Genomic DNA, 55905 nt, shown 5'->3' on the forward strand with positions numbered 1-55905 from the left:
CCTTCAGCATGTCAATGCTCACTGCTATAACAGCCGCAGATTAAGGGCTATAATGAGGAATGGCAAGTGAGTGTGCATGAAGGTTATCGGCGAGGCCGACATAGCGTCACTCGTCTAGTCGTCCACCTTGTTTTCACGACGAAGTATCGGCGCAAAGTGTTCGACGGCTACATGATCGGGCAGCTCCGAGAGGCTTTTGAACCGGCTTGCGAGAAACTCGACTGCCGCATCCTTGAGTTCGATGGTGAAGAAGACCATGTTCACCTGCTCGTTGAATATCCGCCGAAGCTGTTGGTCAGCGTGATGGTCAACAACTTGAAATCCACGTCCCCCGGCGGGTGCGCTTCTTGAACACGCATATCCCAATGTTGAGCAAAAGCGCTGCTTTGTGGTCACGGTCGTATTTTGCTTGTAGTGCGGGTGGGGCAACGATCGAGATGCTCAAGGGCTATGTGCAAGCGCAAGCGACCCCCGAATAGAGTCGCTGCGCGACTCTCGCTTGTATCCCCGCCCGAATGGGCGAGGGTTTACGCGGATTTTCGCTAAAGTCAACATCAATCCATCCAAAGGGTGTCGATGAACGGCCCGATAGCAGGAGGGCGCATCGCCGAACAAACCCGCCAGCTGCTGCAAGAGAGCCACCATGACCCGGCTTGACCATCGTTCCGAGCCCCGTAATCTAATACTGGTACCTACCGACAGCGGTGTGGGACTGACCTCGGCCTGCCTCGGCTTGATCCGGGCGCTGGATACCCTCGGGCTCAAGGCCGGCTTTCTCAAGCCGTTCCGACAGGATGAGCTCAATGGCAACGGGCCGGATCGCTCCTGTGCCCTGGCGACCAGCACCCTGGGGCTGGCACCTCCGTTACCGCTTTCCCAGGCGCGGCTGGAGCGCCTGCTGCGTGAGGATCGCACCGACGAGCTGATGGAAGAAGCCGTGGAGCGCCATGCGCGGGTCGCGTCACCAGCCGCGGGCGAGGCCCCCGAGCTGGTGGTGATCGAAGGCCTGGCGCCCAGCCAGCACAGCAGCTATGCGACCCAACTCAATGCCCAGCTGGCTCACGCCCTCAATGCGCGTACCATCCTGGTCGCCGACGGCGACCTGAGCGACTCCCAGGACCTGGCGGAACGGCTCGATATGCATGCCCAGGCCTTCGATGGCACCGATTCGTCGCGCACCCTGGGCTGTATCCTGATGCGGCTGCGTCCGCTACCGGACGACGAGGCTTCCAGCTCCTTGACGGCCCCCGAGCTCACCGCCCAGCGCGACGCACAGTTGGTCGCCAGCCTGCGCCGCTACCTGCCGGCCCTGGGCAGCGAACGCTTCCATCTGATCGGCGCCATACCCTGGCATGCAGCACTTTCGGCACCGCGGGTGCTGGACGTCGCCCGAGCCCTGGAGGCTCGCTTCCTGCACGAGGGCGAGGCCGCCAGCCGTCGTGTGCTGGGCACCAGCCTGTGCGCGCGCAGTGCCTCCCATGCCCTGCACGTATTCCGCCCCGGCCGCCTGCTGGTCACTCCCGGTGATCGCGACGACATCCTGCTCGCTGCGGCGCTCTCGACCATGAACGGCGTGCCCCTGGCAGGCATCCTGCTGACCCACGGCGAACTGCCGGAAGATGCCATGATCAACTTCTGTCGGCCGGCGCTGCGCAGCGGGCTACCGGTGATGGCGGTGGACTCCGACAGCTTCGCCACGGCCCAGCGTCTCGATCGCATGACCAACGACATTCCCATCGACGACCCGGAGCGGGCCGAACAGGTAACACGCTTCGTCGCCGAACACCTCGATCTGCAGTGGCTCAAGGAGAGCCTCAGCCGCGGCTATCCGAGCCGGCTCTCCCCCGCGGCCTTCCGCCATCAGCTGGTCAAGCTGGCCCAGCAAGCGAGCAAGCGCATCGTGCTGCCCGAGGGCAGCGAGCCACGCACCGTGGAGGCTGCCGTGATCTGCCAGCAGCGCGGCATTGCCCGCTGCGTGCTGCTGGCCAGGCGCGACGAGGTGGAGGAAGTCGCCCGCCAGCGCGGCATCGAGTTACCCGAAGACCTCGAAATCCTCGACCCTGCCGATATCCGCCGGGACTACGTGCAGCCGATGGTCAAGCGTCGCCCCGACAAGCTCAACGAGATAACGGCCGAGGACCAGCTGCAGGACAATGTGGTGCTCGGCACCATGATGCTGACCGAGGACGAGGTGGACGGCCTCGTCTCCGGGGCGATCCACACCACCGCCAATACCGTGCGTCCGGCCTTCCAACTGATCAAGACGGCGCCGAGCTATCGACTGGTCTCGTCGATCTTCTTTATGCTGCTGCCTGAACAGGTGGTGGTCTATGGCGATTGCGCGGTGAATCCCGATCCTGACGCCGAGGCCCTGGCCGAGATCGCCATCCAGAGCGCCCGCTCCGCTGCAGCCTTCGGGATCGAGCCCCGGGTGGCCATGATCAGCTACTCCACCGGCGAATCCGGCAGCGGCGCCGACGTGGAGAAGGTACGCCAGGCCACGCGCATCGCCCGGGAACGCGAGCCCTCGCTGTGCATCGATGGCCCGCTGCAGTACGACGCCGCCGCCATCGAGAGCGTGGGCCGCCAGAAGGCACCCGACTCCCCGGTGGCGGGTCGCGCCACGGTCTTCATCTTCCCCGATCTCAACACCGGCAACACCACCTACAAGGCGGTCCAGCGCAGCGCGAGCGTGGTCAGCGTCGGCCCCATGTTGCAGGGCCTCAACAAGCCGGTGAACGACCTGTCACGTGGAGCCCTGGTCGACGACATCGTCTACACCATCGCTCTGACCGCCATCCAGGCCGCCCAGCGCAGTTGAGGGAGCTTTAACCACTCTATGGCATTTCGCATACTGAGAGGCGCCAGGGAAAAGCCGTAGAGGGGATCCGCATGGCGTGACCTACTCGACGTTGCCTTTCAGGCGCTCGCTGCGCCGGCGCAGGAGTTCCATGGTCGCCAGTAGCAGGGTCGAGAGCAGGATCAGGATGGTGGCCATGGCGGCGATGGCCGGGCGTGACAGGACCCTGAAGGAGGGCACGTTGCTGGTCGCGGCACATCAATGGGAATATGCTTGAGATACCCTCAGCCTTCGCCCCGGAAGGCCCGAATCAACACGGAGAACGAAATGGCCGGCTTGCTACCCGATGTCGACCCCGATGGACTGCTGGAGTATTCGGTGGTTTATACCGATCGCGCACTGAACCACATGTCGAAGAGCTTTCAGGGCGTGATGCGCGACGTCTCCTCCACCCTGAAGGACGTGTACAACGCCCATTCGACGGTGATCGTTCCCGGTAGCGGGACCTTCGGCATGGAGGCCGTGGCCCGCCAGTTCGCCAAGGGCCGCAACTGCCTGGTGATCCGCAACGGCTGGTTCAGCTATCGCTGGAGCCAGATCCTCGAGATGGGCAAGATCCCCGCCGAGGTTCATGTGCTCAAGGCGCGTCGTCTCGACGAGGATGACTCGACCTCGCCCTTCGCTCCGCCCTCCATCGAGGAGGTGGTCGAGTCGATCCATGACCAGCAGCCCGATATCGTCTTCGCCCCCCATGTGGAAACCGCCTCGGGCATGCTGCTGCCGGACGACTACCTGCGCCAGATCGCCGACGCCATCCATGAGCAGGGCGGGCTCTTCGTGCTCGACTGCATCGCCTCCGGCACCCTCTGGGTCGATATGCAGGACATCGGCGTCGACGTGCTCGTCACCGCTCCGCAGAAGGGCTGGAGCGCCAGCCCCTGCTGCGGCATGGTGATGCTCTCTCGCCAGGCACGAGAGATCATCGAGGAGACCACCAGCACCAGCTTCGCCTGCGATCTCAAGAAGTGGCTGTCGATCATGGAAACCTACGAGGCCGGTGGCCACGCCTATCACGCCACCCTGCCCACCGACGGTCTGCGTCAGTTGCGCGACGTGATGCGCGAGACCCAGCAGTACGGCTTCGACAAGGTGCGGGACGAGCAGTGGGAAGTCGGGCAACGGGTGCGCGGCATGCTCGCCAAGCACGGCTTCCGCAGCGTCGCGGCACCGGGATTCGAGGCGCCCGGCGTGGTGGTCTGCTACACCGAGGACGAAGGCATCGTCGGCAAGTTCCTAGCCGCCGGTGTCCAGGTGGCCACGGGTGTTCCCTTGATGTGTGACGAGGGCGACGACTATCGTGCCTTCCGCATCGGCCTGTTCGGTCTCGACAAGCTCCACCATCCGGAGCGGACCCTCGAGAGTCTGGAAACGGCCTTGGCCAAGGTGCAGGGTGCCGAGGGCTAGATCACGACGGCTTCAGCGACATGCCCGATAATGACAGCGGGGCGGCCAGATGGCCGCCCCGCTGTCGTAACCGTCAAGGCCGCATGGCCTAAGTAACCTCAGTAGCCGCCCATGCCCCGTGGCACGAATCCCAGGTTGTTCTCGACCTCCGTCACACCGTCGATGTTTTCCGCCGCGACCTGCACGGCCTGGCGCTGCTCCTTGCTGTCCACCAGCCCCCAGAGCTGTACCTTGCCGTCAGCCACGATGACGTTGAGCCGATCGACCATCACCCCGGTGTTCTCGTCCACCTCCTTGAGGATGGCGTCACGGATATCGCGATCATCAGTGCCACCGGCCGGCTGGCGGTTCACCGAGAAGCCGCGCAGCAGGTTGGAGCGGCTGACGATGCCGACCAGCTTGCCATCGCGCACCACCGGCACACGCTTGATACGGCGCTTCTCGAGCAACGAGGCGATACGGTGCAACGGCTCGTCCTCGGTGATGGTGAGCGGGTTCGAGGTCATGATCTCATTGGCCTTGCGGCCATGGCTCTTGACGTAGTCGACGGCGTTGCTGCCTCCGCCGAAGAGCTTCAACCACCAGGACTTGTGCTCGTCCGCGTCATTCTCGACCCGGCGCATCAGATCCCCTTCGCTGACGATGCCCAGGACCTTGTCGTCGGCATCGATCACCGGCACGGCACTGATACCGTGTTCCATCAGCAGGCTGGCGATCTCGCTGACTTCACTGTCAGCGGTAACGGTGATCACGTTGGTGGTCATGACGTCTGCGGCTTGCATGGGATGCGGTCTCCGGACGATAAACAGGCAATGTTGAGTGTTGCGTGCCTTACAAGTTAGCAACTCTTTGCCCGCTCTGCCTTGATTTCGGACAGGTTTCTGCTGAGCGCATCAGCCCGGCCGGGCGTCCGATGTGGCCCTGTGCCCCTCCCGGGGCTATGCCTCGAGCTTGCCATCGGTGATGAGTTCGTCGACCTCCTCGAGCCCGGCGAAACGCGCCGGGCGAATCACCCCGAGCTTGCTCTCGTCCACCACCAGCAGACGATGTGCCGCCGTGGCAATCACCGCCTGCTTGGGGGCCACCTCGTGGAAATGGAAGCAGCTCAGGCCTTTCTGCCGGTGCACGCCCGCCGCGGAGAGGAAGGCCTTGTTGATGCCGAGCCGCCGGATGGCATCGTCCATGGCGTCGCTGGAGAAGGAACGCGAGGAGCTATGGTAGACCCCGCCCAGCAGGATCAGGCGAACCCCGGGCAACATGCTCACCGCATTGGCCACGTTCAGGGCATAGGTCACCACGGTCAGCGACTGATCGGCGGGCAGGCCGGCGGCCAGCGGCATCAGCGTCGTCCCGCAGTCGATGAACAGGGTGTCGTCGGGCTCGATGCAGCGGGCGGCCTGCTCGCAGAGACGGCGTTTGGTCTCGGCTTGAAGGTCCTGCTGGGCCGCCAGATCGTAGACGGGGGCATAGCGCGGGTCGTCACTACGCACCAGGTGGCCACCCATCAGCAGCAGCCCGCCATCCCCGGCGGCCAGATCGCGACGGATGGTCATCGCCGAGACGCCGCACAGTTCCGCGGCATCTTGCAGGCGCAGGCTCCCCCCGTGGGCCAGGGCATCACTCAGGCGGGCGAGACGCCGGGCAGTGCGTTCGTTCATGTCCTGCGGCTCCCTGACGGTGCTGCGGTGGAAAAATGTTAGAAAAATAACACTGAATGTTATAGATTTCACCTCACACTCATCCGGATGCCTGTCGCCCCAGGCCGCCCCGTCAGTTAGGTGCCCCATGACCCTCTTCATGAGCCTGGTGGGGATGGTGACCCTCGTGGCCATCGCCCTCGTCTTTTCCTACAATCGCCGCGCCATCCGCATGAGGACCGTCGTCGGTGCCTTCGCCATCCAGGCCGGCATCGGTGCCTTCGTGCTCTACGTGCCCTTCGGCCAGGTGGTCCTCAAGACCATCTCCGACGCCGTCAGCCAGGTGGTGCTGTATGCCAATGACGGCATCAATTTCGTGTTCGGCGGACTCGCCGATGTCGACGGCGTGGGCTTCGTGTTCGCCATCAAGGTACTCCCGGTGATCATCTTCTTCTCGTCGCTGATCGCCGTGCTCTACTATCTGGGCATCATGCAGTGGGTGATTCGCATCCTCGGCGGCGCCCTGCAGAAGGCGCTGGGCACTTCCCGCACCGAGTCGCTTTCCGCCACCGCCAACATCTTCGTCGGCCAGACCGAAGCACCGCTGGTGGTGCGCCCCTTCATTGCCCGCATGACCCCCTCGCAGCTGTTCGCGGTAATGTGCGGCGGGCTGGCCTCGGTGGCCGGCTCAGTGCTGGCCGGCTACGCCGCCATGGGCGTGCCCATGGAATACCTGGTAGCCGCCTCCTTCATGGCCGCCCCGGGCGGTCTGCTGTTCGCCAAGCTGATCATGCCCGAGACCCGCGAGCCCGAGGACAGCGTCTCGAAGGTCGAAGAGGAGCAGGAGGAAGACGAGGACAAGCCCAGCAACGTGCTGGATGCCGCCGCCAATGGCGCAACCTCGGGCCTCAAGCTCGCCGCTAACGTGGGGGCCATGCTGCTCGCCTTCATCGGCCTGATCGCGCTGATCAATGGCATGCTCGGCGGCATCGGCGGCTGGTTCGGCTTCGAGGCACTGAGCCTGGAGTGGATCCTCGGCTGGCTCTTCGCGCCGCTGGCCTTCCTGCTCGGTGTGCCCTGGGAGGAAGCCACGCTGGCGGGTTCCTTCATCGGCCAGAAGGTCGTGGTCAACGAGTTCGTGGCCTTCATCAACCTCGGCCCCTACCTGAGCGGCGAGGAGATGGTGGCCGCCACCGGCCAGGCGATGACGCCCCATACCATGGCGATCCTCTCCTTCGCCCTGTGCGGCTTCGCCAATTTGTCATCCATCGCCATCCTGCTCGGCGGCCTGGGCAGCATTGCCCCGAGCCGCCGCCATGAGATCGCCAGCTTCGGGCTCAAGGCGGTGCTGGCCGGCACTCTCTCCAACCTGATGTCGGCCTCGATCGCCGGCTTCTTTCTCGCCCTGGGTGGCTGAGGAAGGATGGCTGAGAAAGACGGATGATAAGGATGTCTGAAAGGATGGCTGAAGAGACCGGCACGCGCCGTGGCCCCCGCCACGGCTCCGACAACCCCGTTTACAGGACGCTTCCATGACCGAACTGCAACAGGCCGCGCGCCAGGCCCTGGCACTGATGGACCTCACCAGCCTCAACGACGACGACAGCGATGCCACCATCGAGGCCCTCTGCCAGCAGGCCAAGACGCCTGCCGGCACGCCGGCGGCGGTATGCATCTACCCGGCCTTCGTGGTCACCGCACGACGTGCGCTGAAGGCCCATGGCCTCGAGGGCATCGTCAAGGTAGCCACGGTCACCAACTTCCCCAAAGGAGACGACGACATCATGGCGGCCGCCAGGGAGACGCGCGCGGCAGCGGCCTCCGGCGCCGATGAGGTAGACGTGGTCTTCCCCTGGCGTGCCCTGATGGCCGGCGACGAGGAGACCGGCCGCGAACTGGTCGCGGCCTGCAAGCAGGCCGCCGGTGATGCGCTGCTCAAGGTCATACTGGAGACCGGCGAGCTGAAGGATCCGGCCCTGATCCGCCGCGCCAGCGAGCTGGCCCTGGAGGGCGGCGCCGACTTCCTCAAGACCTCCACCGGCAAGGTGGCGATCAATGCCACCCTGGAAGCGGCCGAAATCCTGCTGATCGCCATCCGTGACAGCGGCCGCGACGTGGGCTTCAAGGCTGCCGGCGGCGTTCGTACCGTCGAGGATGCTCTGGCCTACCTGCAGCTCGCCGAACGCCTGATGGGCGTGGCGTGGATCACCCCAGCCCACGTCCGCTTCGGCGCCTCGGGGCTACTCGGTAACCTGCTCCAGACCCTGCGTGACGACGCCGAAGGAAACGCGACATCCGGGGACTACTGATGGGCAGCCAGGCACTTCCCCAGGAACTGATCCGTGCCAAGCGCGACGGACGCGCGCTAGGCCGTGAGGCCATCCAGCAGCTGGTCGCCGGCATCAGTGACGGAAGCCTCTCGGATGCCCAGGTGGGGGCCCTGGCCATGGCGGTGTTCCTGCGCGGCATGGATGGTCAGGAGACGGTGACACTGACCGAGGCGATCCGCGACTCCGGTGAGGTACTCGACTGGTCCGACCTAGACCTGCCCGGGCCGGTGCTCGACAAGCACTCCACCGGCGGCGTGGGCGACCTCGTTTCGCTGGTGCTCGGCCCCTGGATCGCCTCCTGCGGCGGCCATGTGCCGATGGTATCCGGCCGCGGCCTGGGTCACACCGGCGGCACCCTGGACAAGCTCGAGGCGATTCCCGGCTATTCGGTCACCCCGGACACCGCCACCTTCCGCCGGCTGGTCAAGGAGGTGGGCGTGGCGATCATCGGACAAACTGCCGACCTCGCCCCGGCCGACAGGCGCCTCTATGCGGTACGCGACGTGACCGCCACCGTGGAGTCGCTGCCGCTGATCATCAGCTCGATCCTCGGCAAGAAGCTGGCCTGTGGCCTTGATGCGCTGGTGATGGACGTCAAGACTGGCAGCGGAGCCTTTATGCCCACTCATGACGCCTCCCTGGAGCTGGCCCAGTCGATCGCCAACGTCGCCACCCAGGCCGGCACACCGACGACCGCATTGGTCACCGATATGAGTCAGCCGCTGGCCCCCTGCGCAGGCAATGCCCTCGAGGTGCGTGAGGCACTCCGCTTGCTCACCGGCGAGAAGCGCCACGGCCGCCTGCTGAGAGTGACCCGGGACCTGGCCGCCGAGCTGCTGCTGGCCGGCCGGCTGGTCGACTCACTGGACGCCGCCGAGACCCGCCTCGACGAGGCACTGGCCTCGGGCGCAGTCGCCGAACGTTTCGCGCGCATGGTGGCCGGTCTCGGCGGGCCCGGCGACCTGCTCGAACGCCCCGATCATCACCTGCGCGAGGCTCCGGTCATCCGCGCGGTGCATGCCACGCAGCCGGGCCGGGTCCAGGCCATGGACACTCGTGCCCTAGGCCTGGCCGTGGTGGCCCTCGGCGGTGGCCGATGCGCCCCGGGCGAGGCCATCGATCCCGCCGTGGGGCTGTCGCGCCTCGCCTCTCTCGGCGAGGCAGTGGACACCGAACGTCCGCTGGCGCTGGTTCACGCCACCAGTGCCGCGGACGCTGAGCGGGCCGCCCACCAGGTCCGCGAGGCCATCACCGTAGGCGATGGTCCAAGCACACCCCCACCACTAGTTCATGACGTCATCCGTCGGGAGGCCCCATGACCCGTGCCATCGTGCTCGTGCTCGACTCCTTCGGCATCGGGGCGACACCGGATGCCGAGCGCTTCGGCGATGCCGGCGCCGATACCCTGGGCCATATCGCCACCGCCTGTGCCCGCGGCGAATGCGACGCCGGTATCCGAAAGGGGCCGCTTCAGTTGCCCAACCTATCCCGGCTGGGGCTCTTTCATGCCCACCATGCCAGCACCGGTAACGGGGCCCAGGGCGTCGCGATGCCCGACGAGGTCATCGGTGCCTGGGGCCACGCCCGGGAGCTCTCCTCCGGCAAGGACACCCCCTCAGGCCACTGGGAGATCGCCGGCGTGCCGGTGCGCTTCGACTGGGGCTACTTCGCGGACAAGCAGCACAGCTTCCCGCCCGAGTTGCTCGAGGCCCTGGTGCGTGAGGCCGGGCTTGCCGGGGTGCTCGGCAACTGCCACGCCTCCGGCACCGAGATCATCACCCGACTCGGCGAGGCGCATGTCGAGAGCGGCAAGCCCATCGTCTACACCTCGGCGGACTCGGTGTTCCAGATCGCCGCTCACGAGGAGACCTTCGGCTTGGAACGGCTCTATGCGGTTTGCGAGGTCGCCCGCGACTTGCTGGAACCCTACAACATCGGCCGGGTCATCGCGCGCCCCTTCAACGGGGCAGACGCAACGAACTTCGCCCGCACCGCGAACCGCAGCGACTTCAGCGTCGAGCCGCCCGCCCCCACCGTTCTCCAGAAATTGCATGAAGACGGCGGCACGGTAGTGGCCATCGGCAAGATCGCCGACATCTACGCCCACTGCGGTATCACGCGAACGATCAAGGCCAGCGGGCACGACGCCCTGATGGACGCGACGCTCGAGGCCCTGACGGATGCCGGCGAGCGCCAGCTGATCATGACCAACTTCGTCGACTTCGACATGGTCCATGGCCACCGTCGCGACGTGGCCGGCTATGCCGCGGCCCTGGAACACTTCGACGCCCGCTTGCCCGAGCTGCTGGCACGGCTGCGGGACGACGACCTGCTGATCCTCACCGCCGACCATGGCTGTGACCCCACCTGGACGGGGACCGACCATACCCGCGAGCATATCCCGGTGCTGGCACTGGGGGCGGGTCTCGCCCCGGGCTCGCTGGGTGCCCGCGAGACCTTCGCCGACATCGGCCAGAGCCTGGCTGACCACCTGGGCCTGACGCCCATGGATGACGGCAGCAGTTTCCTGTCCTCAGCCCCGTCCTCCAATACGCTACCCAAGGCTACGGGAGGCCACTGATGACCACGCCCCATATCAATGCCGAGCGCGGCGACTTCGCCGATACCGTGCTGATGCCCGGCGACCCGCTACGGGCGACGTACATCGCCGAGACCTTTCTCGAAGATGTCCGCCAGGTCAACACGGTGCGCAGCATGTCCGGCTACACCGGCACCTACAAGGGCCGCGAGATCTCGGTGATGGGCCACGGCATGGGCATCCCCTCGGTCTCCATCTATGCCAAGGAGCTGATCACCGAGTACGACGTGAGGACGCTGATCCGCGTCGGCTCCTGCGGCGCGGTGCGCGACGACGTGGCGTTACGTGACGTGGTCATCGGCCTGGGCGGTTGCACCGATTCAGGCGTCAACCGGACGCGGTTCGGCGGCATGGACTTCGCCGCAATCGCCGACTTCGCCCTGACTCGTGCCCTGGCCGATGCCGCCAGCACGCTGGGCGTGGCCACCAAGGTGGGCAACCTCTTCTCGGCGGATCTGTTCTACGACCCCCGCCCCGAGACCGCCGAGCTGCTCAGGCGCTACGGCATCGTCGGTGTGGAGATGGAGGCCGCCGGCCTCTACGGGGTGGCCACCGAGTTCGGTGCCCGGGCCGCCACCATCTGCACCGTCTCGGACCATATCCTCAAGGGCGATTCGCTTTCGAGCACCGAACGCCAGAGCACCTTCGACGAGATGATGGAGATCGCCCTGGAGAGCGTGCTGCGCGATGATGCGACACGGGGAGCAATGACATGAACGATTCCACCAATCCCGCCATCGTCGCGGCACTGCTGGCGGTGCGCGACCGCGCCTATGCGCCCTACTCCCACCACCCGGTGGGCGCTCTGGTGATCAGCGAGAGTGGCACCCACTATGCCGGCGCCAACGTGGAGGTAGCCCACTACAAGGGAATCTGCGCCGAGGCCTCGGCCATCGCCGCCATGGCCAGCGCCGGGGAGCGCCTGCTGCGCGAGGTCTGGGTCATCGGACCGGGCAGGCATCTCTGCACGCCTTGCGGCGACTGCCGTCAGCGTATCCGCGAGTTTGCCGACAAGCAGACCCGCATCCGCGTGGTGGACGGCCAGGGAAGGCTGCTCAAGGAGTACGACATGGACGCGCTGCTGCCGGACTCCTTCGGCCCCGAGAACCTGGCGTCCTAGCCTCTGGGCTCGTTGGCCCGGGTATAGGTGGTACCCGACAGGCCGCCTACGGACGGCTCTCTCGCCGATGGCCTGCAGCTAGCGAGTGCCTTCCTCGGCTTCATTGCCCTCCTCGTGGACCAGTTCGACGTCGACGATCCGCGAGCGGCTCATGACGATCTTCCAGCGCTGCAGCAGCGGCGTGCCGTCACCCTCCACCTCGCGGATCACCAGATTGATCAGGTGGCGCTTCTCCACCGCTTCACGGACCACCTGCCCTTTCTCCTCCAGTCGGTAGATATGGTGACTCCCCTTGTCCATCAGCCGCGCCAGCGTCGAGAGGTCAAGGGTCAGGGTCTCGCGGGTGCGGTCATAGCCGCTCAGGAAGCGGGTCGGTGACATGCGCGAACTGGAGCGATAGTGCAGCACCACCTCCTCGCGCTGCGCCAGATTGCGCTTGCGCACCCGGCGAATCTGTTCGTCGAGGTGTGCATAGCGATGGTAGTCGAACCACTCGAGCTGGCGACCCAGGACGGCATTGCTGGTGGGATCCAGGTAGCGGCGCCGCCACTTGGGACGGCCGCGGCGCAGCCAGCGCCACAGGGTGATGCGCAGGTCGTCCTTGAACACCTCACGCAGCGCATAGATCACTGCCAGGGCCAGCACGAAGAGCGCTGTGATATCCCCCAGGGCCTCCCGTGCCTGCAGCAGGCCCAGCGTGACGAAGACCATCACCACTGCCGTGGCCAGCCCCTTCACCGCTTTCTCCTCACCGCCGCCAAGTTCCTGGCTGCGCTGCTTGAGAGTAACGGGATGTTCGATCAGCCGTCTCAGCAAGTGCATCTTGTTGGACATCCGGGTGGGGTCCCGGATGACTCGCTCGGAGTTGTACTCCTGAGCCCGGCGATGCTCGACCTCCTCCCGGCAGATCGCCAGCAGGCGTTCACGAATCGCCCGATAGCCTGTGCCCCTCGGCAGGTGAGCGATCAGCGCCAGCAGGTTCTGCTCGGTGAACCAGGAGAGGTAGTTGTCGATATTGGCGTAATAGCGGTGCAGGCTTTCGTCGCTCGGTTCCTGGCGGCGCAGCCGCCCGAGGATACCTAGAGCCAGATCGGCGGTCTCCTCTAGCCGGGTACGCAGTTGCTCGGCCTCCTCGTCATCTTCCGTCGTCCCCGCAGGTGAGGGGGCCTGCGTCTTCGCGGCCTTGTCGTCACCTCGCTTCTCCACCCGCCGCACGCGACGCAAGGGTTCCACCAGCGACTGGGTGGAGCGCTCCAGGGCCACCACGTACTGATAGGCATAGAGGCTCAGCCCCAGGCGGTACTGATCGGCATCGAGCCGCTTGCCCGCCAGGCGGCTCATCACCAGCGGCAGTCGGTGGCGGTCGCTGTAATAGGTACGCTTGACATGGATGGCGCCGTGGTAGAACGCCTCCTCCGAGAGCACATTGGGACTCAGACTCAGCTCGGCGGGTACGAAGAGGAACACATCCAGCCGGTGGGAGGTCTCCTCGCGGAGCACGCGGGAGACCTTGAGGTGCAGGCTGTCCCGGCGCTCGACGGTGATCGAATGAGTCGCCATACGGACTAGGCGGGATCCGGGGAGCCGCCCCGGGCATTGGTGTTGCCTTCGGGGTCGGCGACACCGGCCTCGCCGGGCCGCCTGCCGCTGGCATCGCGGGTCTCGGCGCCCTCACCGGTCCCGTCCAGGTGGCCCTCACCATGCCCTTCCATGCTGACGCTGAGCCGCGGTACGCCGAGGTCGACCGACTGTTGCTCCATGCGCTGCTTGAGCAGCAGATTGAAGGCACGCGATACGTCCCACTGCATCTCCGGGGCGGTCCGGAAACGCATGCGCAGAATGGCACAGCCATCCTCGAAGCTGTCGATGCCCTGCATCTCCAGTGGCGACCAGATGTAGTGGCGCATCATGGGGTCCTGGCGTAGTTCCAGGGCGGTCTCCTGCAGCAGGGTGGTGGCATCGTCGATCTTCATGTCGAAAGGGACCCGGACTCGCATCAGCGCGACGCCGAACTGGCGCGACATGTTGTGGATGGATTCGATGCGGCTGAAGGTGATGATGTGGACGACGGCATCCAGATCGCGCAGGCGCACGGTGCGCAGTGTCAGCCCTTCGACGGTGCCGATATGGCCGTTTATCCTGACGAAGTCGTCCACGGCCAGCGAATCCTCGATGAGGATGAAGATGCCGGTGATCAGGTCCTGCACCAGGGTCTGGGCGCCGAAACCCACGGCCAGGCCGATCACACCGGCACCGGCCAGCAGCGGGGTGACATTCACCCCGAGGTTGGCCAGGCCAACGATGGTGGCGACGATCACGATGGTGGCGAAGATGATGTTACGGATCATCGGCGTGATGGTCTGCGCTCGGGCCAGGTTGACCCTTCGCCCCCGGGCACGCGCCGGGCTGGTCAGCGCGCGCTGGATGGCGGTATCGGCGAAGATCCAGATCAGCCAGGCCAGCAGCATGGTGAAACCGATGGCCAGCAGGGCCTGGCCGATGCGCACGCTGGCCACCCCCTGCTGGCCGATACCCATCAGCGAGGCCCCCCAGACCTGCAGCGAGAGCTCGGCAAAGCCGATCCAGGCAAGCACGTGCGCCAGCGCATAGCCGAAGCGTTCCAAGCGCTTGCGGTAGTCGCTCAGCCGGCGGCCCTTCGAGCGCCGCTCACCATGCCGGCGTAGCAGGCCGGTGACCACCAGGGTCAGCACCAGCAGCGACGCCGAGATGATGGAGCGAGCCAGCGCCGTACCCACATCGCCCCCGGTGATGAAGATAGCCAGCAGCGAGCCCCCCACCAACAGCAGGGCCGGCACATGCCATAGGCCGCCCACCAGCCTCACTACCTCGGAAGAGCTGCCTTTTTCGCGACGCAGGGTATAGGGACGGTTACGGATCAGGTGCTTGATCGGGCGCTTGAAGCGCAGGATGAAGCGTCCGCTGATCAGCGCCGCCAGCACGTTGGCCAGTACCGACATCAGGTCCGCCAGGTCATTGCCGATGATCCCCGAGAGGCGCGTGGAGTTGAAGGCATCGCCCAGCGCGATCAGCGCCCCGATGACAAATAGCGGCCTCAGGCTCTGCTGCTGCAGGATCTGCACGGCGATGAAGCGGTGACCGTTGGTAAACACCGAGATCACTGTCTCCACCACCACCGAGAGGGTGCGCCCGCACAATGCTACATAGGCGATCACCAGGGTCGCGGTGCGCCCGGAGCTCTCCGGCACCAGCTGGGCGATACCCAGCACCAGCAGGAAGGCCAGCGCCCAGGGCAGCATGCGGCGCAGTAAGTGTACTACCAGCAGCCAGGCCCAAGGTTCACGGGGCAGGTCCAGGGGCCAGCCATGGTGCTTGGCCAGCCGCCGCCCCAGAGCAATCAGGATCACCAGCAACCCGGCCCAGATCACCAGCAACACCGTCAGCTCGATCACGAAACGCAGCAGCTCGGCATCGCCCGTCTGGACCATCAGGGAAACCAGGTCGGCCCAACCTTGTTTCAGCTGACTCCGCCATTCGTCCAGCGGCAAATGGCCGTCCTCGGCCTGCTCGCCAAGTTCGGTGAAGGTCTCTGCCAGGGCGCCAAGCAGACCCTGGGGACCCACGACGCCAGCCTCCTCTGCGGCCGGGTCGTGGGCCTGCTGCAACTGGCGCAGGTTTTCCAGCAGGGCCTGACGCTCCTCGGCATTCTCGAGAGTGGTGATCACCTCTTCCAGCGACGCCTGGAAGGCCTGGGGATCGTGGGAGGCCGGCTCCTCGCCGCCCCCCGGTGTCAGTGCAGACAAAGGCAGCGACTGGGCGGAAGCCAGCGTCGACAGCAGCATCGACAACAGCAAGCCCATCAGCAGGCCCATCAGCAGGCCGCGAACGATAACGAACAGGCGGTTCGCTTCAGGCACTCTCTCGTCTCCCTGGCATCTCGTTTCCCTTGAATCTCGTCTCTTGTGCAGACGGATGGCGGCCCGAGCCGCCTCATGCTTCCCGATGCAATGTGGTAGTCTGCCGACAATAATGACCTACAGGATGCCGTCATGACGCCGCAACCGCCACCCGAACCCCGAAATCCCGACGGCGATACGCGTCGCGTCGGCGTCGAGATCGAGTTCGCCGGCCTGCCGCCCAGGGAGACAGCCCAGCTGGTGCTCGAGCTTTTCGGCGGCGAGATCGAGGTACTCAGCCCCCATCGCCTCAAGGTCAGCGGAACTCGCTGGGGAGAGTTCGGCATCGAGCTGGACACCCAGTTCGCCCATCCCGACCAGACCGTGGTGGATGCCGAGGCCGACGGCGACAGTGAATGGGAACGCATGCGCCTGGACTTCCACTCCCGGACCCGGGAGCTGATTGGCGACGTGGTCACCGGCCTGGTGCCTACCGAGATCGTCTGCCCGCCAGTACCCTGGGACGAGCTGGAGGACCTCGATGCCCTCTTCGAGGCACTGCGCAATCGCGGGGCCAAGGGCACCGACGCCAGCCTGCTCTACGGCTTCGGCCTGCACCTCAACCCCGAGGTGGCGAGTCTCGAGGCTGAAAGCCTACTGGCCTACCTGCGTGCCTACCTGCTGAGCGCCGCCTGGCTGCGGGAGCAGATCCACGTGGATATCACCCGGGAAGTACTGCCGCATGCCAACCCCTTCCCCCGGGCCTACGCCCTTCGGGTACTGGATCGGGACTATGCGCCGGACCTGGATACCTTGATCGACGACTATCTGGTCGACAATCCCACCCGCAATCGCGAGCTGGACATGTTGCCGCTGTTTGCCCACCTGCGACCGAACCATTCCCACGAGCTGCTGCGCAACAAGCTGGTCAAGGCGCGGCCGACCTTCCACTACCGCCTGCCCAATGCCCAGCTTTCCGAATCGGACTGGGGGGCGGTGGCGGAGTGGAATCGCTGGCTGGAAGTCGAGCGGCTAGCCACCACGCCGGAGACGCTGGACGAGCGCAGCGCACAGTTTCTCGCTCGCCACCGTCCTTCGGCACCGCGCCGCTGGCTGACGCGCCTGCGCCGCTGGGTGACACGCCAATGAGCCTCGCGACACGTCCCCTGATCGGCATCACCACCTCCGATGCCAAGAGCCGAATTGCCTGGTGGTTCGACTGGTTTGCCATCTGGCGTCATGGCGGCCGACCACGGCGGCTATCGCCCATGCGTCCCTTCCCCGAGGCGCTCGATGGCCTGATCATCGGCGGCGGCGACGATATCCAGGCCCACCTCTATGGCGGCGAGATAGGCCTGGACGTCCGCCTCGACCCGCAGCGCGACGAGCTCGAGCTCGAGCTGCTGGAGCGTTTCATTCCGATGGGCAAACCGGTGCTGGGCATCTGCCGTGGCGCCCAGCTGATCAACGTCTACCAGGGCGGCACTCTGGACCCGGACATCTACACCACCCATGAAGGCCTCAAACGCCGACGCACGGTACTGCCTCGCAAGACAGTGGACATCATCGCCGACAGCCAGCTGCATCGCATTCTCAAGGTGAGCTGGTGTCGCATCAACAGCCTGCACCATCAGGCGGTGCAAAAGACGGGAAAGGGCATCGCGATCGTCGCCCGAGACCGCGACGGCCTGGTGCAGGGCATCGAGTCCCGCGACCATGAGTTCCTGATCGGCGTGCAATGGCATCCCGAATGGCTGGTCTTCAACCGCCCCCAGCAGCGTTTGATCCGCGCCCTGGTGAAGGCCGCCAAACGCGGGATGGCCTCGTCCTCGTCTTAGCTATCCCGCAACAAGAGCGACACCCAAAAAGACGCCGGGGCCACCCTGTGGTGGCCCCGGCGCTCATGATACCTGGCCCGGCCATCACGGCCGGAACCGGCGTCAGCCTTCCAGCTTGGCCTGCAGGGTGATCTCGGCGTTGAACAGCTTAGAGACAGGGCACCCTTCCTTGGCCTTGTCGGCCGCATCCTGGAAGGTTGCCTCGTCGGCGCCCGGGATCTTGGCCACAGTATCGAGATGAACGGCGGAGATGGCGAAACCGCCCTCGACCTCCTCTAGGGACACCTTGGCCTCGGTGGCGATGCGCTCGGCGGTCAGGCCGGCCTCGCCCAAGATCAGCGATAGGGCCATGGAGTAACAGCTCGCATGGGCGGCGCCGAGCAGTTCCTCAGGATTGGTGCCTGCCTCGCTCTCGAAACGCTTGGCGAAGCTGTAGGAAGCGTCCTGGATCACACCGCTCTGGGTGGACACCGTCCCCTTGCCGTCCTGGAGACCGCCTTGCCAGACTGCGCTACCGGATTTCTTTATGCTCATGTCGACTCCTTCTCGTTGTCAGGCACTTCATTGCCTCTTCACCATACACCATGGGGGTGGCCTCCTCCCGGTACAAGGGCAATGACATCGACAGCGGACAGCTCAGGCGCCCTTCAGCGCGGCGAGCTCGCGCGCCAGGGCCTCATGGCCGACCTTGCGCAGCGCCGCGATATTGCGCTCGGGAATGCCCTCCGGGTCCGGGTGATGGGCCAGGGCCCGCTCCAGCCCCGCCTCACGCAGCAGATGCCACATCGGCAAGGGCGAACGGTTGGTGAAGTTGGCAGGGTCCTCCGGCGCGGCGTCCGCGAAGACGTAATTCGGGTGAAAGCTCGCCAACTGGTAGGTGCCTTCATAGCCCTGCTCGGCGAGCAGCGCCTCGGCGATGTCCAGCAGATCCAGGTAGTCGTCGAAGTCCTCGAGCCCCTCGGTCAGCACCAGCAGGGTGGTCTCCACTTCGGGCGTCTCATCCAGGTGGCGACACTCATCGAACAACGCCAGTAGTGCCGCCTCGCGATCGTGGGCCGACACCGCCACATAGCGGATGGTGTCGCGAGCCACCTCACGGCCGGCGAAGGGACAGACATCGCGGGCGACCACGAAGGTCTCCACCCAGGCACGGGTGGCGGCAAGGGGATCGGGGGATGCGGTCATGGTCGCCTCGGGCATAGTGAGAGTGAGAGAGAAGAAAAAGAAAGAAGGGAGCGAAAGAAGCGGAGCTGCAGTATAGCCCAGGCGACCACCCTACCCTATTAGCCCCGTCGCGAGGCCAGGCGATCGGCCAGCCGGGTCGGCTCCGGCAGCTTGGTGCGGCGCAGGCAGGACGTGACCCACTCAATCGCCGTAGGCAGCGAGACCCGATGGCCGGGTGAAACGAAGATCGGCTTTACCTTCACCCGCGAGCGCAGCACCGCGCCGATCACCTCGGTGTCCGAGCCATCCACCAGCGGCGTCCAATCACCTCGCTCGGGCCCCGGCTCGCCGTGACGACCACACAGCCGCGACTTGGCCACGCCGATGGTGGGCAGGTCGAGCCACAGCCCCAGATGGCTGGCCACGCCGATCCGCCGCGGATGGGCGATGCCCTGGCCGTCCACCATCACCAGCTCAGGTTTCACCTCCAGCTTTTCGAAGGCCCCCAGCGCCGCCGGCACCTCGCGGAACGACAGCAGCCCCGGCACATAGGGCATACGCGTCGGTTCGCGATGTACCACCTGCTCCACTACCTCGAATTCGTTCCCGTCGTTGGGCGACCAGGCCAGCACCACCACCGCCGCTCGGGTAATCTCGCCGCCCTGCTCGAAGCCGATGTCCACGCCGGCGAGATGACGTACCGGGTCCAGGCGGTCGGCACGCTCCACCCGCCCGGCCAGGCGCTTCTGCAGGGCGATGGCCTCGGTCGGGATGAGGTTCCAGTCATGAAGGGGAGTGTGGGGCATGGGGACTCCTGAACAGCTGCTTTCCAGTGGCGTAGACTATCGCCTTCATGAGGCAGGCTGGGAAGGGACAAGGAAACAAGATGAAGTTGATCCATACCGCCGACTGGCACCTGGGCCAGAGTTTCCATGGCCAGGAGCGCCATGCCGAGCATCGCGCCTTCCTCGCCTGGCTGCTCGACACCCTGGTGGAACGCCAAGCCGATGCCCTGCTGGTGGCCGGCGACATCTTCGACGTGGTCAATCCCTCGCTGCGCGCCCAGGAAATGCTGTACGACTTCATCGTCAGTGCCCACGAGCGGCTGCCACGGCTCGATATCGTGCTGATCGCCGGCAACCACGACAGCGGCAACCGCATCGAGCTGCCCGCCCCGCTGATGCGACGCCTGCGCACCCACGCCCTGGGCCGGGTCCGCTGGCTGGACGACGGCACCCTGGACGCCGAGCATCTGCTGGTCCCGCTGACTGACGGCTCGGGCGAGACCCGCGCCTGGTGCCTGGCGCTGCCCTTCCTGCGCCCCGCCGAGGTCACCGGCTCGGCGCTGGCAAACGCGGCAGCCGACGAGGAGGCGCCGAACGACGCTCCCAACGATATTCCCAACGACTATGTCAGCGGCATCAGCCGGGTCCACAACCAACTGGTCGAGGCCGCCCGCGCCCGGCGCCAGCCAGGCCAGGCGCTGGTCGCCATGAGTCATGCCCACCTGCACGGCGCGGCCATTTCCGAGGCCAGCGAGCGGCCCATCGTGATCGGCGGCGAGGAGTCGATCTCCGCCACCCTCTTCCCGCCTGAGATCGCCTATGTGGCGCTGGGTCACCTGCACCGCGCCCAGCAGGTCGGCGAGGCGCGCATCCGCTACAGCGGAAGCCCCTTGCCGCTGGACTTCAGCGAGGAGGCCTATCCCCATCAGGTGGTGGACGTCACGCTGGATGGCGAGACACTGGCCGCGACCGAGGCGATCCCGGTACCACGCCCGGTGGCCATGCATCGCATCGGCCCCGCTCCGCTTAATCAGGTGCTGACCGAGCTCAAGGCCCTGAAGGACGACCAGGCGATGCCTAGAGAACTTTGGCCCTGGCTGGAGGTGCGGGTCGAGCTCGAGGCGCCGATCCCCGACCTGCGCGCCCGGCTGGAGGCGGCGCTGACCGGCAAGGCGCTGCGCCTGCTGCGCCTGGAGCGCCGCCTGCCCAGAGTCGAGGTCGCCGCCGCACAGTCGAGGGTCGACCTAGAGGCCCTCGGCCCGCGCAAGCTCTTCGAGCGTACGTGGGAGGCACGCTGGGGCCAGCCCCCGGACGACGACGTGCTCGCCGACTTCGACCAGCTGCGACAAGACCTCCTCGATGCCGGCGACGACACCTCCGGGGAGGGTCACCCATGAGAATCCTCGCCCTGCGTCTGGAGAACCTGGCCTCCCTGCCCGGCCCACTGGAGCTCGACTTCACCGTGGCACCGCTGCGAGATGCCGGTCTCTTCGCCATCACCGGTCCCACCGGTGCCGGCAAGAGCACCCTGCTAGACGCCCTCTGCCTGGCGCTCTATGGCGGCACGCCGCGGCTGCGTCAGGCGCCGGCCCGCGATAGCCAGATCAATGACACCCCGGACTCCACCCTGACCACCAGCGACCCGCGCACCCTGCTGCGCCGCGGCACCGCTGCCGGCTTCGCCGAGGTGGATTTCCTGGGCCGCGACGGGCGCCGCTACCGCGCCCGCTGGGCGGTACGCCGCGCCAGGGAGAAGGTCAGCGGCAAGCTACAGAAGGCTGAACAGTCGCTACGCGACCTCGAAGACGACCGCCTGCTCACCACTCAGAAGCGCGAGTTCGACCGCCTGCTGCCGGAGCTCCTGGGTCTCAGCTTCGACCAGTTCACCCGCGCCGTGCTGCTCGCCCAGAGCGAGTTCGCCGCCTTCCTCCAGGCCGATGACAACGAACGCAGCGATTTGCTCGAGCGCCTCACCGGCACCGCCGAATATTCGGCGATCTCCATGGCCGCCTACCGCCGCACCAATGATGCCAGGAAGATCGTGGACGCCGTGGAGGCGAGGCTCGCCGACGACCAGCCCGCCGAGCCCGAGGCCCGCGCCGAGCTGGAACGCAATGCCAAGGCCAGCCAGCAAGCGCTCACTGACCTTCAGAAGCAGGCAGAGTCGCTCAAGGCGCAAAGCCGTTGGCACGATGACGATGCCCACCTGCACGAGGCCTATCACCAGGGCCTGACGCAACAACAGACAGCCGAAACGGAGTGGCAAGCGCTCGCCGACCTGCGCGCCGACCGCGACTGGCGCCGGGTGATCGCCCCGCGACGCCAGAATCTCGCCCGCCAGGCCGAACTGCCGGAGGAGATCGCCACCCTGGAGGCGACCCACGCCGAGACCTTGAAGACGCGGGAGGCCGCTCTCGCCGAACAGCAGGCGGTGGAGTCCGCCAGGCAGCAGGCCGAGCAGGCCCTATGCGAAGCCGCTGATGCCCGCCGCCGGGCCGAGCCTGAACTACGCGAGGCCCGCGACGAGGCCCAGCATCTCGCCACCCGGGAGAAGCAGCTCAGCGACCTGGAGACGGCCCGAACCCAACAGCAGACACAGGCTGACGTCCTGGCCCGCAAGCACTGCGCGGCCAACGAGAAACAGCAGGCCCGAGAAAGGCAGCGCGACGACTGGCAGGCGACCCTGGAACGGTTGGTGGACACTCACTCTCGCCTTGAGGATGCTCGCCAGGCTGCCCAACAGGAACACGACCAGGCCGCTCATCGCAACTTGGCCCTGGACGAGCTGGCCAGCCGCTGGCAGGAACTCGGCCGTACCGAGCAGGCCCGGCACCGGCTGGCCAAGCAGGTCACCGTCGACCTGGCCCGCCGGGAGGAGCTGTTGGCCGAGGGCCAGAGCGCCCGCGAGCGACTGGACAAGGCCCTGCACCACCTGGACACGGTTTCCGCACTGATCGATCGCAGTCGCGCCGTGCGCAGCGAGAGCGTGGTGCAGCTGCGCGAGGCCCTTCAGGAGGGAGAACCCTGCCCAGTATGCGGTGGCCTCGACCACCCCTGGCGCCAGCATCCGCCGACCACCCCGGAAGCCACCCAGCTCGCCGCCCAGGAAGCCGAGGAAGGCCGCCAGCTCAATGAAGCCCGGCAGGCCCGTGACACGGCCCAACAAGCGCGCGATGAACGGCTGGGCGAGTATCGGGCCGTGGAAGCCGCGCTCACTCGGCATCGGCAGGACCTGGAAGCGGCCGAGCGGCAGCGGGAGGCGGCCCACCAGGCCCTGGAGGCGCATCCCCTGCAGGAGGAACTCGCCGCCATCAGCGAGCCCGAGCGCGAAGGCTGGCTGCAGGCCCAGCGCGAGCAGAGCGACACCCAGCGCCGACAGCAGCGCCAGCGCCTGGATGACCTGGCCCGAGCCGAAGCCGAACTGGCCCCGCTGGAACAGGCGCTGCAAGAGGGCCGAGTGGCACTGGCGCGCCTCGAGACAGAAAAGACCGGCGTCGACAAGCAGCTGGCCGAACTGGACGAACAGCTGCCACCGCTGCGAAAAGAGCGCGATGAGCTCGCCCGTCGACTCGCTGCCCGGCTCGGCGACTACACCTCACCGGATACCTGGCAGCAGCGGCTCGACGCCCACCAGGAGAGCGCCCGCCAGGCGCGCGACAGCGCCCAGGCGCGGCTGAACGAGACCCAGCGTGAGCACCAGCGCCTCGCCCAGCTAGCCGAGCATGAGGCCGCCCAGCTCGAAAAGCTTCGCAAGGAGCATGAAACCCTGACCCGCGAGCTGGCCGACTGGCGCCAGGCGCACCCCGAGCTGACCGATACCACCTTGGCGCGACTGCTGGCCCAGTCCGAAGACGATGCTCGTGAGGAAGAGCGGCAGATCGAAACAGCCGACCGGGCCCTCCAGCGCGCCGCCGCAACCCTGACCGAGCGGCGCCATGCCCTGCTGCGTCACCGCCGCGATCAAGGACTCACCGAAGCCGACAGCGAGGAAGCACTGCTGGACGACGCCGTGGCCAACGAGATTCATCGCCGCCGTGAGGCCCTGGAGGAAGCCCGGGCCGAGCTGGCACCCAAACTAGAAGAGGCCCAGCGGGCCCGTGACAGCGCCGCCTTCGCCCTGAGCGATGACAATCGCAAACGCGAGCGCCGCAAGGCCGGCCAGGCCGAACTGGAAGCCGCCCAGGCCGAGTACCGCCGCTGGGGCCAGATCAGCGAACTGATCGGCTCCGCCGACGGCAAGGTGTTCCGGCGCATCGCTCAGGCCTACAACCTGGAGCAACTGCTGGAGCACGCCAACGTCCACCTAGCCGGCCTCAGCCGCCGCTACCGGCTAGTGCGTGGCGGGAGTCCGCTTGGCCTGCTGGTGGAGGACTTCGATATGGGCGACGAACGCCGCTCGGTGCATTCCCTCTCCGGCGGCGAGACCTTCCTGGTTTCACTGGCCCTGGCTCTGGGGCTCGCCTCCATGGCCTCGGGAGAGCTTACCATCGAGTCGCTATTCATCGATGAGGGCTTCGGCAGCCTCGACCCGCAATCCCTGGCGCTGGCCATGGAAGCGCTCGACGGCCTTCAGGCGCTGGGGCGCCGCGTGGGGGTGATCTCCCACGTTCAGGAAATGCACGAGCGCATCCCGGTACAGATCCAGGTGGAGCCGCTGGGCAACGGGACGAGTCGGGCGAGGTTGGTCAGCGCTTGAGAGATTCGAGCCGTTGGAGAAGACACTGTTCGAAGCGAATCATGTCGTCGATGTAGAGGCGCCACTCTCGCTGGGATCGACGTTCAGACATGCAGAGCCTCACCAGGGCAGTTCCTCGCCATTGCTGTGCCAGAAGCCACCGGTGGTATGGAGGGTCAACTCGTGGATGCACTGGGCGATGCCGGTGGCAGCCTCCTCGGCGCTGATCAGGCCGCCGAAGTTGACCATGCGGGTCTTCACGTAGCCGGGATGGAGCTGGGCCACGGCGATGCCGCGGGGCTTGAGATCCATTGCCAGCGACTTGCCGAAGGCATTGAGGGCCGCCTTGGAGGCTCGGTAGCCGTAGCGCCCGCCGGAGTCGTTGTCGGCGATGGAGCCCATGCGGCTGGTGATATTGGCGACCTTGCCACCCTCGCCCAAGTTACCCAGCAGCGCCTCGGTAACACGCAGCGGCGCGTAGGCGTTGATCTCCATCTGCTCACGAATGGAGTCGAAGTCGATCTCTCCCAGGCTCTCGTCTCTGAGCATGCCGGCATTGTTGATCAGCAGATCCAGACGGCGTCCCGCCACTTCCCGCTGTAGGCGTGTGACGTCATCGGGGCGGGTCACGTCGATACCCTCGATCAGCGTCTCGGCCACCTCTCGCAGTTCGGCGACCTCCTCGCCGCCGCTACGGCAGACGCCGATGACCGCCCAGCCGGCGGCATGATAGTGGCGGGCCAGGGCCAGGCCGACGCCGCGGTTGGCGCCGGTGATCAATACGGTGGAAGTCATCTCAGCTCCAGGATGGGAAAATGGTGATACTCGGAAAAGGTGGGGGCCGGGCGCCGCAGTTCAACCCGGCGCCATCCTCAGCATAGGGCAGCTCGGCCGATCCTGAACCGCCTCTCAACTCTTGCACTCTGACCTCGAGATCGTGACGCCGATAATCGGTATCGAAAGCCATTACCTCGAAGACAGTTTCGTGGCGTGTAGTGACGAGTTTTGGCGCCGAATGGTGAATGAATGTCTCGCCATCCACCGTCATTTGCAGGCGCGGCAGGTCATCCTCGTCGTACTCCAGGCGCAACGATTCGATACGCCATGTAAGCGGTGTGCCAACGGCGCAGCTTGGAAGATTCACCGGAACGCCCGGGATAAGCTCGACCCGATGCCGCTCCAGTTCCCTGCCTTCTGAACCGGTCACTACCAGTCTGTAAGTGCGCGGCCCTGCATAAGGCTCGCCCTCTTCGGGGAGCTCTGCCAGCAACGCGGCGTGCATGGGGTCCACCGGGAACAGCGGCGGCTGATACGGCAGCTCATCGCGGGGGCCGGGGCGATAGACGAAACGCAACGAGAGCAGCCTTTTGCTGGTGACATCCAGCCCCGGCACCGAGCCGGTCATGGCGGTCACCGCGCCGGGTTCCCAGGCCAACTTGGCATGCCGCCCCTGAGGGGTGCGCAGGAAGAGCGTGCCGGGAGTATCGTTCAGCACCAGCCGCGACGCCGCAGGCGGCTCGGGAGAGGCATCCAGATAACGCAACAGGTAGCCATAGGAAGGTGTGGCGATACCCTGAGCATCGGCCGACACGAAGTGAAGCCCTCCCCCATCGGCCGCGGCCAAGGAGACCTCGAGAGGATCGCGATTCAGCGCGAGGGGATAGAGGTCGGCAAGCGCCAAATCACGAGTCGAGGCGTCGTCGATGAACGACCAGCCGAATGGCTCACCATCTTCATCCCAACCCAGATAGGCAGTGCCGCCAGGCAATTGCTCGTCGCGGTTGGCCACCGTCTGCAGGGTCAGCTCGGCCCCCGGCGGGACATGGCCCACGTCCAGGGTCTGAAATCCCTCAGCCTCGGCCTTCAAACGGCCGCCGCCGCTGCCCACCAGCCACACCGGACCGGGCATGGGCACGCGAAAGCGCCCCTCGGAGTCGGTGGTCGCGGTAGCAACATAGCGCTTATCCCAGATCAGCTCACCATGATGTTCACTGCGGCCCCAACCCTGTCGGCTCACAGTGATGATGGCATCGGGTACAGGAGAATCACTGTGGTATTCCACCAGCCGGCCCGAAACCGGTGCCGGCGAAAACCACCAAAGCGCCAGCCACACCAGCAGCGCCAACGCCGCCAGGGTGGCGGCCAGCACGATGGCGAGAAGACGGAAAAGTCGGGAACGGCCGCTCATGGCGTCTCAGCGCTCGGTGAAGCGCTGAGATAGCGGAAGGCGATAACCGCTACGTAATTATGCATAATTACTTAAGCGCAGTACGTCGCATAGGTCCCACCTCATTCTAGACGATCTCGTTCTGGGTCATGGCGTGTCCTGATTCAGAATGTCGATATAGACCCGATTGGCGTAGATCCGGTTGCGCCTCTGCTCGGTGACCTCGTAAACGATGCCGAGCGTCAGCGCCAGCATGGCGTAGTTAAGGCCTACCCTCGCGCGACAACTAGTGCTCCCACAAGAGCCGCCCGACATGGCGTGTTAGGCTTGGCCGACAATGCTAACCGGGAGCCTGATCATGACCGCAGCCGAGATACTCGACCACCTGGTGGGCTTCGCCACCGTGTCGCGGGATTCCAACCTGGCCTTGATCGACTGGGTCGAGGGTTGGCTCGACGATCACGGCGTGGAGCATTGGCGAGTGGAGAGCGATGATGGAAGCAAGGCCAACCTGCTGGCCCGCATCGGCCCCGCTGTGGCCGGCGGCGTGGTACTCTCCGGCCATACCGATGTGGTACCGGTGGACGGACAGCCCTGGTCCACCGACCCCTTCACGCTGGTCGACAAGGGCGATGGGCGTCTCTATGGCCGCGGCACCTGCGACATGAAGGGCTTCATCGCCTGCGCGCTGGCAGAAGTTCCCCGCTGGGTGACGCAGGAGCTGGCAACGCCCCTCTGGTTGGCGTTCTCCTACGACGAGGAAGTGGGCTGCATCGGCGCCCCGCGGATGATCGAGCGGCTGCTGGCCGACCACCCTCGCCCCGCGGCGGTGATTGTCGGCGAACCGACCATGATGCACCCGGTGGTGGCCCACAAGGGGGCCACCAACCTGCGCACCACCGTGACCGGCCGCGCCGCCCACTCCAGCCAGGTGAACCAGGGGGTCTCGGCAATCCATGTGGCGGCCCGCCTGGTGACGCGGATCGAGGACGTGATGGCCGAGCTACGCGCCGAGGGGCGCGTCGATGAGGCCTTCAACGTGGTGCACTCGAGCCTGCACGTCGGCAAGATCCAGGGCGGCACGGCAATCAACATCATGGCCCGTGAGTGCACCTTCGAGTGGGAGATCCGTCACCTGCCCGGCGACCGCTTCGAGGAACTGCTCGCGCGGGTGAACGATACTGCAGTCAAACTGGAAACCGAAATGCGCCGGCGCGCACCGGACGCTGGCATCGTCACCGAGGCGCTGAACACCACGGTGCCGGCCCTGGCCGACGGCAACAACGCCGAGGTGCTGGCACTGTGTCGTGACCTGCTCGACGAGCGCCCTGCCGGCGCCGTGGCCTATGCCACCGAGGCCGGGCAGTTCCAGCGTGAGGGGCTGCCCACCGTGATCTGCGGTCCGGGGAGCATCGGCCAGGCCCACCAGCCCGACGAGTATATCGACATCGAGCAGCTCGAGATGGGCGCGGCCTTCATGGCGGCACTGGGCGAGCGGCTGCAACGAAAATAACGCCTGACTCTCTGCCATCCGCCGCGTGAAGTTAGACGAGAACCGGATACGACGTTGAACAAAAAGGCCCTCGCACCTTGTGGTGCGAGGGCCTTTGCGTTGCGGGGCCGGGCTCTCGCCCGACCGGGATCAGGCGCTGGTGCGACGAATCGGCGCGTCTCCGTCCTGGCGACGACGCGGAGCACGCTCGGGTGCACCCTTGTCCTCGCTGATCTCCAGCGGACGACCGGCAACGCGGGCGCGGGCCATCTTGGTCAGGATGCTCTCCGGCAGCGAACTCGGCAGCTCGACCACCGAGAAGGCGGTACGGATATCGATGCGACCGATACGGCTGCCTTCGATGCCACCCTCGTTGGCCAGGGCACCGACCAGTTGACCGGGCTTGACGCCATCCTGATGACCCACGGCGACACGATAGCGGGTCATGCCCTCACGCGGTGCCCGGTCTTCACGATCACCACGACGCTTCGGCTTGGCGTCACGCGGATTGCGGTCAGTGCTGCGCTCGGCACGCGGTGCCTGCACGCGACCGATGGGTGCCTCGTCGGCACGCGCCATGCGCGCGAAGGCACAGGCCAGCTCGATGGGGTCGTGACCTTCCTCGACCATCCGCTCGACCAGGGCACGTTGCTCATCGGCACCGGCGGTCAGGGCGGCGACCACGCGCTGGTGGAACATCTCGTCGCGGTGGGCACGAATGGCGGCCTCGTCGGGCACGGCCATCTCAGTCATCTTCTGGCCGGTAGCCTGCTCGAGCCAACCCACCTTGCGGCCCTCGCGGAAGCCGACGAAGGTGATGGCGATGCCGGTGCGCCCGGCACGGCCAGTACGGCCGATGCGGTGGGTGTAGGCCTCGGCGTCCTGGGGCAGGTCGTAGTTGATGATGTGGGTCAGGCGCGACACATCCAGGCCGCGGGCGGCGACATCGGTCGCGATCAGGATATCGACCTTGCCACGCTTGAGGCGCGTGATGGTGCGCTCGCGCAGGCTCTGGTCCAGATCACCAGAGAGGCTGGCGACGTTCATGCCACGGGCGGAGAGCTGCTCCATCAAGGTGGTGCAGGCGGCCCGGGTACGCACGAAGACGATAGCCCCGTCGACCGGCTCGACCTCGAGGATACGCGCCAGCGCCTCCTGCTTGGCGCCGCCATCGACGCGCACCATGCGCTGCTCGATGCTGGCGGCGGTGCCGACCTTGGATTCGATGGCCACCTTGACCGGATCGACCAGGTAGCGATTGACAATGCGCTCGATCTCGGCCGGCAGGGTGGCAGAGAAGAACACCCGCTGGGCGTCCTTCGGGGTGTCGGCCACCACGCGCTTGACGTCGTCGATGAAGCCCATGCGCAGCATCTCGTCGGCTTCGTCGAGCACCAGGGCGGAGAGGCCGTCGAGCTTGAGGCTGCCACGATCCAGGTGATCGATGACCCGGCCCGGGGTGCCCACCACTACCTGGGCGCCACGACGCAGTGCGGAGAGCTGCTCACGGTACTCCTGGCCACCGCACAAGGTGGCGACCTCCAGGCCCTTGAGGTTCTGGCCATACTTGCTGAAGGAGACGGCCACCTGCTGGGCCAGCTCGCGGGTCGGCGCCAGCACCAGCACCTGGGGCTCGCGGCGTGTCAGGTCGATGCGCGACAGCAGCGGCAGAGCGAAGGCAGCGGTCTTGCCGGTGCCGGTCTGGGCCTGGCCCAGCATGTCACGTCCTTCCAGCAGCGCAGGGATGGTCTGCGCCTGGATCGGTGACGGGGTCTCGTAGCCCTGGGCTTCGACGGCAGAAAGAACGTCAGGCAGCAGGGCCAGGTCGCCGAAGCTCGGCGAGGCGACAGAAGTCGAGGTCATTAATCACACCTTGGTAAACCGACGGAGTCGGCAAAAATTCAGTGGCGTCCCTGACGCGTGCAACACGCTCAGGCATCTACGTTCCGTCCAACGGATCGTCGGATGAGCAAATCGGAGTCGGGGACGCCGGTCGCACCTGGCATTCGGTCCACGCCATCGGGGATGGCCCATGAACCGCTGTGGCGACCGTTTGCGCCGATCTCGCCCGGGTGGCGTGATCTCGGTGGCGCTCCATCTACACAATTCGAACGCGTGTGGGTCAGTTGTTGTGTCACTGAGCCCGGCGTTTCGGCGCCCACCTGCGCAAGGCAGCGTGGCGTCGTCATGATGGTGGGGTCAACACATGCGAGGAACGCGCATGCTACTATCGTCGACTGTCACTGTCCAGCTTTTTTCAAGCTTCCAACCCTGTCGGGAGTGTTGCATGCCGAATCTGTGGGTCGATGCCGATGCCTGCCCCAAGGTGGCGCGCGAGATCATCGTGCGCGCCGCCGAACGTACCGCCACCCCGACCTGGTTCGTGGCCAACCACGCGGTACCGCTGCCGCCCTCACGGTGGGTCAAGGGCCTGTCGGTGAGCCAGGGCTTCGATGCCGCCGACAACGAGATCGTCGAGCGCATCCAGGCCGGCGATCTCTTGATCACCTCGGACCTGCCGCTGGCACTGGAGGCCATCGAGCGCGGCGCCAGGGTGATGACCAGCCGCGGCGAGGCGCTGGATGCGAACAATATCCGCGCCCGGGTACAGATGCGGGACTTCATGGAGACGCTGCGCGCTAGCGGGGAGCATACCGGCGGCCCCAGCGGCTATTCCGACAGCGACCGGCGCGAGTTCGCCAATGCGCTGGACCGGTGGCTGGCGAAGAATCCCAGCTACTGATGCCGCCGGATCGCGCTGCAAGCAGCGCTCCCACAGGAAGTGCGGAGCCGCCAATCAGGTTTTTGTGGGAGCTTACCCCTTTTCCCGGATCCCCTTGCCTGGCAGGCGCTCACGGTCATGGGGCCGGTCGAGGTCGAGTAGCGGGCCGTAGGGCACGATGCCGGTCGGATTGATGGTGTCGTGGCTGGCGTAATAGTGGCGCTTGATGTGGTCGAAATTCACCGTCTCTGTGATACCCGGCCACTGATAGAGCTCGCGCACGTAGTTGTCGAGGTTCGGGTAGTCCTCGATGCGGCGCAGGTTGCACTTGAAATGGCCGTGATAGACAGCATCGAAGCGGATCAGGGTAGTGAACAGCCGTATATCGGCCTCGGTGAACCACTCCCCTGCCAGGTAACGGTGCTCCGCCAGGCGCGCCTCCATGCGATCGAGCGCCTCGAACAAGGCCACTACGTGTTTCTCGTAGACCGATTGCTCGGTGGCGAAACCGGACTTGTAGACGCCATTGTTGATGTGGTCGTAAACATCAGCATTCACCGCATCGATGGTCTCGCGCAGATCCTCGGGATAGAAATCCAGGCGATTGCCGGTCAGGTCATCGAAGGCGCCGTTCAGCATCCGCAGCAGGTCCGCGGATTCGTTGTTGATGATGCGCTGCGAGCTCTTGTCCCAGAGCGCCGGCACGGTAACGCGCCCCGTATAGTGCGGGTCGGTCAGGGTGTAGAGCTGGTGGTGGAAGTCCACGCCGTTGATCGGATCACCGCTCGAACCTTCGTCCTCACGGTAGGTCCAGCCCTGATCGAGCATCAACGGGCTGACATGGGAGACCCCGATGGCCGACTCGAGCCCCTTGAGACGACGCATGATCAGCGTGCGATGCGCCCAAGGGCAAGCCAGCGACACATAGAGGTGGTAGCGATCCGCCTCGGCGGGCAGCCCCGGCTGGCCGTCGGGTCCCGGGCTGCCGTCCGGCGTGACCCAGTCGCGCAGCTTGGCGGATTCACGCACGAACTCGCCGCCGTGCTTGTCAGTGTCGTACCACTGGTCGTGCCAGGTGCCGTCAATCAGAAGCCCCATGGGTCGTCTCCTTCATGCCGATGAGCGAATGTTCTATAACGCAATCCACACCAGCATAGGGCGTAACCATCGGCGCTCAAGCGCAGCTTTTGCGCCCCATCATTCGATGGCTTCGAATGATCCTGACGGCGGGCAAGTGCTCACCGCAGCCTTCAGGGCCTCGGCCAGGGCATGGGTCGCCGGCCCGGCTCGATCCCGATCGCGATGGATCAGCTGCACCGGATACTCGCGGCTGCCGCCGGCGGCCAGCGGCAGGAGCTTGAGGCGCCCCGCCGCCAGCGTCTGGCGAAGGCGGGTCTCGGGAATCCAGGCAAAGCCCAGGCCCCGCTCAAGCATGTCGATGGAGGTCTGCAGATGGCTCATCGTCCAGCGCTGCTCGGCCTTGAGCCAGCCGGCATCCATAGATTGGTGCAGGGCGGAGTCGCGCACCACCAGCTGGCGATGCTGCTCCAGATCGCGCAGGTCGAGCGGGCGTCCCAGGCGATGCAACGGATGCTCGGGATGGGCCACGGCGAGGAAGTGCACGGTGACCAGCGGCTCACCCAGGAAGCCTTGGGCCGAGATACCCGAGACCACCAGGTCGGCACTGCCGTCATAGAGCATCTCGATGCCGCCGTTGAGCACCGTCTCGTGGAGCTGCACGCGCACATGGGGATAGGCCGCCGAGAAGGCCTCCAGGGCCCTGGCCAGGGCATCGGGCGGGAATATCTGGTCCACGGCCAGCACCACCTCCGCCTCGAGCCCCTCGGCCAGGCGTCCCGCCACATCCTCCAGCGAGGCGGCATTCTCGAGCAACTGGCGGGCACGGCGAAGCAGCAGCTCGCCGGCCTCGGTGAGACGCACCTGACGGCCCACAGGTTCCATTACCGCCACCCCGAGCTGCTCCTCGAGCTTGTGCACGGCATGGTTCAGGGTCGAGGGGCTCTTGTGGATCGCCTCGGCGGCACGGGCAAAGCCGCCATGGTCGACCACGGCCGCCAGCATCTGCCATTGAGCCAGGGTGACACGGGACATTTCGAATTCCTCGAATCTTGAGAGCGAAACGTTGCGCTTAATCTTCGAAAAATCCGGCCTAGAATGCCAGTCAGACCTTACAAAAATTGGAGACAACCCCATGACCCCTACCCCGATCATCCGCCAGGTAGACCGTGTGATAACCAGCCAGCCGAGCCAGGATGGCGACGGCGTCAACATCCGGCGCATCCATGACTTCGGCGGTGGGCTCGACCCCTTCCTGATGCTTGACGAACTGGGCTCCGACCGGCCGGATGACTACATCGGCGGCTTCCCGCCCCACCCCCACCGTGGCATCCAGACCCTGACCTACGTGATCCACGGCGGGCTGACCCACGAAGACCACCTGGGCCACTCGAGCACCATCCGCGCCGGCGATGCCCAATGGATGCATACCGGCCGCGGGATCATCCACTCGGAGATGCCGCTGACCGATCAGCAGGGCCTCCACGCCTTCCAGCTGTGGCTGAACCTGGCGGCCCGGGACAAGTTGAGCCCGGCCACCTATCGCGACGTGCGCGCCGCAGAGATGCCGACACTTATCGGCCGGGACGCCGCCCTCATCGCCTTGGGAGGGCACTGGCAGGACGCCACCGGCGACAGCATGGAAGGTCCACTGGAGGCCCTGGCCGGCCAGGGCGCGGTGGCCCATGCCCGGCTGGCGGCCGGTGGCGAGCTGACGCTGACCTCTCCCACCACTACCCTGCTGGTGTACGTCTTCAAGGGAAGCCTCGAGATCGCCGGCACCGTGGTGCCACAAGGACGGCTGGCCAGCCTCGGTAGCGGGGAGCAGCTCGCACTGGCCAGCCGCGAGGGCGCCGAGGCCCTGCTGCTGGCCGGCGAGCCCCATGGCGAGCCGATTGCCCATTACGGTCCCTTCGTGATGAACGCGCGCGCCGAGCTCGAGCAGGCGCTAAACGACTACCGCGAGGGTACCTTCATCGGTTGAATAGCCTGTGCCCTTTACCTCTTTTATTCCTCTTACTGAGGCTGGGGTTGAAACTCCCCAGCCCCTAATGTCCAATTAAAGCTTAATAAACAGCGTTCGCATTCCTGCACCAACGTCATTCTCTTCCCGACGAGAATGTAGTGCGGGCCCTTCCTGTATGTCCGTACAGACTAGGCAACCCATGCATCATCGGGTATGGTTCTGAAGTCATTAATAAATTTCCTTTTCATCTGTTACGGTCTGTTACCAATGATGCGAATCCTTCATTCGCTGCCCCGCACTCATAAGTTGTTACTGTTACCCGTTGCTACCATGGTTACCGTGCTGGGCGCACAGAAAATCGTCGTTACCCTCGAAGATGTTCAGCGTGATAATCAGACGCTCGACACCGTCCTCATTCCACTCGATGCTGATGCCAGTCCTGGCCTGCCTTCGCTTCGCACGGAGCGCACCCCGGTAGCCGATGCCATCGAGATGGCCAGCAAGGCCCTCGACGCCACGCGCGTCCATGTCCCGCTGACCGAGCTGACCGCCTCGGAAATCGTCGATATCGATCTCGTCACCTCGGCCAAGGCCAGCCATGCCGAGCTCGGCATTCCCGAAACGCTCGCCCTGCCCGCGCAGTCCTCTGGTGCTCCCGGAAGCCGTGCCAAGGTATTGACGAATAGCGTTCCCAGCCTCGATTCAGAAGGCCGCACCGGCATCCCGACCGATGATGTACGCAGCCTCGATGATGGAGCCCTGCACATGGCCGTGGTCATCGGGACCATCGGCAGTGGCATGCTCGATCACGATGGCAGCCTCGTGGCCGATGCCACCTCCTACGAAGATGTCTCCGAGGACGAGCTCGCACTGTTCGACGAGGGGCCGGTACGGCTGGAGCAACAGATCGCCGCCAGCGAGCCCTACGTACCGGAGTGGCATACCTACCAGGTGCAGGCGGGGGATACCTTCGCCATCGTGGCGCAGAACCATCTCGGCATGGGGTACAGCGAGGTGATGAACCTGCTGAAGCGCCTGCCCGAACCCAGAACCCTGACCCACTGGCGGCAGGGTAATCGCTTCGAGTACCAGCTCGACGAAGAAGGGCAGCTACTCGCCCTGCGCCTGATGAAGAACGTCCGCGACGGCTACCTGGTCGAGCGCCAGGAAGATAGTTTCGAGGTTGCCACCATCGAGCGTGCCGGCGAGGCGACCCAGCGCCTCTTCGCCGGCAGCATCAGCGGCAGCTTCGCCCGCTCGGCCAGGGCCACTGGCCTGACCAACGCTGAGATCTCGGAACTCTCCCGAGTCCTGGAAAAGAAACTCGACTTCCGCCGCGACACCCGTCGCGGCGATCGTTTTCAGGTGCTGGTGGAGTCCGACCTCATCGATGGCCAGAGCCTCGATCCTCGGGTACTGGCGGTGGAGTACGCCGGCGAGCGCATGGATCTCACCCTCGTGCGCAACCCGGAGGACAACCGCTTCTATACCCCGGATGGCGAGAGCCTCGACCCGGCCTTCAATCGCTACCCCTTCGAGGGTCGCTACCGGTTGAGCTCGCACTTCAACCCGCGCCGCACGCATCCGGTCACCGGCCGTATCAGCCCTCACAAGGGCACCGACTTCGCCATGCCCATCGGCACCGCCGTGCAGACGCCCGCCAACGGCCGCGTGGAAAAAGTCGGCAACCATCCGGCGGCAGGCCGCTACGTGGTGATCCGCCACGACAATGGCTACAAGACCCGCTATCTGCACCTTTCCAAGCCTCTGGTCAGCAATGGCCAGCGTGTAGCCATGGGCGAGCGCATTGCACTGTCCGGCAACACCGGGCGTAGCACCGGCCCTCACCTGCACTACGAGGTCATGGTCAACAACAGCCAGGTAAATGCCATGAAGGTAGCCCTGCCCGAAAACCAGAGCCTCCAGGGCGAGCGATTGGTGGCCTTCAAGCGCCAGTCGGCCCCCGTGCTGGCTGCTCTACGGAGCGGCGAGGCCGGCACCGTGGTTGCCAGCACCGGCGAGGTAGAGGCGGCCGACGACGAAGGCTGAATTTCACCACCACTGCTTCGCCGCCACCGCATCTCCGCGCCCCGCTCTCGAGCGGGGCGCGGTCGTTAAGGCTGAGCCATTCCGGCCGTAGTCCGCTGCTGCGGGAGCGACCCCGCCGGGGTAAACTGGCGCCCCCAAGGATCGGAGACCCTCGGCGTGTCCTCACCCCATGCCCATCCCCGGCCGGCCGAGCCGCCCGAAAGCCGCCTGGCCAGTTTTCTCGGCGTCTTCCGCTACAGCCACCGTGCCCTGGCGCTGGTCTGGCAGACCTCCCGCCTCCTGACACTAGGCCTCGCGCTCTGCACCCTGGTCGCCGGGATCCTACCTGCAGTGGCGGCCTGGATCGGCCAGCTGATCGTCGATGCCGTGGTGGCGGCAATGGAACACCACGAAGCCACCGGACAGGTCGACTGGTGGGGCGTGCTGCGCTATGTACTGGCCGAGGCCGGCGTGATCACGGCCATCGCCCTGGCCCAGCGTGGCCTCTCGGCCCAGCAGTCGCTGCTGCGGGCACTGCTTGGCCAGAAGGTCAACGTGATGATCCTCGAGAAGGCCGGCACCCTCTCGCTCGAGCAGTTCGAGGATTCCGAGTTCTATGACAAGCTGACCCGGGCTCGACGCGAGGCGTCGATTCGGCCATTGGGGCTGGTCAACAAGACCTTCGGCCTGGCCCAGAATGCCATCTCGCTGGCCAGTTTCGGCGTGCTGCTGGTGCAGTTCTCGCCCTGGGCGCTGCTGGTGTTGATGATCGGCGCCCTGCCGGTATTCATCTCCGAGGCCAAGTTCTCCGGTGACGCCTTTCGACTGTTCCGCTGGCGCTCGCCACAGACCCGCATGCAGATGTACCTGGAGACGGTGCTGGCACGAGAGGACAGCATCAAGGAAGTCAAGCTGTTCGGCCTGGAGCCGCTGCTGCTGGAGCGCTACCGGAGCATCTTCGATACCCTCTACGCCGAGGATCGTCGCCTCACGCTGAAGCGCGAGACCTGGGGCTTTCTGCTCGGCTTGCTGGGCACCCTGGCCTTCTACGGTGCCTACGCCTGGGTGGTGGCAGAGACCGTTACCGGGAGACTGACCCTGGGCGAGATGACCATGTACCTGATGGTCTTCAAGCAGGGCCAGGGGGCCCTCTCGGCGAGCCTCACGGCCATCGGCGGCATGTACGAGGACAACCTCTATCTGTCGAACCTCTACGAATACCTGGAGCAGCCGGTACCCGCCGAGCAAGGCACCCTGACCAAGGGGGCAAGTCCCGGCGACGGCATCCGCTTCGAGGGCGTGGGCTTCACCTACCCCGGTGCCGAGTCCCCGGCCCTATCAGGCATCTCGCTGCACCTCGAACCAGGCGGGAGCCTGGCACTGGTGGGCGCCAACGGCTCGGGCAAGACCACCCTGATCAAGCTGCTGACCCGCCTCTACGAGCCCACCAAGGGGCGCATCCTGCTCGATGGCAGCGACCTGCGCGATTGGGAGGTCCTGGCGTTGCGGCGGCGCATCGGGGTGATCTTCCAGGACTTCGTGCGCTATCAGATGAAGGTGGGCGAGAACCTCGGCGCCGGCGACGTGGCGGCCTTCGAAGACGAGGCCCGTTGGCGGGAGGCCGCCAGGCGCGGCCTGGCCGAGGATTTCATCGCTGATATGCCCGGCGGCTATCACACCCAGCTGGGTCGCTGGTTCAAGGGTGGCCAGGAGCTCTCCGGCGGTCAATGGCAGAAGATCGCCCTGTCGCGGGCCTACATGCGCGAAGGCGCCGATATCCTGGTGCTCGACGAACCCACGGCGGCCATGGATGCCGCCGCCGAGGCGGCCGTCTATGCCGACTTCCGCGAGCATAGCCTCGACCGCATGACCATCCTGATCTCGCACCGCTTCTCGACGGTTCGAGCCGCCGACTGGATCCTGGTGATCGACGGTGGCGAGATCCTCGAGCAGGGCCACCATGAGAGCCTGATGGCCGCCAACGGCCGCTATGCGCGGCTATTCCGCCTGCAGGCCAAGGGATACGAATAGTCAGAGCACGAGGGGACGATCCAGTGCTTCCAGGAGCTCGTCGTCGCGGTCATAGATATCGGGGCGGAAGGACAGCTCGCCCTCCTCGCCGACATGCGCGGTCCAGTAGTGCAGGATCACCGGCACATGGCTCTCCAGCGGCACGTTGCGTGTCTCTCCCTCGGCAACGAGGGCGCGGATGTCACGGTAGGTGTCGGTATCATCGAGCAACAGTTGAACCAGCGTCATGACGTTCTCCACGCGGATGCAGCCGGAGCTGATGGCCCGCTGCTGTCGCGAGAAGAGCTGCTGGGCCGGGGTATCGTGGAGATAGACCATGTGGTCGTTGGGGAAACGGATCACCACCCGGCCCAGAGGATTCTCCGGCCCGGCCTCCTGGCGCAACATTATCTTGCCGGGATCTTGCCAGTCGATGGAACGCGGATCGAGCTCGCTGCCGGAGTAACTCAACACACGGATGTTGTTGCGCTCCAGGTAGCCAAGATCACGATGAATTTTCGGAATCACATCCTCACGCCGGATGGTGGGGGGTATCGTCCAGGTGGGATTGACGGTCAGGTGGGTGATCTCCGAGCGCAGAGAGGGTGTGCGCCGATAGGGCTGCCCCACCACGATTCGCGACCGCCAGATGTCACCGTTGGGACGGTAATAGCTGACCCGATAGCCGGCAATGTCCACCAGCACGAAGGTCTCAGGAAGGCCATGCAACAACCAGCGTGTCCGCTCCAGGTTGATGCGGATCTGATCGATGCGCTCACCTACCGGCACGTTGAGCGCCGCCAGTGTATCGGGCCCGACGACGCCGTCGACCTCAAGCAGATGACGCTCCTGGAAGCGCTCGACCGCCTCTGTCAGGGCCTCGTCGTACGTGAAGGGATCGGGCGCCACCAGCTTGGCGTCGGGAAGGATCGTGGTATCCGCTGCCGCCAAACCGGGTTCGCCGATCACCGCCAGCCGCTCGCGCAGGAAAGGCACGGCATCGTGGACATCGCCTGGACGCAGCAGACCGTCCAGTGGCGGCAATGTCGGCCAGCCGCCTTGCTGGTCGATATCCTGATAGCGAGCCAGGCCGGCTCGCAGTCGCTGGTAGGGGGGATAGGAGGGACGTACGTCGGCGAAGGCCTGTTCAAAGCGCCGGGCATCCACATGGCGGGAGAGCGAGGCCACATCCAGCGCCGGCGGCTCGACAGGTACTTCCCAGCCGGTATCGAGGGCTTGCGGATCGACCTTGCCTTTCTGCAGATGACGCAGGGCCGTGAGCAGAACATGACTGGTACGCAGTTCGAAATCGGCCAGCTCTTGCGGATCACCCTCCCCGTCACCCCAGGCACGTCGATGCGCCTCTGACAGCGCATCCGGCCGGTAGTCCGAAGGACTCAGGCCGTCCCCCTCCAGGGTATGCAGAGCCTCGGCGAAGGCGGTCACCGTTGAAGGATCCTGCCAGACCGGACGCCAGTCGCGCTCCGCATAGAAGGCTTCAAGCGTCTTGTCCCTATCGGCCGACTGCTCGACGAGTGCTGCCTCGAGCGGCGTGACAGCCTCCTGTTCGGCGGCCCAGGCGCTCATCGAGAGCATCATCACCACCACGATAAGCAGCGGCTTCATTCCTTTGACTGAGGACATGGATCCTGGCTCCTGCGTTGAGAATGGGGTCTGGCCATCTTGTTTTCCTTGGTCATAATAGTTTCCGACTTGGGGCCGCAGGGAAGCCGACCCCCACTTCTGCGTTACCGCCCCGCCGCCAGGAAATGGTCGACGAGCGGGCCAGCAAGCCACACGACAGGTTTCCCGAATGCCGACATCCTTGCTCAATCGATGGCTTCCCGGCACCGCCCTCTGCAGCGCATTGCTGCTGGGCGCTCCGGCCGCCCAGGCCAGCAGCGACTTTCTTGCCCACGTCAACTCACCCGATACGCCGAGCCTGCGACCTCTCGACCAGACCCTGACGCGTCTGGCGCCCGACGCCGATCCCCGAGTCCTGCGCCTGGCGGCCCGCGCCCTCTCCTGCGCCGACCCCGATGCCGAGCGCCTGGCGGTGATCGACTTCTCGCTGCCTTCTACCGAGCCACGGCTATGGGTCTTTGACCTGCAAAATCGACAGCTGCTGTTCGAGGAGCTGGTCTCCCACGGCCAGGGGTCCGGCAATGCCATGGCCGAGACGTTCTCCAACACGCCCGAGAGCCACCAGTCGAGTCTGGGGCTCTTTCGCACCATGAACAGCTACTATGGCAGAAATGGCTATTCGTTGCGCCTCGAGGGGCTCGAGGAGGGCGTCAATGACCTCGCCTACCAGCGCGCCATCGTGATGCACGGCGCCGACTACGTCAGCGAGGATTTCATCGAGCAGACCGGCCGACTGGGTCGCAGTCATGGTTGCCCGGCGGTGCGAAAGGAAGTGACCTATCCCCTGATCGACAGCCTCAAGGAGGATCAGTACCTCTTTACCTACTACCCCGATCCGGAGTGGCTGGCGAATTCAGACTTCTTCCGCTGCGATCGGGATGAGGCGCAACTGGCCTTGAAATAACTAGCTTCCTGTCATGGTGACACCGCGGGCGGCACCATGACAGGTCGCACTGCCTCCCTACTGCACCTTTCTGCACCATCTTCAGAGCATCGATCGATGCTTCGACACCCTCTTTTATGCTATCAAGACACTGATAAAAAACTATTTTTTATCAGTTGGCAGCTGCTTTGCTTGTAGATGCACACCAAGGCAGGCGTGGACCAGGCTCCCCGGGAGTACGAGTGCGTCGAACCCGACCTTCAACGGCGAAGGCCCAGGATCGTGTGTTCGACCATCACTCGACGAGGTATTCCCATGGAGATCCGCAACAAGGCCAACAGGATTCGCCTGTTGAACTTCAGTACCCCCCAGATGCGCGCCTTCCACTTCTCGTGGTTCGCCTTTCACATCTGTTTCTTCGGCTGGTTCGGCATTGCTCCCCTGATGGCGGTGGTACGTGACGACCTCGGCCTGACCAAGACCCAGATCGGCAACACCATCATCGCCTCGGTGGCCATTACCATCGTCGTTCGACTGCTGATAGGTGTGCTCTGCGACCGCATCGGGCCGCGCAAGGCCTACACCTGGCTGCTCTGCCTGGGTTCCGTGCCGGTGATGGGCATCGGCTTCGCCGACAGCTTCGAGACTTTCTTCCTCGCCCGCCTGGCGATCGGCGCCATCGGTGCTTCCTTCGTGATCACCCAGTACCACACCTCGATCATGTTCGCGCCCAACGTGGTGGGCACCGCCAACGCCACCAGCGCCGGCTGGGGCAACCTGGGCGGGGGTACCACCCAGATCCTCATGCCATTGATCTTCTCCGGCCTGCTGATGCTGGGTGTCAACGAAGCCTTCGGCTGGCGGCTAGCCATGGTGGTGCCCGGAGTGGTGCTGTTCGTTTGCGGCATCTGCTACTACCTCTTCACTCAGGATGCTCCCAACGGCAACTTCGAGGACCTGCGCGCCCGCGGCGAGCTGCCACCGGCCAGCGGCGAGAGCGGTGCCGGCCAGACCTTCCTGGCCGCCGCCAAGGACATTCGCGTCTGGGCCCTGTTCGTGGTCTATGCCGCCTGCTTTGGTGTCGAGCTGACCATCAACAACATCGCCGCCATCTACTTCTTCGACAACTTCGAATTGTCGCTGGCCGCCGCTGGCATGATCGCCGGCCTCTTCGGCCTGATGAACATCTTCGCCCGCACCCTGGGTGGCATCTTCTCCGATCTCTTCGCCCGGAAGGCTGGCCTCAAGGGCCGGGTACGCTGGTTGTTCATCGCCATGCTCTGCGAGGGTATCGCGCTGATGTTCTTCTCGCAGATGCATGTGCTGGCCTTTGCCATCGGCATCATGCTGGTCTTCAGCCTCTTCGTGCAGATGGCCGAGGGTGCCACCTTCGGCGTGGTACCCTTCATCAACAAGCGCGCGCTGGGCGCCGTGGCCGGCATCGTGGGTGCCGGCGGCAACGCCGGCGCGGTGGCTGCCGGCTTCCTCTTTCGCTCCGAAGCCCTCAGCTACCAACAGGGGCTCTTCTACCTAGGCATCGCGGTGATCATCGCCTCGTTGTGTGTACTGGTGGTGCGCTTCTCGGAAGAGGTGGAAACACAGGAAGCCAAGGCCTACACGGATGCCGTGGGCAAGGACGTCGGGGCGGGCGCCCTGTCGCTGCGCTGACCCCTGCCTCAACATCAGCCTCAGCTTTAGTCTGACCCACACCACCGCCCAATCGGGCGGTGGTATTGCGTTGAGCGCCAGGATTGCAGCCATGTCCCGGACTGGGCCATGCTGGAAATCGAGGGGTCACTGGCAAAGGAGAAGAGGATGCAGCATCGTGTATTACTGATTACCGGAGCGTCGACTGGCATCGGAGCCGCAACGGCCCGAGCAGCATCAAGAGAAGGCTACAAGCTGGTGCTGGCCGCCCGCTCCCGGGAGAAGCTGACGGCGCTGGCCGAGGAACTGGGTCCGGAGAACGTGCTCGCCATTGGCTGCGACGTCACTTCCATGGAGGACCAGCAGGCCATGGTCGAGCAGGCCATGGAGCGCTTTGGTCGCATCGATGCCGTCTTCGCCAACGCGGGGCGAGGTGGCTCACCCGGCGGCTTCAGCGGCGCCGACCATGAAGCCTGGCGTGAGATGATCCTGACCAACATCTACGGGGTCGGGCTGACCCTGCAGGCCAGCCTGCCAGCCCTGCGTCGAAGCCGCGGCCATGTATTGCTGACCGGCTCTGCCGCCGGACGCACCACCATACCCGGCTCCATGTACAGCGCGACAAAATGGGCGGTGAGCGGGATCGGCTACAACCTTCGCGAAGAGTTGCGCGGCAGCGGTATTCGCGTGACGCTGATCGAGCCGGGGATGGTCAATACGCCCTTCTTCGACGAGCCCCCGGAGCATGCCCTGGAAGACCGTGACATCGCCAACGCGGTGACCTATGCCCTGGCCCAGCCCGAACACGTGGATGTCAACGAGATCCTCATTCGCCCCACGCCGCCGCGGGAATGATGCGCCCCTCTGTACGCGAAACATGCTTCCCCACATGCAAGACGATGACACCTAACCAAAGGACTCCCACATGACACTTTCAGTCGGCGACAGAATTCCGGACATCACCCTCAAGACCAATGGCCCCGACGGGCCACAAGACCTCTCCACCGGCGACTTCTTCGCCGACAAGCGCGTAGTGCTTTTCGCCGTGCCCGGGGCCTTCACGCCCGGTTGCTCCAACACCCACATGCCCGGCTTCGTGGTGCGTGCCGATGACATCCTTGCCAAGGGGGCCGATGCCCTCGCCTGCCTGGCGGTGAACGATGCCTTCGTGCTGGGTGCCTGGCAGAAGGATCAGAATGCCCAGGCGATCACCATGCTCGCCGACGGCAACGCCGAGTTCACCCGCGCCATCGGCATGGACAAGGACGCCACTGCCGGCGGCATGGGCATCCGCAGCCACCGCTTTGCCTTGATCGCCTTCGACGGCGTGGTGGAATATCTCGGCGTCGATACAGAGAAAGGGGTGGTGGACAAGAGCAGCGCCGAGACGATTCTCGAAAAATTGGCCGGCTAGCAGACCCTAGGTCCAGGGCTAGTCGAGCCGCTCGGCCGGACAGGCATTCATCAAAGACACAGGGTTTCATGCCTTGACGATCTGTGGCGTTGCACCGAATGTCCCGCTGGCGTGGTGGCCACCATGCGCACCACAGAGCCCACCACGATCAGGCAGGGCGAGGGCAAGGGTTCGGCGAGGAGCCTTGCCGGCATATCGGCGAGGTTCCCGATCAGCGAGCGCTCCTCGGGCAGGCTGGCGTTGGCCATCAGCATTACCGGCCAATCATTGGGGAGCCCCGCCGCGCGCAGCCCTTCACAGATCGCCGTTACCTTGCCGAGCCCCATGTAGAACACCAACGTCTCCTCTCGGCTGGCCAGCGAAGCCCAGTTGGGCTCACCGCCTTCCCGGCAGTGCTGGGCAGTGACAAAACGCAACTGCTGGGCATGGGCGCGGTCGGTGAGCGGAATGCCAATGGCGGCACACGCCGCTGAGGCGGCGGTAATGCCGGGCACGATCTCCACCGCGACCCCGGCCTCGCCCAGGGCGGCGAGTTCCTCCCCCATGCGCCCGAACACGCCGGGATCTCCGCCCTTGAGGCGCACCACCGACTTGCCCTGTCGTGCCAGCCTGACCATCAGCGAGCCGATCTCGACCTGAGGGACGCTGTGGTGGCCGCGGGCCTTGCCTACATCGTAGCGCTCCCGGCCGGCGGGAATCAGCGCCAACACTTGATCGCCGACCAGGCGATCATAGACCACGGCATCGGCCTGCCACAGCAGCCGGGCGGCTCGGAGCGTCAACAGATCGGCACTGCCGCTGCCGGCCCCCACCAGATAGACGCTGCCGTCACGGCAATCACCAACCATCGCGCCATCCGCTGGGCGCTGCGCGCTGACGAAGCGCTCGACAAGCCAGCGACCCGTCCCCTGGGCGAGACGTGCCAGCCGCCTACACACCGTGCCTACTTTATCAATCGACATCAGCGGCTTCGGAATCCGACTTGACGCGCGCATGGGCATCCTCCTCTTAGGCACTTTCTTCGATGAGCGATTTGAGCTCGGGGATACAGCTGCCGCACTGGGTGCCACAAGCCAGTCGGGCGCCCAGCGCCTCGACGCTGGCATCCCCCTTGCGGATGGCGGAGACGATGACCCCCTGGGCCACCTGATGACAACTGCAGACCAGCGGACCGCTGTCCCCGGCCCCGTCATCGCAGCCGGCCAGCAGCCGACGCCGATTGCCGATCTCGAGCGCCTCGCCCCGCGCGGCCTCGTTGAAGCGCTCGTCGAGCCAGGCCAGGCCGGGCAGTTCGGCCGGCGGGCCGACCATCAGCCACCACCTCAGGCACCCCTGATCGAGGCCCGCCGCACGCAAGCGGCCGCATGCCGGGTCCTCGCTCCACAGGGTCGGCGCCGGCGACAAGTGGTCCGCCAGCCAGACCAGCCAGTCGCGGATATCGCCGGGCTCTCCCGCCAGCTGCCAGCGCTGGCAGCGGCTCAGCGGAATGCGCGCCCAGTAGGCACTCTCGTCTACAAGGTCGTCGCCGAGGGAGGATTCGTCGGCCACCATCAGGGTGGCTTCCCACCCGGGCCGGAAGGGAGCCAGTTCCACAGCACCGTGCTTGGATTCCGGCTGGCCCGACAGCGGATCGACGTGACCCTCGAGCAGGGAGCCCATACGCGCCCTGCCGCTGAACTGGTCGGTCCAGTGCATGGGAACGAAGACCTCGCCCGGCCGCTGACCATTGGAGACGCGGATCCGGGCCAGGTAGTCACCACCGGCACCCTGAAGGCGTGCCAATTGACGGTCGACGATGCCATGGGAGGCGGCATCGTCCGGATGCACTTCGATGAAGGGCTCGGCGCGGTGATTCATCAGTCGCGGTGCCCGGCCGGTGCGCGTCATGGTGTGCCACTGGTCGCGTACCCGGCCGGTATTGAGGCGCAGCGGGCGCGCCTCGCTGAGCGACTGTGCCGGAGCGCGCGGACGCACGGGCAGCAGACGTGCCAGGCCATCCGGGGTGGCGAATCGGCCGTCCTCGAAGAGCCGCGCCGTGCCTCGCCGCGCCTCGGCGGTCACCGGCCACTGGATCGGCGCCAGGGTGTCGTAGGCCGCGCGGTCGAGCCCGGCCAGGCCGGATATATTGAAGAGCCGAGCCCCCTCGCCCGGGGTGTGAGAAGGGTTCTCGAAGCCCGAGAGCCGCGCGTGCTCGTCGAATATCTCGGCGGGATGGGTGTAGGCAAAGGCCTCGCCAAAGCCAAGGCGCCTGGCCACTTCGGTGATGATCCACCAGTCGTGGCGTGCCTCTCCCGGCGGCGGAAGAAGGCCGCGCTGGCGCGAGATGCAGCGCTCGGAGTTGGTCACGGTGCCATCCTTCTCGGACCAGCCGGAGGCCGGCAGCACGATATCGGCGTAGGGCAGCAGGTCGGTGGCGGCCGCGCATTCGGAGACGATCACCAGCGGACAGCGCTCCAGGGCACGGCGCACGCGGTTGGCATCGGGCAGGCTCACCGCCGGATTGGTGGCCATGATCCACACCGCCCACACCTCGCCGCGCTCGATGGCCTCGAAGAGCTCCAGCGCCTTGTGGCCGGGCCCGTCTGGCAGGGTGGGCACCAGATTTTCGGTCGTCCAGAAACGGGTGACCCGGTCGATGGCGCCGGGAGTGTGGTAGTCCATGTGGGCGGCAAGCTGGTTGGCCAGCCCGCCCACCTCGCGGCCCCCCATGGCGTTGGGCTGGCCGGTGATCGAGAAGGGCCCTGCGCCGGGCAGGCCGATCTTGCCGCCTGCCAGATGGCAGTTGATGATGGCGTTGCCCTTGTCGGTGCCGCTGGAGGACTGGTTGATGCCCTGGGAGAAGAGTGTCACCACATGCAGTTGGGTGGTGAACCAGTAGTAGAAGGTCTCCAGCCGTTCCGGGTCGAGGTCACAGTCGGCGGCGATCGCCTCCACCGTGGTATCGTCTTCCCGAGCCGCGGCCAGCGCCTCCTCGAGACCGGCAGTGTGGCGGTCGAGATAGACCCGGTCGAGCTTGCCGGCGTCGGCCATCCGGGCCAGCAGGCCGGTGAACAGCCGGCCGTCGCTGCCCGGCGCCAGGCCCAGGTAGAGGTCGGCGATCTCGCAACTATCGGTGACGCGCGGGTCGATCACCACCACACGCAGCAGCGGGTTGCGGGTCTTGGCGGTCTTGATGCGCTGGTAGAGCACCGGGTGATTCCAGGCCAGGTTCGAGCCCACCAGCACCACCAGTTCGGCCTCTTCCAGATCCTCGTAGCAGCAAGGTACGGCGTCGGCACCGAAGGCGCGCTTATGGGCGGCCACTGCCGAGGCCATGCATAGCCGCGAGTTGGTATCGAGATGCGGCGTGCCGACGAAACCCTTGAACAGCTTGTTGGCGACGTAGTAGTCCTCGGTGAGCAGCTGCCCGGAGAGATAGGCGCCAATCGCCGCCGCCCCCTGCGTCTCGCGAATGGCCGCCAGGCGAGTGGCCACGCTGTCCAGCGCGGTGTCCCAGTCAACCGCGACGCCGTCGACCCGTGGCCGGGTCAAGCGGCCGTGATTGCCCAGGGTCTCGTGCAGGGCAGAGCCCTTGACGCACAGGCGACCGTAGTTGGCCGGATGCTCACCGTCGCCCTGCACATGGACAATCCGTTCGTCGTCCACCTGGGCAAGAACGCCACAGCCGACGCCGCAGTAGGGACAGGTGGTTCGGGCCTGTTGCATGTCGACCTCCTCGAGACTTGTCGGGTATGACCGGACAAAAGAAGACGCCCACCGCGTAGTCCCGGTCGGGAAGGCGCAGGTGGGCGTCGTTGCCGTTTGCCGCCGGGATGACCGCCTGGCCACCCCGGCTTGATGTTTCTACCTGAAGCAAACCATGTGCCAAGAAACGAAAATGCTTGCCATTCTTGCGGGTTAGTTTGCCCGGCGAGACAAACAGAGCCCGTCATGGGAACTCCGCTTGCACCAGTTGACATGCGCCCGATCAAGAACCCGCACCACTGCAGTGCAGCATGAAGCGATCCTGCGGTGCCGCCGCATCGTCAAGGCCGCTCACCGCGGGCAAAAGGCGGATCTGGAATGCATATTGCTTTCAGGTGTGTCAGACGCCAAACGACGAGCGATGCCAATGCCCCCACCCTTGAAGATCCTGCTGGTCGACGACGAGCTCGTGCGCGCCGCCATGGTCGAGGAGGCCCTGATCGTGGAAGGTCACGAAGTGGCCTGTCGGCTGCAAAGTCCGGCCAGTCTCAACGAGATGGTTGCCCGTCACCAACCCGACGTGGTGATCATCGACATGGAATCACCCGACCGCGACACCCTCGATAGCATGGCGCTTCTCAACCGCGAGAACCCTCGGCCAGTGGTGTTTTTCGCCGACCAGCATGACCCCGACACCATGCAGGCAGCCCTCAAGTCCGGGGTCAGCGCCTATGTGGTCGACGGCCTGGTCCCCGGCCGGGTCAAGGCGATCATCGAGGTCGCCATCGCCCGTTTCGATGCCTTTCAATCGATGCGCCAGGAGCTGGACAAGGCGCGCAACCAGCTCGCCGACCGCAAGCGCATCGAGCGCGCCAAGGGTCTGCTGATGAAACACCAGGACTGTGACGAGGAGCAGGCCTACCACATGCTGCGCAAGATCGCCATGGACCGCGGCCAGCGCATTGCCGAGGTGGCCGACAGCGTCATCGACATCCTAGAGCGCCTGGACAAGGGGTCATTGTCATGAGAGAAACCGCCACTTCGCCTGCCGCGACGCCGGAACTCGAGAGTCTGACGCTCGGCTTCATCCCTCTGGTCGATGCGGTGCTGCTGATCGTGGCCCGCGAGCAGGGGTTTTTTACCCAGCAGGGCCTGGACGTCACACTGTCTCGAGAGAACGCCTGGTCGACGCTGCGCGACAAGGTCGCTGCCGGCCTACTCGATGGCGCCCACATGCTCGCGCCCCTGCCGCTCGCCATGAGCCTGGGCATGGAACGCGCCCCCTGCGAGACCCTGGCACCCGTCACCCTCAGCCATGGCGGCAACACCCTCGTGCTCTCCTCGAGGCTGTGTGAGCAAAGCCGTGCGGCGCTGGGCGACGACCCGGCCGAAAGCGCCCGCGCCCTAGGCGAGTGGCTGGCCCGCCATACCGACGCGACGAGGCCCCGCCTGGCCATGGTCTACCCCTTCTCCTGCCAGCATTTCCTGCTGCGCGAGTGGCTGGCCCGGGGCGGGCTCGCCGCCGATCGCGACGTCGACCTGATCGCCCTGCCGCCGCCGCGCATGGTGGCCGCCCTGCGCGAGGGTCAGATCGACGGCTTCTGCGTCGGCGAACCATGGGGCAGCCTCGCCGAACACGAGGGTGTAGGCCGGCTGGTGGCCAGCGGCGCCCAGCTGTGGCCGGACCATCCCGAGAAGGTGCTGGGCGTGACCCGCTTCTGGGCACGACGCTACCCGGCCACACTCGCCGCCCTCCTGCGCGCGCTGAAAAACGCCAGCGACTGGCTCGCCGATAGGCCGGAGCACCGTCGCCAGGCTCGCGACTGGCTGGCGCTGCCGCCCTATCTGGATCGCTCGGTCAGCCATCTCGACACCCTGCCCGAGGGGCAAGGTCCCATTCGCCAGCGCCTCTACGGTGGCGACCTGCTGCGCCCCAACGTCGAGGCCATGGACCGGATCGCCGAGCCATTACGCTGCCACCTGCATGACAAGGGTCGTACGCTCGATATCCGCACCCTGCACGAATGCTACGCCCCCGTGCATTTCGATGCTGCCATGCACCATTGATGTGCGACCAAGGAAGCCGCAAAGTGAACCGCTTGCATGCCTTGGCAACATCAAGCTATTGAAAAAATAGGATAAACCTTACAAACCCGGCCTTTTGGCCGGGTTCTTGTCTCTAATAAGCAATAACGGCGATCAACGGTGATTGCCCATCCCAGACGAAGACGTCTCAGTGCTTCCCGATGCCGGGAAAGCGCAGAGGCGTCTTTTTTGTCACACCGGAGGTGCCAGATCATGCACCCAGCCCCGCACGAGACCGAACACCTGGTGATCATCGGTAACGGCATGGCCGGCCACCGGCTGGTCGAGGCCTTGCTCAAGCGCTCAGACCATCCGGCGCGGATCACCGTGATCGGCGATGAATCGGCCGCCGCCTACAACCGCATCCTGCTCTCGCCCTGGCTGGCCGGCGAGATGGAACGCGACGCCCTCACTCTGCGCGAGGCCGCCTGGTACGCCGATCACGGCATCGAGCTGGTGCTCGGCGAACGGGTCACGTCGATCGGACGCGCGGAGCGCCGGCTGACCACCGATGCCGGTCGCACCTTCGATTACCACCGCCTGGTGCTAGCCACCGGCTCGCGGCCGACCATGCCGGATGTCCCGGGTATCGAGCTTCGCGGCGTCCACGGCTTTCGTGACCTCGAGGATGTCGCAACCCTGACCGAGGCCGCCGAGCAGGGAGGGCACGCCGTGGTCATCGGTGGCGGTCTTCTCGGGCTGGAGGCGGCCGAGGGGTTGCGTAAAACCGGTCAGAGCAAGGGACCCAGCCTGGACGTCAGCCTGCTGCAACGCTCGAGCCGACTGATGAACCGACAACTCGATGCCACCGCCGCCGGCCTGCTGGAGGCCGAGCTCGTCAGCCGCGGCCTCAGGATCCATACCGAAGCTCGCCTCGCCGCCCTGGAGGGGAACGAAGCGGGTCGGGTGGTCGCCGTGCATCTGGAGGATGGCCGGCGCCTGGCCGCCGACTGCGTGGTGGTGGCGGCGGGTATCACCCCCAATGCCGAGCTGGGCCAGCGTGCCGGACTCGACGTCGACCGGGCCATCGTCGTCGACGACACCCTGACCACCTCCGATGCCTCGATCCATGCCCTCGGCGAGTGCTGCCAGTTCGAGGGCACCACCTACGGGCTCGTGGAGCCGATCTGGCGCCAGGTCGAGGTACTGGCCGCCGTCCTGTGCGGTGACGACGTGGCCGGTTTTCGCGAGCAACCCAGCGCCACCAAGCTCAAGATCAGCGGCATCTCGCTGTTTGCCTTCGGCCCCATCGAGGCCGACCCCGACCATGATGTGCTCGCCTATCACGACCCCGAACAGGGCGACTACCGCCGTCTACTGCTGCGCGCTGGACGCCTCGAGGGCGCCATCCTTTACGGCGACACCGACATGGGCCCCTGGCTGTTCACCCAGGCCCAGGCGGGTAGCGACCTTACCGCCTGTCGCCAGGCGCTGCTGCTCGGCTCGGCCGATGCCAACGCCCTGCTCGAAGCCAACGATTCCGACCCCGCACAACGCCCCGTCAAGGAGGCCGCATGAACAACAAAGTACAACGACTCATCATCATCGGTAACGGCATGGTCGGCCATCACCTGGTCGAGCAGCTCATCGAACGCGGTGCCACGGCGCACTACGCCATCACCGTCTTCGGCGAGGAGCGTCACCGCGCCTACGACCGGGTCCACCTCTCCGAGTACTTTACCGGCCGCAATGCCGACTCCCTGGCCCTCTCAACCGCTGACCACTATGCCGAGCACGGTATCGTGTTGCGCCTGCACGAATCGGTGACCGCCATCGACCGCGATGTCGGCAAAGTGATCACCGAGGCCGGCCACTATCCCTATGACCGCCTGGTACTGGCCACCGGCTCCTACCCCTTCGTACCACCCATGCCCGGCAGCGATCGTGACGGCTGCCTGGTCTACCGCACACTGGACGACCTGGATGCCATTCGCTCCGCCGCCGAGAGCGCCTCCACCGGCGTGGTGGTGGGCGGCGGCCTGCTGGGGCTGGAGGCGGCCAATGCCCTGCGCGGCCTGAACCTCGACACCGCCGTGGTGGAATTCGCGCCGCGCCTGATGCCCATGCAGGTCGATAGCGAGGGCGGCGAGCTGCTGCGCGAGAAAATCGAGGCACTGGGTGTGCAAGTGCACACCGACCGGGCCACCCAGCGCATCGAGGACGGCGTCGATGCCGCCCACCGCATGGTCTTCCAGGACGACAAGGTACTGGAGGCCGACCTGATCGTGTTCTCCGCCGGCATCCGCCCCCGCGACGAACTGGCCCGGGACAGCGCCCTGGAGATGGGCGAACGCGGTGGCGTGGTGATCGACGACCGCTGTCTGACCAGCGACCCGGCGATACTGGCCGTGGGTGAGGTGGCGCTGTGGAACAACAGCATCTTCGGCCTGGTCGCCCCCGGCTACCAGATGGCCAAGGTGGCCGCGGACACCTTGCTCGGCCCTTTTGATCACATTCAGGGCGAGAGTTTCCGCGGTGCCGACATGAGCACCAAGCTCAAGCTGCTGGGTGTCGACGTGGGCGCCATCGGCGATGCCCACGGCAACCAGACACCCGGGGCCCGGGTGTTCCGCTACCTCGACCAGATCAAGCAGCAATACCGCAAGCTGGTGGTCTCCGGCGACGGCAAGCGACTGGTCGGCGCCATGCTGGTAGGCGACAACGGTGTCTACGACACCCTGCTGCAGTACTACAGCAATGGCCTGGACCTTCCCGAGGACCCGGCCTCGCTGATCTTGCCCAGCAGTGAAGGCGCCCCGACACTGGGGCCGGATGCGCTGCCGGAGACGGCGACCATCTGCTCCTGCCACAACGTCAGCAAGGGCGATGTCTGTGCGACCCTAGATGCCGGCGCCAGCGACCTGGCGACCGTCAAGGACGAGACAAGGGCCAGCACCGGCTGCGGCGGCTGCGCGGCCCTGCTCAAGAGCGTGGTGGAACATGAGCTGGAGAGTCGCGGCGTGGAGGTCGACCGCTCGATCTGCGAGCACTTCGCCCACACCCGCCAGGAGCTCTACGACATCGTGCGTATCGAAGGCATCAAGACCTTCGGCGAGCTGATCGGCAAGCACGGCGCTTCATCAAGCCGGAGCCTTGGCTGTGACATCTGCAAGCCGGCAGTGGCCTCGATACTCGCCTCCTGCTTCAACGAGCCGATCACCGATGCCGCGCATATCCCGCTGCAGGACACCAACGACACCTTCATGGCCAACATGCAGAAGAACGGCACCTATTCGGTGGTCCCCAGGGTGCCCGGTGGCGAGATCACCCCGGGCAAGCTGATGGTACTGGGCCGGGTGGCCGAGACCTACGGTCTTTACACCAAGGTCACCGGTGGCCAGCGCATCGATCTGTTCGGCGCCCGCCTGGAGGATCTCCCGGATATCTGGAGCGAGCTGCTCGATGCCGGCTTCGAGACCGGCCACGCCTACGCCAAGTCGCTGCGCACGGTGAAGTCCTGCGTGGGCAGCACCTGGTGTCGTTACGGCGTGCAGGACAGCGTGGGCATGGCGATCCGGCTGGAGAATCGCTACAAGGGCCTGCGCTCGCCCCACAAGCTCAAGTTCGGTGTCTCCGGCTGCACCCGGGAGTGTGCCGAGGCCCAGGGCAAGGACATCGGCGTCATCGCCACCGAGAACGGCTGGAACCTCTATGTCTGCGGCAACGGCGGCATGCGACCGCGCCATGCCGAACTCTTCGCCACCGACCTCGACGACGACCGGCTGATCCAGCTTATCGACCGCTTCCTGATGTTCTACGTGCGCACCGCCGACCGGCTGCAGCGCACCTCGGTGTGGCGCGAGAACCTCGAGGGCGGCCTGGACTATCTCAAGGAGGTGATCGTCGACGACAGCCTGGGGATAGGCCAGGAGCTGGAGCGCCAGATGCAGACGGTGATCGACACCTACCGGTGCGAGTGGGCCGATGCCATCGACGACCCGGAGAAGCTCAAGCGCTTCCGCAGCTTCGTCAACGACGCCCGCCCGGATCCGGACATCATCGTGACCGAGGAGCGCGGCCAGCTTCGTCCCGCCTAAAGGAGTTTTCCCATGACCACTGCAGCAGCCAAGACCATGACCCAGGCCTGGCAAGCCCTTTGCCACCGTGACGACCTCGTGCCTTTCTCCGGCGTCGCCGCCTGGATCGAGACCGAAGAAGGCCCAGCCCAGTTGGCCATCTTCTACTTACCAGGCCATGAGACAGAACTCTATGCCCTCGATCACCATGATCCCTTCGCTAACGCCAACGTCATCGCCCGCGGCATTGTCGGCGACCTCAAGGGCGAGCCGGTGGTGGCCTCACCAATCCACAAGCAGCACTTCCGCCTCGCCGACGGCCAATGCCTGGAAGACGATAGCATCAAGCTGCGCACCTGGCCGATCGGCTTCGATGGCGATCAGGTGATGATTCAGGCCTGAAGACCTGGCGTAGAGCGACGATGGATGACCGCTATCCCGTCGATGCCATGCTTTGCGGCATCTTCATGATTCGAAAGCGCCTGCCCGGTCACGCCTCGCATGCCCGAAAACGGCTGAATGTCGGCCCTCAGGCTTGTCGGGGTTCATCCGGCATGGCAGGAAAGCGTGGGGGATATGCCTCCATGAAGGCATGGCAGGCACGCAGCACACGGACATCGTCGTACTTGCCTCCCGCCAGCTGGAAGCCCACCGGCAAGCCGGCATCGGTGAAGCCACAGGGTACCGAGGCCGCGGGTTGCTGGCTCAGGTTGAAGGGATAGGAAAATGGCGCCCATTCTTCCCAGTGCTTCATGCCGCTTCCGGAGGGGACTTCCCGGTTGACCTCGAATGGCGGAATGGAGACGGTCGGCGTCATCAACAGGTGGTACTCCTGATTGAAATGCTCGAGTCGCTCGGTCAGTCGTGCCCGCTCCCCCAGCGCACGAAACAGGTCCACGGCGCGCCAGCACTCGGCCTCACGCGCATCGGCCACCAGACCGGGATCCAGCATGTCGCGAAGTCGATCATCGAGCTGTGACCACTGCTCCAGCGAAGCCGTGAACCAGAGCTTCTTGAAGATATCCAGGGGGGACTCGAAGCCGGGATGGATTTCCACCACCTCGGCGCCCAACGCTTGCAGCTTTCGCGCGGCCTCTGCCACCCGGTCGGCAACATGCCGATCTACCTGGGCATACCCCAGGTCGGGCGAATAGGCGATGCGCAGGCCCTGCAGTCCCCGGCATACGTCCTGTCCCCAGTCATCCGGCTGCCCCCGCGTGGCATAGGGGTCCCGGTAGTCGTAACGACCCATGACGTTGAGCATGCTGACAGCGTCGCGCACATTGCGGGTCAGGGGGCCCAGGTGCGAGAGGGTCGGCTCCTTGGCCGGCGGCCATTGTGGCGTCCAACCGAAAGAGGGCTTGAAGCCGAAGACACCGGTGAAGGCCGCTGGAATCCGGATCGAACCACCGGAGTCACCGCCCTGATGGAGCACCCCCATATTGAGGGCAGCGGCAACGGCAGCACCGCCGGATGAGCCCCCAGGCGTCAAGCGTGTATCCCAGGGGTTGGTAGTCGCGCCGAACACCCGATTGTCGGTCACCGCTTTCCAGCCGAATTCAGGTGTGTTGGTCTTGCCCAGGATGACGGCACCCGCTTGCCGCAGCATCCGGGCAGGCGGCGCGTCATGTTCACAGAGCGTGTCCGGTCTGGTCAACGATCCCTCGCGACACGGCATACCGGCAACCTCGGTCAGATCCTTCAGCGACACCGGCACGCCATCGATCGGGCTCAGCGGATTACCCTGGCCCCAGCGCCGCGCCGAGGCCTTGGCGGCCGACTCTGCGCCCTCGTGGTCCACGTGGACGTAGGCATTCACCGTGTCGTTGAAGCGGTCGATGCGTTCGAGAGCGACCCGCGTGGCGTCCAGCGGCGAGGCTTCACGCGACCGGAAGAGCGCCTGCAGGCTTTGCGCATCCATCATGCCCAGATCAGACTCGCTCATGCTGATATTCCCCCGCTGGTCGCCCCGATAATGATGGATCCACCTTAGATTAGACCGATCACATGTTCCAACGCAGCGACCGCGGCTTCCCTTGCTGTCTCCGCAATCGACGTACTCCCCTAGGCCAGCGGAGTATTCTGAACGCCATGCTCCTGCCAAGGTGATGGTCGTCATTCGGCTCGGCCGGTATGCTGGAATCGATGCACTGCAGCGGCGGCCTGGCCAGGCCGCCTAGGCCAAGGAGCAAAGATGAGCGAGAGAAGACGGATCGACCTGGCGCTCCAGGGTGGCGGTGCCCATGGCGCCTTCACCTGGGGCGTGATGGATCGCCTGCTCGAGGACGAGCGCATCGAGATCGAGGGCATCAGCGGCACCAGTGCCGGCGCCATGAACGGTGTGGTAATGGCCGATGCCCTGACCCGTGGTGACGAGTCCACCGCTCGCGTGGCCCTGCGTGATTTCTGGCGGGCCGTCAGCCGAGCCGGCATGGCGAGCCCCGTGCGCCGTACCCCGCTGGACATGCTGATCGGCAACTGGAGTCTCGACCACTCCCCGGGCTACATCACCCTGGACCTGATGAGCCGACTGGTCTCGCCCTACCAGTTAAATCCCTTCAACTTCAACCCGCTTCGGAAGATCGTCGCCGAACAGGTCGACTTCGAGCGGGTCCGTGCCTGCGAGAACCTCAAGCTCTTCGTCACCGCCACCAACGTGCGCAGTGGCAAGCAGCGAATCTTCTCCCGCGAGGAGATGAGCCTGGATGCGGTGATGGCCTCGGCCTGTCTGCCCACGGTCTTCCAGGCGGTGGAGATCGACGGCGAGGCCTACTGGGACGGCG

Annotated in this window: 44 protein-coding genes and 1 pseudogene; 28 read left to right on the plus strand and 17 right to left on the minus strand. The window is 65.6% G+C overall.

Annotated elements, in window-relative coordinates; translation table 11 throughout:
- Nucleotides 1-66: 66 nt before the first annotated feature.
- Nucleotides 67-479: pseudogene (gene tnpA / locus BMY30_RS15360) on the plus strand (IS200/IS605 family transposase).
- A gap of 164 nt (nucleotides 480-643) precedes the next feature.
- Nucleotides 644-2821 (plus strand): phosphate acetyltransferase, encoded by a 2178-nt coding sequence (gene pta / locus BMY30_RS15365; RefSeq protein ID WP_089715297.1) that lies wholly within the window; start codon nucleotides 644-646, stop codon nucleotides 2819-2821.
- Nucleotides 2822-2902: 81 nt separating this feature from the next.
- On the opposite strand, the gene BMY30_RS17700 is transcribed toward pta, so the two are convergent.
- Nucleotides 2903-3040, minus strand: coding sequence for a hypothetical protein (locus BMY30_RS17700; protein WP_244516240.1), 138 nt, complete (start codon nucleotides 3038-3040; stop codon nucleotides 2903-2905).
- Nucleotides 3041-3127: 87 nt separating this feature from the next.
- Here BMY30_RS17700 and BMY30_RS15370 point away from each other — a divergent pair, with 87 nt between their 5' ends.
- Nucleotides 3128-4264 (plus strand): aminotransferase class V-fold PLP-dependent enzyme, encoded by a 1137-nt coding sequence (locus BMY30_RS15370; protein WP_089715299.1) that lies wholly within the window; start codon nucleotides 3128-3130, stop codon nucleotides 4262-4264.
- 98 nt (nucleotides 4265-4362) lie between these two features.
- Here BMY30_RS15370 and BMY30_RS15375 read toward each other — a convergent pair whose 3' ends face one another.
- Both BMY30_RS15375 and BMY30_RS15380 read right to left on the minus strand, forming a co-directional pair.
- Nucleotides 4363-5046: a CBS domain-containing protein gene (locus BMY30_RS15375; RefSeq protein ID WP_089715301.1), complete on the minus strand. Its 684-nt coding sequence runs from the start codon at nucleotides 5044-5046 to the stop codon at nucleotides 4363-4365.
- 156 nt (nucleotides 5047-5202) lie between these two features.
- Nucleotides 5203-5922: a DeoR/GlpR family DNA-binding transcription regulator gene (locus BMY30_RS15380; protein ID WP_089715304.1), complete on the minus strand. Its 720-nt coding sequence runs from the start codon at nucleotides 5920-5922 to the stop codon at nucleotides 5203-5205.
- A gap of 127 nt (nucleotides 5923-6049) precedes the next feature.
- Here BMY30_RS15380 and BMY30_RS15385 point away from each other — a divergent pair, with 127 nt between their 5' ends.
- The 6 genes from BMY30_RS15385 (at nucleotide 6050) to cdd (ending at nucleotide 11950) form a co-directional block, all read left to right on the plus strand.
- On the plus strand, nucleotides 6050-7318 hold the full coding sequence (locus BMY30_RS15385; protein ID WP_089715306.1) for a NupC/NupG family nucleoside CNT transporter: 1269 nt from the start codon (nucleotides 6050-6052) through the stop codon (nucleotides 7316-7318).
- 115 nt (nucleotides 7319-7433) lie between these two features.
- Nucleotides 7434-8210: a deoxyribose-phosphate aldolase gene (deoC, locus tag BMY30_RS15390; RefSeq protein ID WP_089715309.1), complete on the plus strand. Its 777-nt coding sequence runs from the start codon at nucleotides 7434-7436 to the stop codon at nucleotides 8208-8210.
- A complete protein-coding gene (gene deoA / locus BMY30_RS15395) occupies nucleotides 8210-9550 on the plus strand; it encodes a thymidine phosphorylase (RefSeq protein ID WP_089715311.1) in 1341 nt (446 codons plus the stop codon). Before deoC ends, deoA begins: the two co-directional genes overlap by 1 nt.
- Nucleotides 9547-10812 carry a phosphopentomutase gene (locus BMY30_RS15400; RefSeq protein ID WP_089715313.1) on the plus strand — a complete coding sequence of 422 codons (1266 nt, stop codon included), beginning with the start codon at nucleotides 9547-9549 and terminating at the stop codon, nucleotides 10810-10812. The genes deoA and BMY30_RS15400 overlap by 4 nt, the downstream gene beginning before the upstream one ends.
- Nucleotides 10812-11546, plus strand: coding sequence for a purine-nucleoside phosphorylase (gene deoD, locus BMY30_RS15405; protein WP_089715316.1), 735 nt, complete (start codon nucleotides 10812-10814; stop codon nucleotides 11544-11546). The genes BMY30_RS15400 and deoD overlap by 1 nt, the downstream gene beginning before the upstream one ends.
- The gene (cdd, locus tag BMY30_RS15410) at nucleotides 11543-11950 is read left to right on the plus strand and encodes a cytidine deaminase (RefSeq protein WP_089715318.1); all 408 of its coding nucleotides are present in this window, start codon (nucleotides 11543-11545) and stop codon (nucleotides 11948-11950) included. Before deoD ends, cdd begins: the two co-directional genes overlap by 4 nt.
- 78 nt (nucleotides 11951-12028) lie before the next feature.
- Here the strand turns inward: cdd and BMY30_RS15415 are convergent, their stop codons facing one another.
- Both BMY30_RS15415 and BMY30_RS15420 read right to left on the minus strand, forming a co-directional pair.
- Nucleotides 12029-13510 (minus strand): hypothetical protein, encoded by a 1482-nt coding sequence (locus BMY30_RS15415; RefSeq protein WP_089715320.1) that lies wholly within the window; start codon nucleotides 13508-13510, stop codon nucleotides 12029-12031.
- A 5-nt stretch (nucleotides 13511-13515) separates the two neighbouring features.
- Nucleotides 13516-15801 (minus strand): mechanosensitive ion channel family protein, encoded by a 2286-nt coding sequence (locus BMY30_RS15420; protein ID WP_089715380.1) that lies wholly within the window; start codon nucleotides 15799-15801, stop codon nucleotides 13516-13518.
- 177 nt (nucleotides 15802-15978) lie between these two features.
- Here BMY30_RS15420 and BMY30_RS15425 point away from each other — a divergent pair, with 177 nt between their 5' ends.
- Both BMY30_RS15425 and BMY30_RS15430 read left to right on the plus strand, forming a co-directional pair.
- A complete protein-coding gene (locus BMY30_RS15425) occupies nucleotides 15979-16974 on the plus strand; it encodes an amidoligase family protein (RefSeq protein ID WP_089715322.1) in 996 nt (331 codons plus the stop codon).
- Entirely contained in the window at nucleotides 16971-17663 is a 693-nt protein-coding gene (locus BMY30_RS15430) for a gamma-glutamyl-gamma-aminobutyrate hydrolase family protein (protein WP_089715324.1), read from the plus strand. Before BMY30_RS15425 ends, BMY30_RS15430 begins: the two co-directional genes overlap by 4 nt.
- Nucleotides 17664-17765: 102 nt before the next feature.
- Here the strand turns inward: BMY30_RS15430 and BMY30_RS15435 are convergent, their stop codons facing one another.
- The 3 genes from BMY30_RS15435 to nfi all read right to left on the minus strand — a co-directional run bounded on the left by BMY30_RS15435 (nucleotide 17766) and on the right by nfi (nucleotide 19633).
- On the minus strand, nucleotides 17766-18197 hold the full coding sequence (locus BMY30_RS15435; RefSeq protein WP_089715327.1) for an OsmC family protein: 432 nt from the start codon (nucleotides 18195-18197) through the stop codon (nucleotides 17766-17768).
- Nucleotides 18198-18299: 102 nt separating this feature from the next.
- Nucleotides 18300-18848 (minus strand): DUF1415 domain-containing protein, encoded by a 549-nt coding sequence (locus BMY30_RS15440; protein ID WP_089715329.1) that lies wholly within the window; start codon nucleotides 18846-18848, stop codon nucleotides 18300-18302.
- Nucleotides 18849-18946: 98 nt separating this feature from the next.
- Nucleotides 18947-19633, minus strand: coding sequence for a deoxyribonuclease V (gene nfi / locus BMY30_RS15445; protein WP_089715331.1), 687 nt, complete (start codon nucleotides 19631-19633; stop codon nucleotides 18947-18949).
- Nucleotides 19634-19713: 80 nt separating this feature from the next.
- On the opposite strand from nfi, the gene BMY30_RS15450 reads away from it, so the two are divergent.
- Entirely contained in the window at nucleotides 19714-21009 is a 1296-nt protein-coding gene (locus BMY30_RS15450; protein WP_089715334.1) for an exonuclease SbcCD subunit D, read from the plus strand.
- Complete coding sequence (locus tag BMY30_RS15455; protein WP_089715336.1) at nucleotides 21006-24308, plus strand: AAA family ATPase; 3303 nt, start codon at nucleotides 21006-21008, stop codon at nucleotides 24306-24308. Before BMY30_RS15450 ends, BMY30_RS15455 begins: the two co-directional genes overlap by 4 nt.
- A gap of 99 nt (nucleotides 24309-24407) precedes the next feature.
- On the opposite strand, the gene BMY30_RS15460 is transcribed toward BMY30_RS15455, so the two are convergent.
- Nucleotides 24408-25082, minus strand: coding sequence for an SDR family oxidoreductase (locus BMY30_RS15460; protein WP_089715338.1), 675 nt, complete (start codon nucleotides 25080-25082; stop codon nucleotides 24408-24410).
- A gap of 1 nt (nucleotide 25083) precedes the next feature.
- Nucleotides 25084-26475, minus strand: coding sequence for a carboxypeptidase-like regulatory domain-containing protein (locus tag BMY30_RS15465; RefSeq protein ID WP_089715340.1), 1392 nt, complete (start codon nucleotides 26473-26475; stop codon nucleotides 25084-25086).
- Nucleotides 26476-26812: 337 nt separating this feature from the next.
- Here BMY30_RS15465 and argE point away from each other — a divergent pair, with 337 nt between their 5' ends.
- Nucleotides 26813-27967, plus strand: a complete 1155-nt coding sequence (gene argE / locus BMY30_RS15470; RefSeq protein WP_089715342.1) for an acetylornithine deacetylase — start codon at nucleotides 26813-26815, stop codon at nucleotides 27965-27967.
- Between the two features lie 129 nt (nucleotides 27968-28096).
- Here argE and BMY30_RS15475 read toward each other — a convergent pair whose 3' ends face one another.
- Nucleotides 28097-29809: a DEAD/DEAH box helicase gene (locus tag BMY30_RS15475; RefSeq protein ID WP_089715344.1), complete on the minus strand. Its 1713-nt coding sequence runs from the start codon at nucleotides 29807-29809 to the stop codon at nucleotides 28097-28099.
- 424 nt (nucleotides 29810-30233) lie between these two features.
- On the opposite strand from BMY30_RS15475, the gene BMY30_RS15485 reads away from it, so the two are divergent.
- Complete coding sequence (locus BMY30_RS15485; protein WP_089715347.1) at nucleotides 30234-30689, plus strand: YaiI/YqxD family protein; 456 nt, start codon at nucleotides 30234-30236, stop codon at nucleotides 30687-30689.
- Between the two features lie 72 nt (nucleotides 30690-30761).
- Here the strand turns inward: BMY30_RS15485 and BMY30_RS15490 are convergent, their stop codons facing one another.
- Together BMY30_RS15490 and BMY30_RS15495 are read right to left on the minus strand one after the other, a co-directional pair.
- A complete protein-coding gene (locus BMY30_RS15490) occupies nucleotides 30762-31766 on the minus strand; it encodes a glutathione S-transferase family protein (protein ID WP_089715349.1) in 1005 nt (334 codons plus the stop codon).
- A gap of 99 nt (nucleotides 31767-31865) precedes the next feature.
- Complete coding sequence (locus tag BMY30_RS15495) at nucleotides 31866-32780, minus strand: LysR family transcriptional regulator (protein ID WP_089715351.1); 915 nt, start codon at nucleotides 32778-32780, stop codon at nucleotides 31866-31868.
- Between the two features lie 100 nt (nucleotides 32781-32880).
- Here BMY30_RS15495 and BMY30_RS15500 point away from each other — a divergent pair, with 100 nt between their 5' ends.
- From BMY30_RS15500 to BMY30_RS15510, 3 genes are all read left to right on the plus strand, one after another.
- Nucleotides 32881-33729 (plus strand): pirin family protein, encoded by an 849-nt coding sequence (locus tag BMY30_RS15500; RefSeq protein ID WP_089715353.1) that lies wholly within the window; start codon nucleotides 32881-32883, stop codon nucleotides 33727-33729.
- Between the two features lie 249 nt (nucleotides 33730-33978).
- Complete coding sequence (locus tag BMY30_RS15505; RefSeq protein ID WP_089715355.1) at nucleotides 33979-35760, plus strand: peptidoglycan DD-metalloendopeptidase family protein; 1782 nt, start codon at nucleotides 33979-33981, stop codon at nucleotides 35758-35760.
- Between the two features lie 156 nt (nucleotides 35761-35916).
- On the plus strand, nucleotides 35917-37770 hold the full coding sequence (locus tag BMY30_RS15510) for an ABC transporter ATP-binding protein (protein ID WP_089715357.1): 1854 nt from the start codon (nucleotides 35917-35919) through the stop codon (nucleotides 37768-37770).
- On the opposite strand, the gene BMY30_RS15515 is transcribed toward BMY30_RS15510, so the two are convergent.
- Nucleotides 37771-39393, minus strand: a complete 1623-nt coding sequence (locus BMY30_RS15515; protein WP_244516241.1) for a L,D-transpeptidase family protein — start codon at nucleotides 39391-39393, stop codon at nucleotides 37771-37773.
- A gap of 169 nt (nucleotides 39394-39562) precedes the next feature.
- On the opposite strand from BMY30_RS15515, the gene BMY30_RS15520 reads away from it, so the two are divergent.
- From BMY30_RS15520 to BMY30_RS15535, 4 genes are all read left to right on the plus strand, one after another.
- Nucleotides 39563-40297, plus strand: coding sequence for a murein L,D-transpeptidase catalytic domain family protein (locus BMY30_RS15520; RefSeq protein WP_089715359.1), 735 nt, complete (start codon nucleotides 39563-39565; stop codon nucleotides 40295-40297).
- 294 nt (nucleotides 40298-40591) lie between these two features.
- Entirely contained in the window at nucleotides 40592-41944 is a 1353-nt protein-coding gene (locus BMY30_RS15525; protein ID WP_089715361.1) for an MFS transporter, read from the plus strand.
- A 147-nt stretch (nucleotides 41945-42091) separates the two neighbouring features.
- Complete coding sequence (locus BMY30_RS15530; RefSeq protein WP_089715363.1) at nucleotides 42092-42778, plus strand: SDR family oxidoreductase; 687 nt, start codon at nucleotides 42092-42094, stop codon at nucleotides 42776-42778.
- A 70-nt stretch (nucleotides 42779-42848) separates the two neighbouring features.
- A complete protein-coding gene (locus tag BMY30_RS15535; RefSeq protein ID WP_089715365.1) occupies nucleotides 42849-43337 on the plus strand; it encodes a peroxiredoxin in 489 nt (162 codons plus the stop codon).
- A gap of 50 nt (nucleotides 43338-43387) precedes the next feature.
- Here the strand turns inward: BMY30_RS15535 and cobA are convergent, their stop codons facing one another.
- Together cobA and BMY30_RS15545 are read right to left on the minus strand one after the other, a co-directional pair.
- Nucleotides 43388-44185: a uroporphyrinogen-III C-methyltransferase gene (gene cobA, locus BMY30_RS15540; RefSeq protein WP_244516242.1), complete on the minus strand. Its 798-nt coding sequence runs from the start codon at nucleotides 44183-44185 to the stop codon at nucleotides 43388-43390.
- 160 nt (nucleotides 44186-44345) lie between these two features.
- Nucleotides 44346-47042, minus strand: coding sequence for a nitrate reductase (locus BMY30_RS15545; protein WP_089715367.1), 2697 nt, complete (start codon nucleotides 47040-47042; stop codon nucleotides 44346-44348).
- A gap of 406 nt (nucleotides 47043-47448) precedes the next feature.
- On the opposite strand from BMY30_RS15545, the gene BMY30_RS15550 reads away from it, so the two are divergent.
- From BMY30_RS15550 to nirD, 5 genes are all read left to right on the plus strand, one after another.
- A complete protein-coding gene (locus BMY30_RS15550; RefSeq protein ID WP_089715368.1) occupies nucleotides 47449-48048 on the plus strand; it encodes an ANTAR domain-containing response regulator in 600 nt (199 codons plus the stop codon).
- Complete coding sequence (locus BMY30_RS15555) at nucleotides 48045-49088, plus strand: CmpA/NrtA family ABC transporter substrate-binding protein (RefSeq protein ID WP_089715370.1); 1044 nt, start codon at nucleotides 48045-48047, stop codon at nucleotides 49086-49088. The genes BMY30_RS15550 and BMY30_RS15555 overlap by 4 nt, the downstream gene beginning before the upstream one ends.
- Nucleotides 49089-49319: 231 nt before the next feature.
- The gene (locus BMY30_RS15560) at nucleotides 49320-50624 is read left to right on the plus strand and encodes an NAD(P)/FAD-dependent oxidoreductase (protein WP_089715372.1); all 1305 of its coding nucleotides are present in this window, start codon (nucleotides 49320-49322) and stop codon (nucleotides 50622-50624) included.
- Nucleotides 50621-53143, plus strand: a complete 2523-nt coding sequence (gene nirB, locus BMY30_RS15565; protein ID WP_089715374.1) for a nitrite reductase large subunit NirB — start codon at nucleotides 50621-50623, stop codon at nucleotides 53141-53143. The genes BMY30_RS15560 and nirB overlap by 4 nt, the downstream gene beginning before the upstream one ends.
- A 12-nt stretch (nucleotides 53144-53155) precedes the next feature.
- On the plus strand, nucleotides 53156-53524 hold the full coding sequence (gene nirD / locus BMY30_RS15570; RefSeq protein ID WP_089715376.1) for a nitrite reductase small subunit NirD: 369 nt from the start codon (nucleotides 53156-53158) through the stop codon (nucleotides 53522-53524).
- Between the two features lie 127 nt (nucleotides 53525-53651).
- Here the strand turns inward: nirD and BMY30_RS15575 are convergent, their stop codons facing one another.
- The gene (locus tag BMY30_RS15575) at nucleotides 53652-55067 is read right to left on the minus strand and encodes an amidase (protein WP_089715378.1); all 1416 of its coding nucleotides are present in this window, start codon (nucleotides 55065-55067) and stop codon (nucleotides 53652-53654) included.
- Nucleotides 55068-55316: 249 nt separating this feature from the next.
- Between BMY30_RS15575 and BMY30_RS15580 the strand changes: the two genes are divergently transcribed.
- The coding region (locus BMY30_RS15580) for a patatin-like phospholipase family protein (RefSeq protein ID WP_139195534.1) at nucleotides 55317-55905 on the plus strand (589 nt) is incomplete at its 3' end.

The sequence above is a fragment of the Halomonas daqiaonensis genome (assembly GCF_900109725.1).
Lineage (GTDB): Bacteria > Pseudomonadota > Gammaproteobacteria > Pseudomonadales > Halomonadaceae > Halomonas > Halomonas daqiaonensis.

Coding starts and splice junctions, on each gene's coding strand:
- nirD (WP_089715376.1), top strand. CDS start 53,156: ATGACCACTGCAGCAGCCAAGACCATGACCCAGGCCTGGCAAGCCCTT.
- BMY30_RS15435 (WP_089715327.1), bottom strand. CDS start 18,197: ATGAGCATAAAGAAATCCGGTAGCGCAGTCTGGCAAGGCGGTCTCCAG.
- BMY30_RS15500 (WP_089715353.1), top strand. CDS start 32,881: ATGACCCCTACCCCGATCATCCGCCAGGTAGACCGTGTGATAACCAGC.
- BMY30_RS15450 (WP_089715334.1), top strand. CDS start 19,714: ATGAAGTTGATCCATACCGCCGACTGGCACCTGGGCCAGAGTTTCCAT.
- BMY30_RS15490 (WP_089715349.1), bottom strand. CDS start 31,766: ATGGGGCTTCTGATTGACGGCACCTGGCACGACCAGTGGTACGACACT.
- BMY30_RS15420 (WP_089715380.1), bottom strand. CDS start 15,801: ATGGGCCTGCTGATGGGCTTGCTGTTGTCGATGCTGCTGTCGACGCTG.
- BMY30_RS15485 (WP_089715347.1), top strand. CDS start 30,234: ATGCCGAATCTGTGGGTCGATGCCGATGCCTGCCCCAAGGTGGCGCGC.
- BMY30_RS15555 (WP_089715370.1), top strand. CDS start 48,045: ATGAGAGAAACCGCCACTTCGCCTGCCGCGACGCCGGAACTCGAGAGT.
- BMY30_RS15560 (WP_089715372.1), top strand. CDS start 49,320: ATGCACCCAGCCCCGCACGAGACCGAACACCTGGTGATCATCGGTAAC.
- BMY30_RS15495 (WP_089715351.1), bottom strand. CDS start 32,780: ATGTCCCGTGTCACCCTGGCTCAATGGCAGATGCTGGCGGCCGTGGTC.
- pta (WP_089715297.1), top strand. CDS start 644: ATGACCCGGCTTGACCATCGTTCCGAGCCCCGTAATCTAATACTGGTA.
- BMY30_RS15400 (WP_089715313.1), top strand. CDS start 9,547: ATGACCCGTGCCATCGTGCTCGTGCTCGACTCCTTCGGCATCGGGGCG.
- BMY30_RS15545 (WP_089715367.1), bottom strand. CDS start 47,042: ATGCAACAGGCCCGAACCACCTGTCCCTACTGCGGCGTCGGCTGTGGC.
- BMY30_RS15370 (WP_089715299.1), top strand. CDS start 3,128: ATGGCCGGCTTGCTACCCGATGTCGACCCCGATGGACTGCTGGAGTAT.
- deoC (WP_089715309.1), top strand. CDS start 7,434: ATGACCGAACTGCAACAGGCCGCGCGCCAGGCCCTGGCACTGATGGAC.
- BMY30_RS15520 (WP_089715359.1), top strand. CDS start 39,563: ATGCCGACATCCTTGCTCAATCGATGGCTTCCCGGCACCGCCCTCTGC.
- BMY30_RS15375 (WP_089715301.1), bottom strand. CDS start 5,046: ATGCAAGCCGCAGACGTCATGACCACCAACGTGATCACCGTTACCGCT.
- cobA (WP_244516242.1), bottom strand. CDS start 44,185: ATGGTTGGTGATTGCCGTGACGGCAGCGTCTATCTGGTGGGGGCCGGC.
- BMY30_RS15440 (WP_089715329.1), bottom strand. CDS start 18,848: ATGACCGCATCCCCCGATCCCCTTGCCGCCACCCGTGCCTGGGTGGAG.
- nirB (WP_089715374.1), top strand. CDS start 50,621: ATGAACAACAAAGTACAACGACTCATCATCATCGGTAACGGCATGGTC.
- BMY30_RS15505 (WP_089715355.1), top strand. CDS start 33,979: ATGATGCGAATCCTTCATTCGCTGCCCCGCACTCATAAGTTGTTACTG.
- deoA (WP_089715311.1), top strand. CDS start 8,210: ATGGGCAGCCAGGCACTTCCCCAGGAACTGATCCGTGCCAAGCGCGAC.
- BMY30_RS15530 (WP_089715363.1), top strand. CDS start 42,092: ATGCAGCATCGTGTATTACTGATTACCGGAGCGTCGACTGGCATCGGA.
- BMY30_RS15525 (WP_089715361.1), top strand. CDS start 40,592: ATGGAGATCCGCAACAAGGCCAACAGGATTCGCCTGTTGAACTTCAGT.
- BMY30_RS15475 (WP_089715344.1), bottom strand. CDS start 29,809: ATGACCTCGACTTCTGTCGCCTCGCCGAGCTTCGGCGACCTGGCCCTG.
- BMY30_RS15515 (WP_244516241.1), bottom strand. CDS start 39,393: ATGTCCTCAGTCAAAGGAATGAAGCCGCTGCTTATCGTGGTGGTGATG.
- argE (WP_089715342.1), top strand. CDS start 26,813: ATGACCGCAGCCGAGATACTCGACCACCTGGTGGGCTTCGCCACCGTG.
- BMY30_RS15415 (WP_089715320.1), bottom strand. CDS start 13,510: ATGGCGACTCATTCGATCACCGTCGAGCGCCGGGACAGCCTGCACCTC.
- BMY30_RS15535 (WP_089715365.1), top strand. CDS start 42,849: ATGACACTTTCAGTCGGCGACAGAATTCCGGACATCACCCTCAAGACC.
- nfi (WP_089715331.1), bottom strand. CDS start 19,633: ATGCCCCACACTCCCCTTCATGACTGGAACCTCATCCCGACCGAGGCC.
- BMY30_RS15425 (WP_089715322.1), top strand. CDS start 15,979: ATGACGCCGCAACCGCCACCCGAACCCCGAAATCCCGACGGCGATACG.
- BMY30_RS15460 (WP_089715338.1), bottom strand. CDS start 25,082: ATGACTTCCACCGTATTGATCACCGGCGCCAACCGCGGCGTCGGCCTG.
- BMY30_RS15385 (WP_089715306.1), top strand. CDS start 6,050: ATGACCCTCTTCATGAGCCTGGTGGGGATGGTGACCCTCGTGGCCATC.
- BMY30_RS15550 (WP_089715368.1), top strand. CDS start 47,449: ATGCCCCCACCCTTGAAGATCCTGCTGGTCGACGACGAGCTCGTGCGC.
- BMY30_RS15380 (WP_089715304.1), bottom strand. CDS start 5,922: ATGAACGAACGCACTGCCCGGCGTCTCGCCCGCCTGAGTGATGCCCTG.
- BMY30_RS15465 (WP_089715340.1), bottom strand. CDS start 26,475: ATGAGCGGCCGTTCCCGACTTTTCCGTCTTCTCGCCATCGTGCTGGCC.
- deoD (WP_089715316.1), top strand. CDS start 10,812: ATGACCACGCCCCATATCAATGCCGAGCGCGGCGACTTCGCCGATACC.
- BMY30_RS15575 (WP_089715378.1), bottom strand. CDS start 55,067: ATGAGCGAGTCTGATCTGGGCATGATGGATGCGCAAAGCCTGCAGGCG.
- BMY30_RS15455 (WP_089715336.1), top strand. CDS start 21,006: ATGAGAATCCTCGCCCTGCGTCTGGAGAACCTGGCCTCCCTGCCCGGC.
- cdd (WP_089715318.1), top strand. CDS start 11,543: ATGAACGATTCCACCAATCCCGCCATCGTCGCGGCACTGCTGGCGGTG.
- BMY30_RS15430 (WP_089715324.1), top strand. CDS start 16,971: ATGAGCCTCGCGACACGTCCCCTGATCGGCATCACCACCTCCGATGCC.